Genomic DNA, 42,284 nt, shown 5'->3' with positions numbered 1-42,284 from the left:
AACTCCCCCTCCCTAACCCTCTCCCAGGGAGAGGGAATATTGGGCAAAGAAACGATACGTACTACCCACTCCCTCTCCCTAACCCTCTCCCGGAGGGAGAGGGAATATTGGGCAAGGAAGCGATACGTACTGCCAGCTCCCCCTCCCTAACCCTCTCCCAGGGAGAGGGAATATTGGGCAAGGAAGCAATACCTACTGCCAGCTCCCTCTCCCTCTGGGAGAGGGTTGGGGAGAGGGTAACACGTCGCCCATTATTGATCTTTCTTAAGCGAACTCAAGGAGTGCGTCTGATCTGAAAGCATTCGATCGAAGGCTTTCTCTGAGGAGGTTTTAACCCAGGGCAACCAGCTAAAAAAGTAAGTTAATGGATCCTGAGCTCTCGATAACACTGAAAACTCGGATGTCTTGCGTAATCTTGCCCCACATGCCTTAAGGCTTCTGTCCGTATCGCAAGCTTCGATTTGTTGTTTAAAATCAGTCAGGATGGCCTGCTTTAATGCATCACCACGAAGCGTTGCAAATTGGCCTTTTTCGATCGCAGCCGGCCAAAAATGATGACGATTGGCATACTGGTAATAATGACCGAGGGCGGGTAAGGGCTGCATAGGCTTTGGAATAAGCAGATCGTCTTCCCAGTCTGAAGGCGACTGGGCTTTAACCACATAGGTTTTTTTACTCTCCTCCTCTCTTTTTTCGCCCTTTTCGATTTTTTTCTTTATCAATGCCGGAGATATTTTTCCCTGTTCCTTCTTTTCTAAGGAAAACTCGATCAAGAAGACTTTCTCCCCCACTCGCGAAACCAGAGTAACGTCCAGGGCATCTTTATTTTTATTGAAAATAACCTGCTCGATGGCCAAATCAGGAACAGCTTTTTTAATCGAGTCCTCAAGGGAGGAGTCAATGTCCGTACGCTTGAGACGATAGGCCCTCACCAGGTGGAGCATCAAATCATAAAATGTGGAGGTTGAGCGCTTTGTTGTCAATTTCTCTAAAACTGACAACGTGTGGTAGGCATCCATTTTTTCAAAGAGAGCTTGCTGCCAATGTTGTTGTTTGTCTTTCATCAACGCGACAAGCGAGTCAATATTTTTTAAGTATTTCGCATCGTTTCGGTATCGGCGCTGCAATTCGGATAATTCCGCTAAAACAGCCAACAAAAGTTTGTCTTTGCGGGCTTGCTCAATCAGAGGACCATAAATCTCATCATGCATTTTTTGAGAGACTAAGGGTTTAATCTGGCGATTAATTTTTTGTTGTTTAACAGACCCCCGCTCCAGCTCTAACTGCTTGGGTTTAGCCTCAATGGCCTTAAGCGATGGTTGAGCACGGAAAGTGTTTTCAGGGCGATCCAGTTCTGTCTTTAAATCGGCTACATCCATAATTAAATGTTTGCGCGATTCCGAGTGAAGCTGACCGTTTGCGTTTAAAATCTGGCGGTTTAACTCGGAGCGGCGTTTTATTGCCTCAAGCGTATGCCCCTGGATGCCGCGAAGCTCTAATTCCATCGCACTGACTTGCTCGGATATTTTTTCGTAATCCGGTGTTGTTATAAAAGCCCGGGCGTGCCCGAGTTGTATGCCGTCTAATTGCCCTTCAATGCCGAGTTGGGTTACCAACTCCACCCGCATACCGGCATAATGGGGCGTATCCTTTAAAGGAGGACTGGTCACCGTATGCACAGCAACCCCGGTAAACCCTTTTTTGTATAATTTATAAGCGAGCTCCCGCGCATAGCACGGCTTTTCAGGGGAGTCATTTAAGCCGGCCTCACAGGCAACAAGATACAAATCATGCAGTTGCCGACGCTTTTCTTTGGGGATCATGGCCGCAAAACGCTCAGCCATCTCCTCTGCCGTCAAGCCACCCAAAGTCTGCTTCTTACTTTGCCACAGGGCATAATCGTAAATCACTTCCTCTGTATGGCCAAGAATAACGAACGGTGGATTGGCAGAACTTAAGCACGGCAATGAATCGTCATCAAGAACAATGGCATCCTCGGTAATGCCAAATTGTTGTTTGGCTGCATCACAACTTTTTTCTTCAATATCCTTAAATAAAAAGAGAGGCATTTTTCACCGGCTTGGAAAGGGTTTAAGCCACTATATAATTTCATGACAGAAAATCCAATAAATAACCGCTAAATTGTGGCATGGGGCCTGGGCAGTGAAACGCATGGACATCCCTTTTTAAGGTAGGGATAAAGGAAACGGCCCTTTCGGCTAATTAGTGGTTTGCAGTTTAAACGCATTAATCCACTGCTGAACCTGCGGTTTCTTTTCTTTCCAGTTTAAAATAAGCGCTTTATTTATTGCCTGACAGTGTTCAGCAAACCAGGGAGCCCAGAACAGGATGAAGGCGGGTAATTGCGCGGAGACACAGGCTTGCACTTCGTGTTGAACGTGGTTTAAACAAAGGTTCGTGTGATCCTTCAGGCAGGATTGCTGTACTTCATTCACCATCATCTGCCAATTATCAGGCGGGGCAGCCCCCAAAAAGGCTTTATTCATCACCTGGGGTAAAATGGTGTTTATCCCTTGGCGTACACGCTCAGCCGAAAGAGGCTGTGCGCACAGGGTATCTTCAACCATGACTTCCAATTCTTTGAGAATTGCTTTCCCTTTTTTTAAATCAAAACAACGGTCTTCGCCAAAAGCAGCCGCACTCAGAATAAAAAGCAATACCGCATAAAGTAGCTTTTGCATGCATCCCCCCTTTTCTCCCCATTATAACCCTTTTTCAGGTCTTACAAAATCGATATAGTGTATACTTTAAACAGTCTCACATCCCAAGTTTTATCATTCATGAAACAGGCACACAGTCTCGACTGGGCCCATCCTCTGGTTAGCAAATGGTTTATCCATCAGGTTGGCGAGCCGACCGAACCACAGCGTCAGGGTTGGCCTTCCATTCTCGCCGGCAATGCAACGTTGATTTCAGCGCCAACCGGCTCGGGGAAAACCTTTGCTGCGTTTTTAGCCTGCCTGGATCAATTAATTCGAAAAGCCCTGGACGGGACATTAAGCGATGAAACCGAGGTGCTGTATGTCTCGCCGCTAAAAGCCTTAGGTAATGACATTCAAAAAAACCTCATGACCCCCTTAAATGGTATTCTGGCCTTAGCCGAAAGCGGCAACCAGCCGATGGCTGAAATAAGCGTGTCTGTTCGCAGCGGTGATACACCAGCAAAAGAACGTGCCGCCATGGCAAAAAAACCGCCTCACATCCTGGTAACGACGCCGGAATCGCTCTATATCCTGCTCACCACGGAGAAAAGCCGCGAAATCCTGCGCACGGTAAAAACCGTAATTATTGATGAAATTCATGCTTTAGCCGACGACAAACGCGGTAGCCATTTAAGCCTGTCGCTCGAACGCCTGGAGGCAATCACCCATCAACCGCCGCAACGCATTGGCTTGTCCGCTACCCAAAAACCGCTCCGGCGGGTCGCTGATTTTTTAATGGGTAACCGCGCCAACAAGGCTAAAATTATCAACATTGGCCACGCGAAACACCTGGAATTGACCGTGGAAGTCCCCTCTTCTGAGCTGGGTGCTGTGGCGTCCAATGAGATGTGGGATGAGATTTATGACCGTCTGGCAGAGTTGTCCAGGCAAAACCGTTCAACCTTGATCTTTGCCAATACCCGGCGGGTCGCTGAGCGAGTTGCCCATCATCTGGCCGAACGATTAGGCCCTGAGCAGGTGGCGGCTCACCACGGCAGTTTATCCCGAAAACTACGCCTGCAAGCAGAAAATCAATTAAAAAATGGCGAATTAAAGGCCCTGGTCGCAACGGCCTCCCTTGAACTTGGTATTGACATTGGCAGTGTGGATTTGGTTTGCCAATTGGGTTCCCCACGTGCCATTGCTGTTATGCTCCAACGGGTAGGACGGGCAGGACACTGGCATGGCGCAGTATCCAAAGGGCGCCTTTTTGTCACGACCCGCGATGAATTGCAGGAGTGCGCCGCCCTGGTTCACGCAATCCGCGACGGGGATCTGGATGAACTCATCATTCCTGAAGCACCGCTTGATATTCTGGCGCAGCAACTGGTCGCAAGCTGTGCCACGGATGAATGGCAGGAAGACGCCCTGTTTGCCATGGTCAGGCGCGCTTACCCTTATCGGGCATTGCCGCGGCAAACATTTGATGAGGTCCTTGACATGCTGGCCGAAGGCATAGCCGGCTCACGCGGACGCTATAGTGCCTATTTATTTCGCGATCGGGTGAATGGCCGGGTCAAAGGCCGCCGCGGCAGCCGCTTAACGGCCATCACCAATGGCGGTGCAATCCCTGAAAATGGCCTGTTTACGGTCATCACCGAACCCACCGGCGCCATGGTCGGGACACTGGATGAGGATTTTGCCGTGGAAAGCAATCGCGGCGACATTATTCTGCTTGGCAGTACCTCCTGGCAGATTCGCCGTATTGAAAGCGCATCCGGGCGTGTACTGGTTGAAGATGCGCATGGCGCCCCGCCTACCGTGCCGTTCTGGCGTGGCGAAGCGCCCGGGCGAACCAGGGAGTTGTCGCTGCGCGTATCGGCATTACGCCAGCGCTTAAGCGACCTGTTGCCGGCGGAATGCATGCCGGCTGCCCCAGTCCGTGAGCAATCAGCACTGACGCAGAACGCGCTTCACTGGCTTATGGAAAATTGTCAGGTTAACCGGGCAGGCGCTGAGCAATTGATAGAATATATTCTGCAGGGACGAGCCCTTTTAGGCGCCGTACCCACACAAGAGACGGTCATCGCCGAACGCTTTTTTGATGAAGCGGGCGGCATGCAGTTAATTATTCACGCCCCCTTTGGCGCCCGTATCAATAAGGCCTGGGGTTTGGCGTTGCGCAAATGCTTTTGCCGCTCCTTCAATTTCGAATTGCAGGCCTCTGCCACCGATGACGGCATCAATATCGCTCTGGCTGAACAGCACAGTTTCCCCCTGGCCGATGTTTTTGCCTTCTTAAATCCTAAAAGCATTACCAAAGTACTTACCCAGGCCGTTTTGCAATCCCCCCTCTTCGCTACCCGCTGGCGCTGGGACGCTGGCCGCGCCTTGGCTCTGGTTCGCTTCCGCAATGGCAAAAAAGTACCGCCTAACATCCAACGCATGCTGGCTGACGACTTGCTGGCCGCGGTGTTCCCGGATGCCGCCGCCTGTCAGGATAACCTGGGCGGACGCGATATTGCCTTACCCGATCACCCCTTAATTCATGAAACCATCAAGGATGCGTTGACCGAAGCGCTGGATTTGCAGGGATTGATTGAGGTGCTTGAACGCCTTAAGAAGGGCGAGATTCAAAGCCTGGCAGTGGATACCCCAACCCCGTCGGCGTTTGCCCATGAAATTCTAAATGCCAATCCCTATGCCTTCCTGGATGACGCCCCGCTGGAGGAAAGGCGTGCTCGCGCGGTGACCTTAAGGCGTATTCTGCCTGATTCGCTGCTTGAAGAGATAGGGCAACTGGACAGCGACATCATCGCTGAAGTCAGACAACAGGTCTGGCCCGATGTTCGTGATAAAGATGAACTGCAGGATGCGTTACAAACCTTGATTGTTCTGCCGGTTACTTATTTGCAATCGCTTCAACCTGACAACCCCTGGCTCTGTTTTTTTAAGGAATTGCAACAGGAAAAACGCGCTGGCATAGCCACCATTGAAGGCGAATCATTCTGGTTCGCCGCTGAAAAAACCCAAACTGTTGTCAATCTTTACCCACAAGCCCTTATTCAGGATGTCTTGCCGGTCATCGAAGAGAAACCCTTACTGCGCGAGGACGCGCTGATTGAATTAATCCGTGGCTGGATGTTTTCAAGCGGCCCCGTCAGCGCACAGCAATTGGCCAGGGTTCTTTCCCTGGCGCTTAACGAAACGGAGCAGGCGCTTTTGCGTCTTGAAGCCAGCGGCGCCATTTTACGGGGATCATTCACAGGCCCTGAACAGGAATGGTGCGAACGCCGCATTTTAGCCCGTATCCACCGGTTAACCTTAGGCAAGCTGCGCCGCGAAATAGAGCCAGTGACCGCCATTAAATTCATGCAGTGGCTACTCGCCTGGCAGCATGTCACCCCGGGTACGCAATTGCGGGATGAACAGGGCCTCATCGAAGTAATAAGCCAGCTTCAGGGCGTTGAGATACCGGCTAAATCCTGGGAAAAGGATATCTTTGCCAAGCGCGTCAATGCTTACGATCCCGGCCTGCTGGACAGGCTTTGCCTGATGGGCATTATCGGTTGGGGCCGCCTGTCAAAAGCCAACGACACGGTGTCTGAAAATAAACGGGTTATTCCAACCAGTGTAGCGCCAATTACGTTTTTTGTACGTGATAAAGCAGACTGGATGCCAGTCATTAAGCCTGTCGAACAAGAGGAAAAATTAGGCCATTTAAGCCACGTTGCCCGCTGTGTTTACGCCTTTCTTAAAAGCCATGGCGCCTCTTTCTTTAATGACATTGCCGAAGGCGTTCAGGCGTTGAAATCAGAAATTGAAATGGCCTTATGGGAATTGGTAACTGCGGGGCTAACCACGGCCGATGGTTTTGATAATCTGCGCTCGCTGATTGACCCCAGGCGGCGCTTAAACAAAAAACGCCGTCACCCCTTGCGTCATCAGTACAGTACCGGGCGCTGGTCTTTACTTAAAACACCACCAATTAACACCGATAGGCAAACAGAAGCCCTGTGCTGGCTGTTATTAAAGCGTTACGGGGTGGTCTTTCGCGATTTGATAGCCAGGGAAAAATTAATGCCTGCCTGGCGTGAGTTATTACTTGTTTTTAGGCGTCTGGAAGCCCGGGGTGAAATTCGCGGCGGGCGCTTTGTCAGTGGGTTTTTGGGCGAGCAATTTGCGCTTCCCTATGCCGTTGATTCGCTAAGAGCCATTAAAAATAAAGCCCCGCATCGCGAAGCGATTAGCCTTGCGGCAGTTGATCCGCTCAATGTGGTGGGCTTTATCCTGCCCGGACAACGCATTGCAGCCCTGTCCGGGAAAAAAGTGATTTTCAAAGGGGATGAGTATTATGAAGAAGGCTTACCCGCGACTCTTAATGATTCTTTCTCTAATGAACCTTAAGACGCTGCCCGCGATAAGGCGGCTATTATTCGCCCGCCTGAAGGCACTCATTTTTTGCGTTTTCCTGACAACGTGAAATGCAATCCGGATCGTTTACCGCTTTACAATCCTCCTGGCAGCGATTCATGAGATCCTTAACGCAACGTTCCTGATCATATTTCTGATCGACAATGGCAGACTCCGGGGGATCGTTAGCGGCGACAGGAAATGTCAATGCCCAAAACGCCATCAGTAAAAATTTCTTCATCAAGGCATTCCAATACCGTTGCTTTACCATTAGCATAGCAGAACTTGACGCCAAGGGCGCATCTATTCCGCCATGAGATGTTAAGGCCCCCATCCTGTTTATTAATCGACGTAACGAGTTTTTTATGCCATCCAAACGCCTTTTTTTATTTTTTTTAGCCATGGCTTCCCTGACTTTAACTGCCCATGCCCGGGATGAATTGCTTTCTCTGCAGCAGAAACTGGCTGCCCTGGAAGCGTCTAACGGAGGCCGTTTGGGCATTGCCGCCATCAATCAGGCCAATGGGATGGTCATTCAATACCATGCCAGGCAGCGTTTTCCCCTGTGCAGTACCAGCAAAGCCATTAGTGTTGCTGCTCTTTTAAGAAAAAGCATGAACGACAAGACCCTGCTCCATGAAAAAATTCATTATAACAAGCAGGACTTGGTGGTTCATTCGCCGGAGACTGAAAAACACTTAGCCGATGGCATGACCCTGGCTGAACTCAGTGAAGCCACGATCACGTTAAGTGATAACACGGCCCTTAATCTTATCTTAAAAAAACTGGGGGGACCTCAGGCCATCACAGCCTTTGCGCGCTCAATCGGCGATAACGAGTTCAGATTGGACCGATTTGAACCAGAATTGAACACAGCCATCCCGGGTGATGCGAGGGATACCACCACACCCAAAGCCATGGCGCTCAGTTTGCAGAAACTCATCACCACCGACACACTCGCCTCACCCGAGCGTCAATTATTGATAACCTGGCTTCGAAACAATACCACCGGTGGTGCGCGCATTCGCGCTGGATTGCCCGAAGGATGGGTCGTGGGTGATAAAACAGGCACCGGCGATTACGGCACCAGTAATGACATTGGCGTCATTTGGCCGCCTCATTGTCAACCGGTAACGTTGGTTGTGTATTTTACGCAACCGAAAGTGGATGCCCGCCCCAATAATGAAGTCATTGCGGCAGCCACCCGCATCGTCATCAGCGCCTTTGCCGAACAGGATCCCTGTCTGCAAAAGGCACTGTCTTCCTTCCCTTAAACCCGACTAAAGCAGCAGGATTATCAGAGCCCCCTGCAGACACCGCAGTATGCTATTCATTGCGGTGTCTGTTAACCCCTGTTCACGATACTCCAAGTCATCTTCACGAAGCATTAAGCTTAAAAATGTCTTCTACACTTTCTTTTGCCACGTGCTCTTCAACCGCTTTTTCCAGAAAACCGCTACCCAGAAAGGAGGCGATGTGAAGGACTGATTTTTTTTCCAATGCCTGCCTTTCTTCAAGCGTATAGGGTTTTTTGTTACCGTTTACCTCAGGCATCAGGTAAGGCCCAAACAGTAATCCCTGATGCTGCATTAAGGCAAGATAACGTGCTCCCTGGCGGATTCTGACAAAGTCACAGGCTCCTTCGTCTTTCATGGCTGAAATACCCAGGCGAGTCAGCCTGCCACCGGAAGATTCCGCCAGTTTCAACGCATTGAGCGGATCATCGATAATCGCATCAAAAAGGGTCTGATTTAAGCGCGAACAGGAGCCATTAGGCTTTAACTCTTTCACTAAGGCATTGGCGTTATGCAAAGTAGCGCAGGCACTGGCAATGGTTCTTATATATGCAGCCTTTAAACAGAGTTTAATGACATTGGTTGAGGTTAAAATATTTGCTTCATCCAATGCCGCAATGGCTTTATAAAAGTCGCGGTTTATTACCTTGGTTTGATAAAGAAAATCCACCATTTTCTTGTCACTCAATTCCCTGGACCGTAACAGATGGAAAATATCTCTTGCAGCTTCCGCACTTTCGGGTTTACTCATAACCAGGGTACAGACTTGTTCGGTTAATTCGATAACCTTGCTTAACTCAAGCAAGGCAGAGACAACTTTGTCCGCAAAGGAGGGACACTTTAATAACTCCGTATAGGCCACCGCAATTTTCTTTTCTTTTAAATCGGGCCATTGGGTCACAGCTGCCGCCAGCGTATTAGCATGCTGACAGGAGTTTAAAATGAAACAAAGATTCTCTTCCGTGAGTGCATTCTTTTCTTTGAGGAGGGTAATTCCTTTGACAATTGTACGATAATGGGCACCCTCCACCTTCAACGCATCGAGAACTCGGGTTAAATACCCGGTCTCAAGCGGCAATTTGGCCATGTGAGTCACAGTAAATTGCAGGCCCACCTCGTTGATTGCGAACAGGTAATCCAGATAATCCGCAATTTTCCATTCCCTCATTTGGAATACCGCCAGCACTTTTTCCATGACATCTGGCTTTTGATTTTCAAGCACTTCACGATGGGCCAGGAGTTTGTTACCGGTTTCAGGGCTCGCCGTGGTCTTACTGCTTTGGCATTGCTGGGCAATAGCCTGAAGGTAAAAGTTGAAATTTTTAGCGGCTACGACATTGAAGCTGAATATTTTTGTGACATCGCAAAATTTGGCAGGAAACACCTCTTTTTTGCCAAGAGTCGTCAGGATTTGGAAAATAGGCTCCAGAGCCTCAGGATGTTCCGATAAGGACTGAAGATTTACATCGTTGAAACTGTTTTGGGCATTCATTAATCGAATCAGTTGCTCCGCCATTTCAACGTCCATGCCCTTGGCAATCAACAATAACGCATTCTTGCTTAATAGCCCGTCTTTTTTGAGACGACTCATGCAATCCACCCTATTATTCATGCTGCCTAAATCAACCCGGGTAACTTCGTCTGACAAAACACTTAATGACAAGGGCGGTACACTTTGCGATGAATAATCGACGAGGACAGCAAGCCCTGCAATCTCACGGCTACTGTAAAGAGCGGCATTTTTTTCCAGAAATGCCACATTTGAAGCAGTTAAAGCATTTTTGTCAAGGAGATACTGATACGCTTCTATGCCGCCGAACTGCTTGAAAATTTCACTAAACGTATCTGCGCTTTGGGAGGCATTCCAATTCTTTTTTTTTAGCGCTATGGCAACCAGTTCGTGGAGTTCCTCGGGCGTCAGATCACGATCCACTGCTTTGTCACCACCCAAATCCTGGTTAAAAAATGTCCTTAGATCCCCGATATGGGATTCGTCCCTCAATACGCGCAGAAACCCCTTCTTAGTATCATAATTAGCTAAACAACTTTTAATAAATGAAATTTTCATTTTGGCATCCTGTCAATTCAACGCTTGGAAATGATACATTTATTCTTACAGTTTTTACTACTCTCCGGTTCATTTTTATTTGCACTGACCATAAAAAATAAATTTGCTGTAATAAAAAACATCATTGCTTGATAAAGAACCAGATCCAGGCATGGCAGAGAAACTGACAGTTTCTAAACGCTCTTACCGTTAAACAGGCAAGGCGGTTTTTTCTTTTTTGGCTTTTCGCTTATCCTGCCAGGTTTGTAATAACACATAAAAAACAGGGACAAACACGACGGCTAAGCAGGTTGAAGCCAACATCCCACTGCAAACAGCAACCCCAATTGACCGTCTGGCATTGGCTCCAGCCCCTGTGGCAAAGACCAGCGGCATAACGCCCATGATGAAGGCAAAAGATGTCATCAGAATAGGCCTGAATCGGGTTTTCGCTCCGATAACCGCTGCCTCCATCACTGATTTTTTATGGATATGATGTTGCTCATGCGCTACTTCAACAATAAGAATGGCATTTTTTGTCGCCAGGGCAATCAGCAGCAACAAGCCGATCTGGGTGTACATATTATTATCCAGTCCCAAAAGACCCAGAGCCAATACTGTCCCGATTAAGGTGAGCGGTACGCTGAAAAGAATGGCTGACGGAATCAGCCAGTTTTCATACTGTCCCGCCAAAATCAGGTAAACAAGCACCAGCGACATGGCAAAAATATAATAACTCATATTGCCAGCCACTTTTTCCTGATAGGCGGTACTCGTCCATTCATAGGAAAAACCGGGCGGCAATTTTTTTGCCAGTTCTTCCATGGTTTCAATCCCTTCACCGGAGCTGTAACCCTTGGCAGCCATGCCGTTGACATTACCCGATGGATAAAGGTTGTAAAGTGAGATGATTGCAGGCCCGACATCCGGTTTGATGTCAGTCAAGGTCCCTAAAGAAACCATAGAGCCCTGCTGGTTTTTGACGTAGTAATTACGTAAATCCTCCACCTGTCCGCGTGACGAGGCATCAGCCTGCACATAAACCGGAAACACCTGCCCGAATTTGGTAAACAAATTGACATAGGAAGAACCCAGGTATGTTTGCAGGGTGCCGAACGCATCGCCTATGCGAACACCCAGACTCTCTGCTTTGGTGCGGTTAATGGGCGCTGCAACCTGGGGTACACTGGCCCGAAACGAGGTCATTAAGTTTTGCAGATCCGGCTCGCGGTTCCCCTCACTGATTAGCCCATCTGTGACGCGTTGCAATTTTTGATAATCAAAGGTGCCATCCTGCAATTCCACTTGCATCTGGAAACCGCCGGATAACCCTAAACCCTGGATGGGTGGGGGAACGACAGTCAACACTTTGGCATCCAGCGTGTTTTTGGCAATGTCATTGATTTTGGTATACAGGGCCAACAGATTTTCAGACTTCCCGCGAACACTCCAGTCTTTAAACATAATGTATAAAACACCCGCATTAGCCAGACTGGCATTGTTATCGAGCAGCGAGATGCCATCAATGGCAATGACGTTAGCAATGCCGTCAATTTGTGAAACCTTTTTACTTAACTCGCTCATGACCTTGTCTGTGCGCCCCAGGGTCGCTGCGTCAGGCAATTGCACGCTTAAAATGAGGTACCCCTGATCCTCAATCGGAATAAAACCGGTGGGGATACGGGTTAAACCAAAAATAGCCAGGGCCACCAAAGCCGCACCCAGAAGACAAACCATCCCGCTGTGATGCACTAATTTATCCATAAACCGGATATAGCGCGCCTCGATAGGATTATAGATTTTGTCGAAGGTTCTGAAAAAGATATTTTTGGGCTTGTCTTTATCAATGGGCTTAAGCCACAGTGCACACTGGGTGGGTTTTAAGGTCATTGCATTGATGGCGCTGATTAAGGCTGTTGCCGCAATAACCAGGGCAAATTGCGCATACATAGCCCCCGTCAAACCCGGCATAAACCCGGCAGGAACAAACACGGCCATCAACACCAGCGTAATACCCAGGATAGGCCCGAACAATTCTCTCATGGCCTCAATAGACGCTTCTTTGGGCGATAAGCCTCTTTCAATGTGCTGAGTCACACCCTCCACGATCACGATCGCGTCATCAACGACAATACCAATGGCCAGCACCAGCGCAAACAGCGTCAATAAATTAATGGTATAGCCAAGCAGCATCAGGGCGAAAAATGTGCCGATAATCGTCACCGGGACGGTGGTGGCCGGAACCAGTGAGGCACGGAAATTCTGCAGAAAAACAACAATGACCAGCAAAACCAGAATACCCGCCTCATAGAGGGTTTTATACACCTCCGAAATGGAGGCTTTAACAAACACAGTGGTATCAAACGGAATGGAATACGTCAGGCCTGGAGGAAATTTTTTCGCCATTTTAGCAACGGTTTTTCTCACTTCTTCCGCTACTTGCAGCGCATTGGCTCCCGGTAGCTGGAATATACCAATGGCTGCGGTTGGTTTACCGTTTAAATTAGCCAACTGGCTATAGCTTGAAGAACCCAACTCTACACGCCCCACGTCTTTAATGCGCACCACCTGCGCTGAACTGCTGGCATTGGCATTCTCATCCGGTTGGGTGTCGACGGTTTTGATAATAATATTGCCAAACTCATCGGGATCAGCCAATTGCCCCGGGACATTTACGGTTAATTGGTAGGAATGGGAACCCAGAACTGGTGGGGATGCAATCTGACCGGCTGATACGTCCTTATTCTGGTAACTGATGGCATTTAAAACATCGCTGGGGTTTAACGAATAAGCCAGCATTTTTTTCGGATCAAGCCATACCCGCATGGCATAGCTCCCGGAGCCAAAAACCAGAACGTTACCCACCCCGGGTAGACGCGCCAGTTCATCCTGCATGTTAATCGTGGCATAACTGTTAAGAAACACGCCATCGTATTCGCCATTTTCAGAAGTTAGGGTAATGAATTGCAGAATGGCAGTGGATTTCTGCTGGACGACAACCCCTTGCTTCTGCACATCCATCGGCAATTGCGCCATCGCCGCCTGCACCCGGTTTTGCACCAGTACCTGGGCGAAATTCAGATCGGTGCCGATGGCAAAGGTTACAATCAACGTGTAAGCCCCATTATTGGAGCTGGTGGATTGCATGTAAAGCATATTTTCCACCCCGTTGACCTGTTGCTCAATGGGTAAGGCCACGGTATTAATGAGGGTTTTGGCATCCGCTCCCGGGTAAGTCGTCGTCACCTGAATAGTGGGCGGTACAATAGCCGGGTATTGTGATACTGGCAAAACCAGGATAGCGATTAAACCAATAAATACCAGTAATAACGCAATGACGTTGGCCAGAACCGGCCTTTCAATGAAGAATTTGGAAATCATTTCGCGTTCTTCTCAACTTGCAACAATTTCATTCAGTGGCATCCCTTCAATTGACTTTTACTCATTTTCTTTTTTAGGCGTAACCTTGTGCGACGGAACGGCATTCTGAATACCATTAACCACGACTCGGTCATCAATATCAAGCCCTTTGCTGATAGCCCTCATGCCATCATCCAGCGTACCCGTAGTCACCCGTTTTAAGACGACGGTATCGTCCTTATCAACGGTTAAGACATAGGCGCCAATCTGATCGTATTGAATAGCAGTATCCGGAATTGCGAGCCGCGGCGAGGGTTTGCTGACAGGAATACGAACCTGAACAAACAATCCAGGTAACAGGGGGTAATCCTTGTTATCCAGCAAGGCTCGAAACTCCATGCTTCCTGTTGAGGCATTCAAGCCGGTATTGACGAAATCCAGTTTGCCCTGATGCGGGAAATCACGTTCATTCTGCATGCCTACGTATACCGGGATTTTATGCAATTCATTGGGTTTAAACCCGCGTGCCCGCGCTGCTTCACGCAATTTGATTAAATCCAGTTCATTTAAATTAAAATAGACATAAATGGGATTAATCTGTTCGATATTGGCCAATTCCGTAGCCTGTCCATGGCCAACCAGATTACCGACATCCACCAGATGCCGCCCGATACGGCCGTCAAACGGGGCTTGAACACGGGTATAGCTGTAATTGATTTGTGCAATTTTTACATTGGCTTCGGCTTTGGCCACTTCAGCCTTGGATTCATCGCGTTTTGCTGACCATTTCTCCACATTTTTTAAGGAGGTGGCATTCTCCTTGTACATTTGTTGCTGGCGGGCGTATTCTGCCTGGTTATAGGCATAAGCCGCTTTTTGGGCGGCCAGGGAATCCTCTGCCTCATGTAATTTTTGCAGGTAAGGTTCAGGCTCGATAATAAAGAGTTCCTGGCCTTTTCTAACAAAGGAACCATCCACAAATTGAATGGCGTCCAGATACCCTTCCACCCTGGCGACTAAATTGACAGAATTATAGGCAATAGTATTTCCGGTCTGGGTAATATAATCCGTCATCTCCAGCCGTTTGGGGTGGCTGACGATGACAACGGGGGCAGGCGGGGCAGGTGGTGTGCTTTGCGAGTATCGATGAATAAACCAGTAAAGGAATAAAATGACCACACCCGCGGCTGCTATTTTTAAAATGAATGATTTATTTTCGGCTGTCATCATAACCCATCACCAGTTTGGTAGATAAAGCTGTTTAATGCGCTGCTCGGTCGTGGTGGGACGCTCATGGTTTGGTTGTTTGAGCAGGCTCCCCCAATTGGTTCGTGCAGCCATTTCCTGTTTAATCGTTTCCGGGACGATATCATTGCCCTGTCGTATTTGCCAACCGCCGCCTAGGGAACGGTAAAGGGCGACCAGCGATTTGGCAATATCGCCCTGTGCATTGATTAATGATTTTTGTATCCGTAGTTGTTGCTGTTCTGCATTCAATACAGCCGTGTAATTTGCCTCTCCCTCGCGATAGCGGATGAGGGCAAGACGGGTAGTTTTCATGGCCGAGGTATTCGCTGTGCCCAGCAAAGCAGTTGTTTTTCGTGATTCAATGTACTGGGTAATATTATCCTGCACTTCCTGTTGCGCCTTAAGCACTAAATGAAGGTAATTCAGCAGGCTCTGCTGAAACACAGCATCCTGCTCGCGCACCGCGTTGGTAATTTGTCCATAATTTAATAATGGCCAAACCACCGAAGGGCCAGCAATCACCGAACGGTTGGCTGGATCAAACAGGTTGCTGATGGAGGCTTGGCCAATACTGTTCGCCGTATAAGAAAACGAGCCGCTTAACGTCAATGCGGGGTAAAGGTTGGCTTTAACCGCCCCAATGGATTCCGATTGCGCTACCGCCTCCATCCTGGCCTGGTAAATATCAGGACGTCGCGCCAGTGCTTCCTTGGGAATGCCGATTGCCACAGAAGCCGGTGCGCGGGGAATACCGCTTCGCTTCTTAAGCAGATCATCAACCTGAGTCGGAACCAGACCCAGCAAGACAGCGAGCGCGTCTTTCTGCCGTTGCAGCTGCGATACCAGATCCGGCAGTGACGATTGGGTTTCAGCCAGTTCGGTTTCGGCCTGTTGCACATCGAGCAAGCTGGTCTGGCCGCCGCGATAACGTGACTGGGCAATATCAAGGCTTATTTTTTGCAGATGGATGTTAGTCTGCGTCGTCTTAATTTGCTGTTGAAGCGTACGGATATTGATATACGCATTGGCTATGTCCGCGGTTAAAGAAACCAGTGCACTGTCATAAGCTGCCAGAGACGCCAAAAACGCGGCATCATTCGCACGGATAGCGCGGCGGTATTTGCCCCAGAAATCAATTTCCCAACTGGCAGAAACACCCAAAGAAGCCGTGTCAAACTTGTCCGGCAAAATACCCTGCAACTCCCCTCCTCCCGTGCGGATATGGGTGTAGCTGCCATTTAAAACCTGTTGCTGCGGGTAAAGCTCGCCCACCGACTGCGCCAGTTTGGCACGGGCCTGCAGCACGCGCACACCGGCACTCTGAAGTGAAAGATTGTTATGGTAGCCGCAGTGAATTAATTCTGTCAGAGTCGGATCGTGAAATACCTTCCACCAGGCGGCATTATTGATTGGCGCGACTTTTACCGCCGGATTTTTCTGCAGCCAGTACGGGGCGACATTTTTGGCAGGCTCCTTGTAATCGGGTCCAACCATACAGGCACTCAGAAGCAAGCAAAGAGTAAGTAAAAGAATCTTTAACATTGTGCCAGTATTTCCCTATACCTAATATGGTTCGCTGCGGAGCGAGCCATGCCGAAGCTTCCATATTAGCCATGAAAAGCCAATTGAACAAGAGTAACGTGCAGGACGGGCAGTTTATGGCAAGCCCCTGAACAATCAGCACTTTTTTTGAAAGAAGGCCGCTTCGTCGTTAAGGCTTTAGCAGATTTCGCGTGTCTCGTTCAATCACAGTATAAACATCCAGCGTGGATTGATACCTTTCACGAAAACGCTCAAAAAGCCTGGATTTAGGTTCCAGTGCCTTGGCGGCAATGTCATGAATATCCTGCGTCAATTGAGCCGGATTGCCTCCATTTTCGGCTTCAAGGCATTTTTTATAAATGGCATGGAGGTGGTTAGGAACAGGTTTCATCTTACCATTGACTTCTATTTTCGAGCGGCTGCCCCATCGCCCCACTTGCCAGTCGGATGTTTCGATTAATTGTTTGATGTCATTCAGGGCTTCTTTCGCCAAGTTATGGCTTTTTGAATAAAAATCCGACTGTTCCTGGTGCAGTGACTCTTTTTTAAATTCGTCAACCCGGATGGCATACCCACGATTGCCTTGAGCGACTCTCAAGGAGTAATCAACAACATCCTCCCCTTTGGTGTAAGGGACATTGTAGATGCTCATGAAATGGATTAACGGCTGTGTGTAGTCAGGAATGTAACCGTTATGATTATGCCTATCCATGTGGGCATAGCGCGCCAATTCATGTTTCACAAATTTGTCATGCCATTCCCGTTCCGTGCGTTCGGGAATTTTATTTTTTATCGTATCCTCCATGCGATGCAATATCGCATGCATTTGCGCTGGCGTGTCATCTGAAACCACCATGTGAAAATCTCCCCTTAGCTCCCGCTTTCCCAGATTATTGCTGGTATTATACATATTCGGCAGATAAGAGGCTTCATCCGTGATCTGGTCATCGTTCCAACCGGCGCATGCGTATAAAGAGTTAACCGGGGCGGCTCAACGCGCTTGTCGATACTGTAACTGACCGCTTTTAATGACGGTAAGTAATTTTCTTTTACAATACCTGTCACCTCTTGGGAGGAAACAAGCCCTCGCTCAATCAGCTTCCCTAAATTGTCCATCGACTGGCCATTGCTCTTGCCAAGCAAATCCTCTGGATGCTCCAATGAGCCTTTATGATGATTATCCAGAAATTTCGCGCTGTGATTGGAAAGCAGTATTTCATTTCCCACACAGGCATTGCCAAAGATTTTAAAATCTTCAAAGATTAATTTTTAAGGCATTACCCTGTAAATCGCCAACCGCCAGCGAAATATCCAGCTTAATGCCTTCTTTTTCATCCGCTTCACTGATTCCTCCAGATTCACATCTCTTGCTTTAACAATCGTATGCACCAGGGATTTACCCCTCGAAGGCACTGATATAATTAGTGACTTTTAGACACAATCCTGATCGGTTGCATTGGCAGAAGCTATTATTAAAGTAAGGGATGTGCACTGGCAGGAATTATCGTGAGTGAATTAACGAAACGCATTAATGAATGGGCAGCCGCAAACAAATCCATTTGGCTTGTAGAAAATGATGGCACTACTCATCATTTGAATGCAGCAGGCAATACCGTCGGCATTATTGATGGCAAAGGCAGCGAATACATTGAAATCACGGACGGGAAAAGCACCGTGCTTTACAATTTGAATCAGATCAAATTAATTAAAATCAGCTAATTTGATCTGATTAATTGATTAAACAAAACCTTAAGAATGCTTATAGGTGCCTCTGGGTTCCATGTGCGCAGCATTATACCACTTCAGCGACAGGGGTTCAGTCGGCTGCTTCCTGAGTAGCTCAAGGCGCGAACGAATTACTTCTTCGACGTAACGGATTGCCGATTGTACAGATTTCTGGTCAGCGGCAAGGGTGTTAACCTGATTCAGCGCGGTATCCAGATTGTTAAATAAGGCATCGGCACTGGCTCGGTCATTGTCATTAAGGCTTACCTTGCCTGGGTCAGTTAGTGCTAAAAAATCGACAAGATGAAGCAGCAATTGATCCACGGCGTCATGCTTACTACCCTCGAGATCCTGCAGTCTCACAAGCCTCTTAACGCTAAAATCCTTATCGTTTAAAGCCGCTTCAAAATGATCGGCATCCAGCATACTGTCCCAATTTTTCGCCATAAAAAACCCCTTTTCTGAGCCCTGTTTTCCTTTAGCCATTATCGTTCCTGTTTGTTACTTTCATTAAGTATAAGCCTATGATAACCGGAATAATGAAAAAATTAAAAATATATTGTTCATATAATAGTCAGTTGCGTTATACTATACGAAAGATTGAAGGAGTAATTGATCATGCCACCGCTGGAAACCTTAAATAATGACCACTCCAAAGGGGAAATTGAGTTACCGGGACAATCCGGGGAAACCATCGATCTCTCATCTAAAGGATTTCATAAAGTCAGGCAGCTTGGCGCGGGTGAATTTGGTGAGGTAGCACTTTATTATTACAATGGCTCTAATCCAGCTTATCAGCACATGTGCAACAGCCAGGGACTGGTTGCTATAAAACTCCTCAGTGAACCCGACGTGCATGAAGAGGCCACCGCAAGAATAATCGCCAAACACAGTGAATCGGGTCAACTGGACTTAAGCGTAATCAATAAAACCTACCCTCTGGAAGAAAACGGCAAACTGATAGGGATACTCTCCGAGTATGAATCCTACCTCGATATCAAGAATGAGCGCGGCGAAGTTACCGAGTTCTCCTCCGATTTATATTCCATTATTGCCAAAACCTTTTATCCCCACTATTCGCATGAGTTTCCTGGCGCAGGCATCGTCTCGGCCCTAAAGGGCAATCCTGCCGTATGTTTATCCCAGATTGCCTGCGGTATGGTCAAGGGGCAGGATACACTGCATCAGATGTCCATTTTGCATCAGGACAGCGCTGCAAGAAATTTTTTAATCAGAACCGAACGGGATAATGCGGGAAACGTGCTCAGGATTTTACCCAAAATCAGCGACTATGGCTTAACATCGATCCTCGCGGAAGGCGAAACGAACGGGGTTTATACTAACCGGGAAAAAGTCCCCCTTCGTATTATTGACGCACAGGTGGTAAAAACCGGAGGAAATACCAGCCTGCTCACGGATTATTATGCCAGAAAGACAGCCATGATGAGCATTTTAGCCCAAATGCTCACCCCGCTTAACGGCGAAAACGAATCACTGTCGATGAAACCAGGCAAATCACAACCTATCAAGGACTTTCTCGCTGACAGGATGGGCATGTTTTTAGATGACAGCGCGGCATTGAAACAACATTTAAATAATGTAAAGGCTTATCTCGAGAAATGCCCGGATAAACAGCTTAAACAAGAAGTCGAGCTTTTTATCGCCTGTTATGAACCCTGGCTCACTTTTTATCCCGACGGAAGCGACTTAAAAAAAGCACGCGAGCAGGAGATGGCGCTTTTTGAACAATGCACTACCCGATTCGTGGAAGTTTATTACGCCCATTTACGTTCAAACAGAACAAGCAGCCCGCCAGAAAATTTCCTGCTCGGATTGCAACGCCTCAATCGAATTCCAGTCAACACGCCTATTCAAAACGTGATTCAGGGAAATATTAATCAGTGCGAACGGGAAATAGCCCAAAAAGCAAAGCCCTTGCCTACTGCTGAACACCGGAGTATGAGCCATGGGGCGAGGACCATGGAGCAGGTGGTTGGAATGGATCATTATGGCAGGATTCAGACCGTGCATACAGTCTCCCCCCCTGCAATCCATAATGACGGAGAAACACATTATAATAATCTGTTGTCCAGAGAAGTCTACGCCAACCAGCTCAATCAGGGAAACCAGACGCCGCAAAATCCGACGGAGAGTCCAAATCCGACGTCTCACTATGCAAGAACTTCCCTCCCCATCAATGCCCCGGCGAATGAAGAAAATGATGGGGAAACGCCTTACAGCCGCATGTTACCTCAGGACCATTTAACCGGTTCACCTACTGGGCAAAATCACCACCCAAGTCAAACCTCAAACCCGTCAAATCAGGTTCAGAATAGCCACTACACCAGCTTAAGTCGCACCCAACCCCAATCGGCGCGCGAAACTCATCCAGTTTCACCCCACTATGCTCCTCTTTCGAGTCACGGTAACACCAACACCCAGACCCGAGGGGATTATCCGCGAGTCATCGGTGTCCACCCTGTCAATTCCCTGCCCAAAGAACCTGACATCACCCGCAAGTTCAAACAAACCCTCCCAGAAACGCATGAGGCGCACGCGTCGCATAAAAAGACAGCGATTAAAGCCATTTGGTCTGACTTCGTCCATGAAGTCGAACACCAATTGGACAAACTGTCGCCCAAAGACAATGTGGAGGAAATAAGGCAAAAATTTAAAGAACTGTTGAAAGACGCTCAAAAAGAGATTAAAACCCTCCTTCACATCAAATCAAGTCCAGCCAAAGCGCCCTCACCGGATAAGGACGAGGACGATAACGACTCGTATCATCCTTAATCATTAACATGCCTTCCCGTGCGAGTGACAAGTCACCGCATGGGGCTATCGATTCGCTCTAAAGCAAGACTCCTGAACAAATATCTTCCTTTTACCCATTATTGATTAATATTTGCTCTATTTGTTCTATAATTAAATTCCATGTACCTGGAGGATAACCGATGCAATCCATGGAATTACTTATCCTTAAGGAGCTAAACAGCAATGGAATGGGTATTTGTTTAAGACCAACCGCTCAACCCGTGATAACCGTATCCTTAACAAAAGAAATACGGCAGCTTCAAGATTCTATTGTGGAAAAATATTATCAATCCCCTTGGGAAGGTTATTTTTATTTAGTCTGGTATCTGGATAACAGCTTGAAAAGCCTCTGGTCAGGATTTGATTTTAAATTCATTGACGACGCATTCAGGAATCACCGTGAAACCGAAGCTGAAGCCTACATCGATCGTATATTTGATATTATTTTTTTAAATTACATCGGCATGGGCCTGCCGCTTATCAATTGTTCTATTTTAAACAAGGAAGTCACCAGCCTTTCCAGAGAGTTTTTTCTTCTAAACGCCATTTCCTTCATTCATTGCAAACATAAAACACAGACCCCCTTCATTCCGGTTTCCATTGACCAGGAATTTAAACACCTCACGTTTAAAGAAGCCATTTATCAGAATAACCATTGTTTTTATTTTGACTCCTTGCGCTTTGGCATCATGAGGCGAATTATACAGTCTATCGACAGAAAAGCCCTTTCTGACGATGAAATCAAAGCCATCAAAAAAGAATTTGACGCCGTGAAAACGAGCACGCTCATGAGGATTTATAGCATCGCCAGCCATCGCCGCGCCCTTTTTGCCTGGCTGGCTAACCGCCAGGCTATAGCAGGCAAGATTCTTTCCCAAGAGCTAACGTTGGAGTAAAAATGCCTGAACTCAGTCAATTGGCCCTCATCGCCGGTGAAGGGTATTTACCGGTTGAAATTTTCAACGCCTGCCTAAAAAAACATATCGAAGTGCTTATAGTTAAAATCTCGGGGGAAGAAGATTTCAAACTACCCCTGGCACACCATACGGTTACTCTGGCGAATCTTCATGAAACAATCCAGCAGGTGAAGGCGGCGGGTTTCGTAAACCTTGTTTTTGCCGGGAAAATTAACCATACCCTGCTTTTTGAAAATTATGGCGGTATGCGAATACAGAATGATTTAACCGCTCTGGGTGAAAACACCAGTTTGGGCGACAACAGCTATTTTGCCGGTCTTGTTCGTTTTATCGAATCACAGGGGTTTCATGTCATCGGCGTTCAGAACATTATTTCGGAAGCGATAACACCGGCAGGTATTCTAACCACAACCCAGCCCTCAATTAAAAACCTTAAAGACTGCCGGCTCGGCTTTACTCTCGCAAAAAAAATAGGTGATTTGGACATTGGTCAAGCCATCATCATTGAAAACGGCTATGTGCTGGGCGTTGAAGCCGTAGAAGGGACGGATAATCTGATTAAGCGTTGCCAGCCATTTAAATCACCGCACAAAGAAGGGGTTTTGGTTAAAATTAGAAAAGGCATGCAGGATACCCGCATTGATTTGCCGGTGATAGGGGAAACCACCATACGGCATGTGGCCGCTGCCAATTTGGCGGGCATTGCATTAGAAGCCGGTTGGTCCATACTGATTAATAAGGAGGAAACCCTTAAACTGGCCAATCAGGCAGGGATTTTTATTATGGGTTTATAATTCACTGGATGAGCGGGCAATGCCGAAAACAGCATACAGGACGTTTTATCTGGCTTATACCATGCTTTTTCTCATCAGCTTAAGTGCGAGTATTGTTCCTCCCCTGGTGGGTCCGCTTTTTCTTAAACAGCCGGGGCTTTTGCCCGGCGAAAGCCTTTATGCGCGTTTGAATGCCTACAGCTTCGCCGTGGGTATTTACGGGATTGGCGCGATTCTTGGCGGGATGCTGTGGGGGGGTATTTCTGATCGATCCGGCGAAAAGAAAACCCTGGGTTATTGTCTTTTCGGTTCCCTGGTAGCCTGCCTATTATCCATTATCAGCTTGATTTACGTTAATTACTGGCTTTTTTTTATAGGCCGCGCCCTCGATGGATTAATGTCGGGCCGGCGGGCTGTGATTCTTTCCTTGCTGATGCATTCGGATTTTGCGAAACACCAGGTGTTTCGTGTAGCCGAAATGATGAATGCGCTGGGTCTTTGCCTGGGTCCCTTACTGTGTGGCATTCTGGTCAATTTTAAAGTGCAGGTTCCCCTTTATTATTATGCCTCCCCTTTTTTGTTGATTTTGATCATAACCGTGATTAATTTATCCTTCGTGCCTGCCATCGCGGTTCAAACCCTTAAAACACCCCTTGAAGAAACCAAAACCAAATGGAAAGACTACTTAAACGCCCTTTACATGGAATTCTTTTTAATGCAGGTGGTGTGGGGTCTTTATTATATTGCCGTGCTGCCTTTTGCCATCCTTGAATTTCATTTCTCAAATTATACCATCGGACTATTATTTGCCGGTATGGTTTTAATGTACCTGCTTTTTTTAGCCGGCACCCAGAAAATTCTCTACCCGCGCATCAGCCTTAATCGGGCTAAAACCATGGCGATGCTGTTTTTATTCTCAGGCTTTGCAAGCTTAGGTTTTTGTCAGGGCAATCTTACTGTGTTTATGATCGCCAATCTCTGCATCGTTTTTGCTTTTGCGATCTTAAACCCCGCCTATTTCGGTGCTATATCACATGCCCATACAACCACGCATCAGGGGGAGGCCATGGGCATTGTAACCAGTATCAATGGCATGGCTTCGGCAATTACCGCTGTTACCCTGGGCTCTCTCCTTGCCGTTTCCCTGCACCTGCCTTTCCTGCTTGGCACAGTCTTCATTGCAATCATCCATTTCAGCAGTCTTATCCGTCAGAAGAGAGGCAATACCTGATTTTATCGCGAACGGCGATGGCGTGCGCTTCATCATCATAATGGGTACGGGGCCAGAAAAAACCTTTGAGACCATCCTGTTTGTTGCGCGGCACGATGTGCACATGCAGATGAGGCAGGCTCTGACTGATGGTATTATTCATGGCAATGAAGCTGCCGGCCGCTTTCATGGCTTTTTCAACCGCAGTTCCCAGCCGTTGCGTCAATAAAAACAGGGGCCCGACAAGCACAGGCGGCACATCATACAGGGTGCGGTAGTGTTGCTTTGGGGCCAGCAGCGTGTGGCCAGGAAATAAAGGGCGGTGATCAAGGAAAGCAATAAAGTCCTTGTCTTCAAAAACGATGTGTGCCTTTTCCTTATCCGCGGCAATCAAATCAATGAGACAAGCTTCTTTCAATTCAGGCATCCCTGTTCTCCTTGCAGGTTATAAGAGCTTGCAGGCGCATGTCGTTTCTTCCGAAGACGACTTAAGGCTATTGGACCATTCGGTTTTACTCTCGGACTTCCCTTTTGTAGCGGATGCATGAAGACCCAATGCACTTAAACTGGCGATGGATTGTTTATCCTGCTCGCTTAAGACCGTCCGCGCCAGAAGCATATTTTTTGCAAGGGCTGTCTCTTGCTGCTCAAGGCGGTATTTGGCAACCCGTTGCTCGATGTATTGTGCATTAAAATGCAAGCCCTGATTCATTAATTGTTCAGATGCGGCCTCGGTAAACACAATGCCCTGATGAAAATCACCTTCCTCAGCCTCACAGAGCAATAGCTCTTTAAGCAGGAAACTGACTTCCGGGGTTAAGAGCGCCGCGTTTTCAGCCGTCTTGTACACGAGGTAATAGGGATTGGCGCCATGGTTGACCACCCGCATACGCCCCTCACTTAAGCTGAAGGTAGAGCCCGACAGGAAGCGGACTTCGGTACTGTTTGCCACCTCAGAATCCCATTCAATGACAGCACCGTCCAATGCTTTTTTGAGGTGGGTCCGCTCTTTAAGGAATTGGGTAACCGCCACACCGTTTAGACCTTCCACAAATGAGATGAGCTCACGGAGAAGCCCCGCCTGCTCGTAAGCCATGATCATTTGGTCGAATCGGGATTGCCTGACATCAAGCGGCAGGTTTTCATCGTATAAAAACGAGGGGCTTTTGAAATCTAAAACCAAACGAATAGCTTCCTCATTAAACACCCGCTCGCTTAATAAATCCCTTGTCCTCAGTTCGTCTTCATTCTCACACAGTAAAGCCCAATCATTGGCATAGCGATACACAGTCTGCAAATGCTTAAAAAGGGTTGCGTAATGCGGTAAGGGTTGCATGATTTCAAGCACCGCCTCAATGAAGGCATGTATGGGTTGTATCGGGGGTTGTGCCGCCTGGGCTTTGGCATCACCAAAAATCTGGTTTGGCGCCAAAGCACCGAACTTTTTGTCTTTCAGGCGCTCAGCCACCGAGTACTGCCTGACTACATGCACCCGTGTTTTGACGTAAACCTGGAAAAAAGCAATCAAACGCAGTGCCGCTTCCGGGTTCTCGGTGGGGATGTCATAAATGACGGTGGACCAGGTGTAGGGTTGTTCTTTCGCCTTGTTTTTTCGATCATAAGAAAGCGGGCGCGCCAGAAATTCCTGGGCGGGTACGGACCTCATGCTGATAGCCTCCCCAGTCAGGCGGGGCAAGGCCTTGAAAAAATAAAAACCACCCAGATGCTTTAACGCCATGTAATTCATTAGCCGGGAAAAATGCGGTTGCAGGGGCGAGAGATCATTGCCGTTCGGCAACAGAGAATTGCAGTCTGCATGAAGCATGGACTTTAACTCATCCTTGGCGATTGAGCCATCCACACGGTCCCCTGCCTCATTAAGCAAGCTGTAGAAAAGCGTGCCCTCAACCATTTTTAACTGGATTTGGTTCTTAACCAATGCCTGCCCGGCCATGGGGCAAAAAGTCCAGGCCGATGGGCTAGTGAGCTCTTCAATCAATTGGCTTAGACTGCTTGTTTTAGCGTTTATCGTATCCAGATTGAACGTATCAGGATTTTCTTCAAAAAAAATACCCTGGGTGCGAAGGTAGTCAATCCGTATCTCTATTTTATTCTCATTTTTTTTAACCGATAGATTAATCATCATTGTCCTTTTTTATGCACACAGTCCGAACCATAAAACCAGAGACTAAAAAATGATATGGAATCCGGGGGTTGTCAATAACGAAATAACATGGACTCGAAGAATTTGATTCACACGAAAAACCACACCTGTAAAATTCGGCATGCCAGTTTAATTGATTTATAGTCTGATTCCTAAACGCACTAAAACGTGCTATTTTGCATGCCATTTCATCCTTAAGGACAAGGTCAATGACAGCCTTAACGCTTTCCTCACAGGAAAAAAAAATCATTCTGCTCGCCTCTTTAGGCGGCGCGCTTGAATTTTACGACTTTATCATTTACGTCATTTTTGCCCCCATCATCAGCCGAACTTTTTTCCCTGAAACCGATCAACTCGCTTCACTCATGAGCGTTTACGCCATTTTTGCCATTGGCTATGTGGTTCGCCCCCTGGGCGGCATTGCGTTTAGTCATTTTGGCGATAAATACGGGCGCAAAAAGACCTTTATTTTTTCAGTGATGCTGATGGCTGTCCCCACGTTTTTCATTGGACTCCTACCGACCTATCAGCAGATAGGCCTTTTAGCCAGCCTGTTGCTGATTGCCATGCGTCTGTTGCAGGGATTATCCATCGGCGGCGAAATTCCGGGGGCATTGACCTTTACCTGTGAGCATGTCAATGCCAGGCACCAGGCTCTGGCTTGTGGCATTATTTTTTCTTTTTTAAATTTCGGCATTTTTTTAGGCGCCTGCATCAGTTTATTTTTAAATCACGTCCTGAATGATTCACAACTTCTGGCTTTTGGGTGGCGTATTCCCTTTCTCATTGGAGGGTTACTCGGTGTTTTTAGTTTTTATATTCGCCGGCAAATGACCGAAAGCCCGCTGTTTATCGCTTTTCAAAATCAGGAGAAAAAGACTCGCATCCCCCTGGTGGAAGCCATCACTCACTATTGGCCGCAAATTCTACAGGGCCTGGCTTTAACGGCCTTGGGCGCGGTGATGATTAATCTAATCTTTCTTTACATGCCCACGTATTTATCAAGCATATTGGCTTACCCTAAACAACAGGCCAATGCACTCAACACCCTTAATTTAATGTTTTATTCGCTGCTGTTGATTGTTACCTGTTGGTTAGCTGATCATGTTGGGCGAAAGCGGGTTCTTTTAATAGGCAGCGTCGGGTTTATGCTGGGCAGTTATTTTTTGTTTACCCTCCTCGCTTATCAAACCACCGCGGCACTCATTGCCGCCCTGTTTATCCTCGCCCTGTTAAGCAGTTGCATTATGGTTTATCCGAGCTTTCTGGTTGAATTATTCCCCACCTCAGTGCGTTATACCGGCATTGCCATCGCTTATAACCTGGCTTTCGCCTGTTTTGGTGGCGTAACGCCGCTTATTGCAACATATTTAGTCAAGAGCATGGGCCATGTCATTGCCCCGAGTTATTATTTAATCCTGAGTGCTGCTCTCTGTACCCTTGCGCTGTTGACTATCCGAAAGCGATATGCCATTGAATCAAAAACCAGCCCGGCATCCTTACTTAAAACCAATGACACTATTTAATAAAGCACCTGTAAAATCCATGGGCATTGGCACCAACACGGGCTAATCAATGGCTTTTACAGCGTATGCACAGACTTATCCACAGAATTTGTGGATAAGACAAGTGCACTTGACCGTAACCTATACTTACAAACACCCCCTTTCAGAAACAACGCATGAACCATTCAACGCCCTGGCTGGTTGTTAAAGACGCCGGTCTTTATTGCGAACCAGGACAATTCTATATCGATCCGGCGGTTCCCGTACCCTCTGCGGTCATCACCCATGCACATGGCGATCACGCCTGTGCCGGCCATGGCGACGTCTTTGGCCACACGGCCACGCTGGGATTGATGCAGAGTCGTTTTGGTAACCAGAGTGCCAACCATTGGCATTGTCTTGCGTATCAACAACCGGTTGCGGTGAATGACATTGACCTTTACTTATTGCCCGCAGGCCATATTCTCGGCAGCGCGCAACTGGTGATGCGTTATCAGGGACGCAAGATCATTGTTTCCGGGGATTATAAACGCTGCCTCGATCCAACCTGCGAGCCCTTTTTGGTCGAACCCTGTGATGTCTTTATTACGGAGGCCACGTTTGCTTTGCCCGTGTTTAAACACCCCCCCATTGAAGACGAACTTCATAAACTGTTGCATTCATTGCACCTGTTTCCACACCGCTGCCATCTGGTGGGTGTTTATATTCTGGGAAAGTGCCAGCGTTTAATCAGAACCTTACGGTTAATGGGGTATCTTGAGCCAATTTATATCCATGGCAGCCTGAAAAAGACCTGTGATTTTTATCAACAATGCGGCATCGATCTCGGTGAATTGCGATCCGCTTTTGAACTGACCAAGGCTGAGTCAGCCGGTAAAATCGTACTTTGCCCGCCGAGCGCGTTGCGTGACCGCTGGAGCCGACGCTTCGCCAATGTCATAACTTGCATGGCCTCAGGCTGGATGCAAATCAGAGCCCGGGCTAAACAACAAGGGGTGGAGCTGCCCTTGATCATTTCCGATCATGCTGACTGGCCGGAACTGATTCAAACATTAGCAGAGGTAAACCCCCGTGAAATCCTGGTTACGCATGGCCGCGAGGAAGCGCTGGTTTATTATGCCAGGCAACAAGGCTATGCAGCGCAAGCTCTGCATTTACTCGGCTATGAAGACCATGAGGATTAGGTCATGAAAAAATTCGCCGCATTACTGAACACCTTGTATTTTACCTACAGTCATCTCGATAAAATGGCCTTGCTTCATCACTACTTTACGACAACCCCTGATCCGGAACGAGGGTATGCGCTGGCCATTATGGCCGATACGCTCGACTTTCCAACTTTTGGCCGTACCCTGATTAAGGAATTAATACAGGAAAAAATTGACCCCGTACTCTTTGCCTACTCCTACGATTACGTCGGCGATTTGTCCGATACCATTGCCTTACTCTGGCCTGCCCATGACCCCGCCACCCCACTCCCCCTGCTTTCTGATCTGATTAACTCATTTAACCAGCTACCCAGGCAGGCAATCCGGGAGCACCTGGCAAACCTGCTCAATCAAGCAAACACCATCGAGCGCTGGGCCATTTTAAAATTAGGCACAGGCAGTCTGCGTATAGGTATTTCTGCCCGCTTTTTAAAAAAGACGCTGGCCCATTACGGGCAAGTTTCTGTTCAGGATATTGAAAAAATCTGGCATGGTTTAAAACCCCCTTATGAAGCCTTGTTCGCCTGGCTTGAAAAGAAAGCGGCTTTGCCCGCTGTAGAGGATGAATTGTTTTTCCATCCGGTGATGTTATCCCATCCGTTGAATGAGAAAGACATCGACCAGATTGACTGGCAGCAATTTGCTTTTGAACGTAAATACGATGGCATTCGTGTCCAGGCTGTCGTTAGCAAAAACGGCAAAGCCTTGTTCAGCCGGACGGGCGATAACATCAGCCACTCTTTTCCTGATTTGCTGACGTCCTTCAAAACCCGGGTGATTCTGGATGGCGAGCTGGTTATTAAAACAGAAGCCGGCATCGGCAGTTTTAATGATTTACAGCAGCGCTTAAACCGTAAATCCCTGACCAAAAAAATGCTTGCCGAATCCCCGGCCGCGATGATTCTTTATGACATTTTGTCCATGGATGGCCACGATTTGCGCGCATGCTCCTTTATTGAACGGCGTCAACACCTTGAACAATGGTACATGCTTCACTTAGCCGATAACCTGGTGCTGTCTGATTTACTCTCGTTAAACGAAGATGAAACCTTGCATCACTTGAAAGAGCAGGTTCTGAATGAAGCGCACCCTGCTGTCGAAGGGTTGATGCTCAAGCATAAACAAAGCCCCTACCTTGCAGGCCGCCCCAAAGGCCATTGGTATAAGTGGAAGCGCGAGCCATTAACGGTGGACGCTGTCTTGATGTACGCACAACGGGGTCAGGGAAAACGGTCGTCTTATTATTCTGATTATACCTTCGGGCTATGGCAGGATAGTCGCCTGTTGCCTGTTGGCAAAGCTTATTTTGGTTTTACCGATGCTGAATTGCTTAAACTTGATCAATGGGTACGCAGCCACACATTGCAACGCTTTGGCCCAGTGCGCGAGGTGGCAAAAGAATTGGTCCTGGAAGTAGCCTTTGATGCCGTTCAACGTTCCTCCCGTCACAAATCCGGTGTGGCCATGCGCTTTCCACGCATTAACCGCATCCGCTGGGATAAGCCAGCGGCAGAGGCGGATGCCTTAGCCACGCTCCTTCAATGGGTTCATTAATCAATAATGGTTAAATATTGAACTATACTATGGGTATTCAGTCTTAGCCGTTAACTTGATGTCCTACGATAAGGCCATGGCTCACCTCAGAAAAGGCCCCCGATTAAAGAGTGATGCCACGAAGGATTTGGAGAAAATCATTCAGTTGTTCCTGACTCCGCAACAGGATGCGCAATGTCGTTTTAATTCGTTCGGCGAACTTGAAATCGCCTTCAACGATCACGTGTTTAATATGACCCAGATTCTACTGCATCAGCCTGATTTTGAACATTTTTCCTTTTCATCCCCTGTTTTTTCACACTATGAACACTTCATCAGGACGGCAACCCATACCCCTTCACTGGGTGGTAATCCACGCCTTCCCAAACCAGAAGATTACCTGGCCGCGGATACTAACAATCTTTACACCCAGTTGTCTTATGGTGAAAAACTGGCAATTACGCTTTATACCTCCAATTTCTATGAAGAAATTAACGGATTTTTACGAAGTCAGGGCCGTGAATCCCGATTAAAAACCCTGCCTCAGGAAACATTAACCCAGGAGGTCAAGGAAATTGTCCTGGCTACCTGTTTAGCGGCTCATGGCCTCACCCGTTTGCAAATGCCTGAAAAACCCGACAATAATAACCTGCAGGAACTTTACCGCGCTGAAAGCAGCCGAAAAATTCCCGAAAGCATATGGCTTAAGCGTCATAAAACCATGGCAGCTCATTTACCCCTGCGGCAGGAAGGATTCATCAGTACCTCTGAAGAAATGGCCGCCATGAAACTAAGCGGGACCGATACCCTGCTTAAAATCACGCAGCCCCCTAACTCCATCGGCAAAAAAGTACAGGATTTGTCGTATAAACGCGATGAACAGGAAATTTTACTGCCCCCAGGGACGCAACTGGCGTTCAGCTCTTTTATGGAAGAAAATGGCCGAAAAGTATTTGAAGCCTTTCCAGTCAGAAGCCTGGATGGCATTGATCCCTACGCCTACTCCGCTGTGGATGCTGAAATCAGAACGAAGCTTATCGCGCTTTTAGAAGGCATGCGGCATGTGTCAACGCAGGCACCGCCGCGTTTAAAAACCTCCTTCTGGCATTCTCTGCCCCAGAGAATTAAAAAAAGCGAAGCCTCTGAACTTCTTGAACTGACTGTTCAGTTGGAGAAACTGGTCGCCTTTTTTGATGACAGCCGCCATCCATTCAGTGAAAAACAGAAAATGCTCTACGGCCTGTACAAGCAAATGAGCAAACTGGCTGAACAATTTAAAGACTCCAATCGATTATATCCCCCGCTGCAACAGGGCCTCTCCCTTATGAATCATCTGCTCATCCAGCTTGAAATGGGGAATCTATCTTCGCTGGTCGAACAGGCCGACTATGTCTATAGCTATCATTTAAGCAAAGCCTACACAGAAACACACCTGGACACCACCGATGCCGAATTAAAACAGGACGGTCAGGTTATTCAGCGCCCCAATCATGGCCTGGCGCATTCGTTAAGAGTCACTACCTATATCCCGCTGGTGGTGGAATATTTTCAGCAATTTGCGCAACCGGAGTTAAAAAAGCAGTGCCTTACTCTGCATGGCGACGAGATTAAGAAATTATCGCTCTGTATGCTTTTTAGTGTTTCTGGGCGTGAATCGGATATCGCATTCAAACATGATCCGCAAAAATACCGCGAATACCGCGAACAGTGTGCTCAGCAATTTGCCGCCTATGCCCATAAAAAAATGCCGTCGGAAGAAATAAAAAAGTACATGGAGCTGATTCGCAACATGGGCAATCCGGACTATTTAAAATCAAAAAATATGACGCCTCAAAAAGCAGCGCTTTTTCATGTGATGAATCTGGCGCATATACTCGATCTGATGCGCTGTTACCAATTACCGCAGTACCAATCAGCCGTTATGAAAGGTCACGATCCACTCATTATCCCTTCATCATCCCAGCAACATCATTTCAACCGTTTATTAAGCACCGTAAGCGAGCGCATTGAAGCCACGGGGGACAGGCAATTTTGCCGTATGGAACAAGGGCGCCTGGTGGCTTGCAGCAGGAATTATGATTTTCCTGTTTTTGCTGAGGCAAGCGCTAATCCCCGTGAATGCCTGAAACGGATTATGGAATCAGATATTCCTGCTCTCACCGAGATTTCATCGGAGGCAATTCCGGACCTCTCGCCAGCCGATGAGCAGACGAACCTGTTGACTGAACCGGTTTTATATCTCGCCGAGTTGGAAAGTTATACCGATCTGTTACTCGATTATTTGAATTCATCAACCATGACAGGCCTGCCAGACATTGATGAAATCAAAGAAGACAGCCGTTACCTGATGCAAAAATTAACCGCTGGGGAAAATGGGTTTGTGCTTTTGGCCGAATCGGCTTACATAGATGCCCTACCCGTGTCCATTCCGTTAACCCCGCCGGATCTGTATTATTTATTAGCCCAAATGCCCCTGGATCGCGTCAATGAGGCCTATAAAGCATCGGATATTTTGGCGCAACTGAGCGAAGCGGCTGGCCGCCTAAATATCCCTGAATTGGATAAAATGCATGATTCCTACCAACTGTCTTCCATTGAACAGGATCCTGAAACGGGTGCAATAAAAATTACGGCTACCTGTGCAGAAAGCCAATTGCCGCCAGTTCAGGCCATTTTATCCCTGACTGAGTTTGTCCACTGTTTACAGGACTTGCGGCAACCCTCACTCACATTGAATAATTAACCATTTGTATCACCGCCAGAATGCCCATGATGACGAAACTGCATGCAGCAATTATCCTTATCCAGGTGAAAGACAGTTGATTACCCAGGGTTTTCCCCAGAAGGACTGCCGGAATATCCGCGAGAAGCATACCTAAGGTGGTTCCTAAAATCACCCACAGAGGCTGCCTGTAATGTGCGGCTAAAGTTATTGTCGCCACCTGGGTCTTATCGCCCATTTCGGCCAGAAAAAAAGCAATCAAGGTGGTGGTGAAAACACCAAAGCGCCGCAACGAATCGTCACCCCGGATGTCCAGCCGGTCTGGAATAAGCACCCAAACCGCCATGAGAACAAAGGAGCAGGCAATAATTCCTTGCAGTAAATGCGGGCCGAGGATGGATACAAGCCAGGCCCCCAAAGCCCCGGCTAAGCCATGGTTAATCAACGTGGCCGTTAACATTCCGGCAATGATAGGCAATGGCCGTTTAAAACGCGCAGCCAGCATCAGCGCTAATAATTGGGTTTTGTCGCCAAATTCAGCCAATGCGACAATCCCGGTAGACACAAGCAAGGGTTCAATCATGGTAATCGGCTGGATAAAAACCAACAACTATACCATATTCCTTGACGTTCAGGTGGATTGCCGGCCCGCTTGATTATTTTAGGATGGTTGAGCCAGGATAGAAATGTTTATTGGTCAACTGCAGATTTTTGACGAAATGCCTGAAGGCTTCCAGGGTATTTTCGGCCTGCTAGTTAAGACAGGCAATTGTATGCTGAGCTTCTATTTCTTCCTTATCTTCGGTTTCTTTTTGTTCTTCATGCCGCTGCATGAGATTATGGCCCTGTAGCGTCGCATGGAGGCTGCCGTCAATATCGCCGCTTAGAATAAATCCTTCACAATTGTTGGTTTCATCGGTTTCGTCGGTATTGGCTCCGGCCGTTTTTGGGCCGCTGTCATCCACTGAGGCTCTAACCACCTGCTGGATTGAACCAGCACCGGCTACATCAAGAATTCGTTGTATCAAGGTGTACGCCGAGCCTTCAGGCGGAGTATCATTGTTATCCGGGCGGTATCCTTCTTTTATTTCAACAGGCATGACAGGTTCTCCATAAAAGATGGATTCCATTATACCATAATGATTAATTTTTAATCAACACGAGCGTTTATTTCTTTTTGCCTTGTTTAATGGCCACTGACTTCTTTGGCAACACGAGGTAATCCGCTCCCACGATCTGTTTAAGCCACTGGTAAGCCGGGTGCTTTGCGGAGGTAACCAGCGACAGGCTCATTAACGCACTGCGATTTTCCATGTAGGTCGGTTGATAAGCCACTTTGTCTATGACTGTAACCCCGGCTGCCTTCTTTAAATACAGAGACAACAGGCCGCTGGCACGGTTTTTTAAACTGCCCTGGTTAGAAATGAAATTGCCCAGCGAATAAGCAATGAATACTTTTTTCCCCGTGGATGTGGTTATCCAGTCAAACGGTTGCACACAATGGGGATGAGAGCCTAACACCGCCAACGCCCCCGCCTGGGCAAACTCGCGTGCAAGCATTTGTTGGGCTTTATTGGGCCTGGTTTGGTACTCAATCCCCCAATGCGGAGTAACAATCACCGCGTCATGGGTCTTTGCAAGCTCGGTAATCAGTTCAAGCACTTGCGGCTTGTCACGGTAACAGAGCAAGACCTGACGATGCCGGTCCGCAATGCCGTTCGTGTCTTGAGAACAGGCTACCCAGGCGATTGAAATGGTGTTTTTAATGGTGACGGTATACCAGGTTCCCTCGCGGTCTCGAGGCCGGGTACCTGCGTAAGCCATTTGATGCTCATCCAGGGTTGCAATGGTGCGATCAATACCGAGACTGAGGCGGTCCAGCGTATGATTATTGGCGGTTGACAAGACATCAAATCCAGATAACTTTAAGGCTTTTACCAAATCAGGCGAGTAATTGAACATGGGAAAAGACGTATAGGCGCGGCGTTCATCCTTCGTCTCCTTACCCTGCATATCAATCATTCCGGCTGTTGGTCCTTCCAGATTGCCATAGGTGATATCGGCTTTTTTTAATTGCGGAATGGCTGCGGTCCAGAGTGACTCAAACCCCTGAGACAATCCCTTTTTCTGTAAAGGGGGGTGCAAAAGCACGTCACCTACGGCAATGATGTGAACCTCATCGGCACAAGCTACGGCACACAATAACAGCCCTACTACCACAGGAAGGATGGCCGGCATGATTGTCTCAATGGGAAAGGGTATTACCCATAAACAAAAACCATGCCAACACGTATACAGCCTATTTTCAAATTTTCCTCTCTCCCGGTACAATGACCCTGTTCCTCTTGGGAGTATCCGCTATGCATGCTATTTTTCATCTCGCCTTTCCTATTCATGACGTCCATGAAGCGAAACGTTTTTACCAGCAACAGCTCGGGTTTGAATTGGGAAGGGAATCAGCGCACGCGTTGATTTTCAAATTCGGCGATCATCAAATAGTCGGCCATAAGATTGACGAGCCCCTGCCTGTGCAATCCGGCATCTATCCGCGTCATTTTGGTTTGATTTTTCTGGATAAAATGGAATTTGATCTGTTTGTCCTGCGTCTTAATCAGCAGGCTGTCCCTTATGAGATTCCGCTAAAAACCCGCTTTCCGGGCTCAAGGATTGAGCATCAATCGTTTTTCCTGAAAGATCCCAGCAACAATTTGCTGGAATTTAAATATTATACCCACCCATCCGCCATTTTTGCCGAGAAGGATCACCATGAGGTGGGAGAAAACCAATCGTGAGATATTTTCTATAATCCAGAACAATCAAATTGCTGGGCGTTTAAGGCTGGCTCCGTACGATAAAATTGGCATAAAGCCTGGCGAAAACGCGCGGCCCGCAACGGCAGGCCATCCCGGCAATACCTTAAAACCTGCTGGTACACCGCCTCTTTAAAACCGTTATCATCTGTCGGCACGCCATTCAAGTTATCAAGGCTTAAGCGGAAACGGCAACCGGCAGCCATCGATAAAATCCACTCCATAGCCTGCGGCTTGACTTCTACCTGTTGAAATAATTGTTGCTGCGCTTCGTTACGTCCATCAGGGACATACCAGTAGCCAAAATCGACCCGTAGGCGCCGTTCAGGTCCCGCAATCAGCCAGTGAGCACATTCATGCAACGCGCTGCTGAAGAAGCCATGCGCAAAAACAATGGCATGCCACGGCCGCTGCTCATCGGCAGGCAAATAAATGGGTTCATCCTCGCCTTTAACCAGGCGTGTATTGTGAGATGCAGCGAAGCATTGATTAAATAAAGTAATTAAGTCCTGATAATGATGCACAATCTTAAACCGGGGAAAAAAAAGTATTTTATCGTGAAAACGACTCGGCCTGTAGTCTTAAAGCAGGCTTCCTATAAAAAGGCATTAAATTTGAACAGCGAGAAAACAGGTGGATATTCCGCCGGTTTTACAGCGTATGCACAGACTTATCCACAGATTTTGTGGATAAGCAGATTGTGCATAACGTACAAAAAACCACAAAAAACCTTATAAATACTGAGCGATTTGACAAAGATAAACGGAAGTTAACAGATAAAACAGGGGACAGCTTGAAAATTATCCACAGGAATAAAAATAGTAAAAATCCTGTAGGGTTGACCATATTAGCAAATAATTTTAAAAAATACAGTGATTATTCTAAAAATAATTTAAAAAAATTGCCATGGTCAGAAAAATGCACAAAAGCGCAAAATTCACTACACTCATAAAAAGGATTTCCAATCGGACTATCGAGTGGATATTTATACCAGCCTTCATGAATTAAAACAGCATGAACTGGCTTCGGCATGGCATCAGGAAAGCATTTCTCGTAACAGCTGGCTGCTTATTGTAGCTCCCCATGGCGGAACCATTGAACCGTTTACGCAGGTGATTGCAAGGCAGCTGGCTTACCCCAACAACTACAGTTTATTTATTTTTGAAGGTCTTAAACGGCCGGGGCAGGCTTTGCATGTAACATCCACACGCTTTCGCGCTCCCGAACTCGCCGGCCTGCAACAAGGGGCGCGCGTTACTCTGGCTATTCATGGAGTAAAAGGACGCGATAATCGCCTGACTTTAACGGGGGGACTTAATCAACAGCTGCAGGTTTATTTAAGCGAGGCCCTGCAATCGGGCGGGTTTGAAACCGGATTATGCGGTGGTTCAGTATCGGGGACCAACCCCCGCAATTTTATTAATTTAACGCCTGAACAGGGAGCACAACTTGAAATTTCACGCGGTGAACGGGAAGCCCTGCGGGAAGACCCCGTACGCTTTCACCGCTACCTTGAGCGCTTGCACACAGGCATTGAAAACTACCGGGCCGCCTGCATAAATAACGAGAGGGCGGCCAATGGCATTAAACCCGCTTAAATACATCGTGACCAATAAACCGTGCGCCTGGGCCCTGCGTGGCAATATGGGTTGATTGATGAGCCAGAATGGCAGTGACATCAATTGTCGCTTTATCTTGTTCAATGTTGCCGATAAAAGCCAGCACCGATCCGCAGGCAGGGTAATCCACGCTGATGGTAATGGCATTCTTAACAATATAACCAATAACCGGCCGTTGATTGCCAATGGCTTGTTGACATTCTTTGGAAGCAACCGCGGTCGTGAATGTGCCGCTTAATGTGTCTTTCGAAGTAAAATGCAATGTTAAAACCGAACCCCGCTCATTTTTGTAAGTGATGGTTTCACGGTCTGCCGTTGCAGCTTGGGTGCCAGCAGACAGGGTCACCAAGGCAGCGCAGGTTATGGCTTTTAAATTCATGCTATTCTCCGTAATTAATGCGTTGTCAATCAATTATTGACGGCGCACTATAACCAAATCACCCGGGCTTGTACAGGCTCAATCAGGGCGAAAGCAACTGATGAATCCAGCCGTCCTCACGACAGGTATAACGGCTTGCATCGGAGAGTTCGTCGGTGCGGTAACTGTAGCAGTAAACCGTTGTGGGTTTGAAGCGAAAACCACAATAAAACGGGCTCGGGGCAATGGCTTTACCCTCGAATTCCGCATGCAGACATGCCCTCTTTTGCTCGAGTATGTCCTTGCTCGGGATAACCTGTCCTGAGGTAGGAGCATAACTTGAAAACCTGATCTGCGCCTCGCGCGGGTTGTTTTGCCAATACCAGGCATTTTCTTGAGCGGACAGCTTATTTGCCTGACCTTCGAGGCTTATTTGGCGTTGGTGCAATTCAAACCAGAAAGTCAGCACAGCCGCCGGGTTAGCCATCAGTTCATCGACTTTTCGACTGCCTGTCTGCGTAAAAAATAACAGGCCCTCTTCCGTGATCTCGCGAACAGCAACGACCCGTGCATGCGGCACGGGCTTAGGGGCTGAGGCAACAGTCGACAACACAGCCTGCTGTGGATTAACCGCTCCGGCATCCTGTTCTGCCGTAAGCCATTGCTTAAGGCAGGTAATCGGAGAAAGCACCTGACTCATGATGGATACCCCGCTTTATTGATAAAAAGAAATGTACGGCGCCACTATAATCCACTGGCCAGGGCTTGTATAGGTTTAAACAACAGGAACAAACACAACCGATGGCATGCGGGCACACACCCCGCCGCCTCATGATAAAAACTGAAAACACATTTTCATCCCACTGTTTTTGGCATAATCTAAGCACTCCAACTCATCCACCTGGAGGGATATAATGAAAGATGATCAAAAGGCTATTACCCATAGCAAGGATAAACCCACCCTCTCCTATACTCAAACCTATAGCCAGTTCCCCATCTATGGAAATAAACAGGCGGCTTCGCCAGCCAAAGCCGGAAAAATCAAGAAATATGACACCAAATACGACACCAAACCCGATTCCCCCGCTACTCCGGGAAAGGATGGCAAACGTGAAACAACATCGTTAAAAGAGAGTATGCCCATAAAGTCAAAGTCAACCGTACCCGGTAAAGAAAGCAATGAGAACGCCCCGCTCAATGAAATCAGGGTACTGACATTACAAGACATCGATGACCTGCCTGCCAGCCCCTCATTACTTGGCAAAATACAAGATAGCGCCCTGCTCGAAATCGATTTGCACTGGGCAGGAAATTCCGACTATTTTCGCAAGCAAATCATCGCCTGGGACCAAAGCCAATTCAAAACTCGACTTTTTGAAATGATAGGGCTTCTGGATGAGATGCTTAAAAATCCGGGTCAATACCTTTATTTAGTCGATCCATTCAGCAGGCAACATTATGTTCTGAACGATGAACCCTCGGAAAAAACGGTCAAGCGGCATTATTCGTATGTTGGTATTCTAAACCACCTGCATTCTCTTTTGCGAGATTGCCGTGAACCGTGTGCAACAAATGCCTTGTTTGAACACCCGTTTGATTCCGAGGTAAACGGTGCAACTATGGAAAAAGCATTTAAAAGCCGTCCTGTATTGAGCTTATTTGCTTATAAAGATGAGCAAAACAAGGCATTACAGGCTTTTTTGCATATGCTCTCTGGCGAAAAATCGCTGCAAGACGACATCGCAAAGGCAAAAATTGCCTTTTTCAATGCCTTGTCTGAAAAACAAAAGCAGGATTTGGCCATCACCGCCAAAGCCGATATGGAAGCGGCCAAAGTCGCCGTGTTGCTTCAAGCCTCGCGCGATCTGCTGGAAATCTGCAAGCGTTTTGACATTTGCCCCGACTCAGGGTCACTGGCCAAAATCCGACATTTAACCGTGGTCAAGCAACCCACGACAACCGCTGCGACTGAAGACAAGCATGGTTTTATGGATTTGCTGGGTTTACTCAATGCTTCAAGCATGCCGCAACTGGAAAGCCTTATTGTTGAACACTACGAGCCCCGGCACCAGCTCGAACTGAGTAATCTTATCGCTGTTCTAGTTAAGAAAAACCCTACGCTCAACGTGATGATTAGTCATCATTTCCCTGAAAAAGACCAACAGTCTATCTTTTCTCCCTATCAGGATAAATACCCTGGACTTACGGTTAAACGCATTCATATGCAAGCGGCCATGGAAAGTGACAATACCTGTGCATTTTTTTCTGCCCCGCCCGCCAATAAACGAAGCAGTGGATCGGAACAAACATCCCCCGTACAGGTAGACTATTCCCCTAAATAATTTATAGCCGGAAAGATCGCTTTCCGGTAAGATTGGCGATTCTTAAACACGATCAACAGGTTAAGACATGAGAAGGATTTTCGCTTTTTTACTTTATTTTGTGGTTGCCCAAGCAGTTGCCGCTGCTATTTTCTCAGCGGATGAAATCAAAACCCTCAAGAAAAATTTCCTCGCCAATATCACCTCTGAAGGTTCCATCATGGCTTCTCCGTCAAAAGCCAATCCGGATTACTATTACGACTGGACCCGTGATTCGGCCATTGCCATGGATTTGATCGAGAGTTTTTATGAGAAAAACCTTCATGCCAAAGACAAAACCCGTCTGTTGAACTATGTCAATTGGGTCGAGCGGGTTCAACACCAGACTGAAACCTTGCCCGGCTTTGATATTCTAGGCGAACCCAAATTTTACATGGACAGCCGCCCTTACCAAGGCCCCTGGGGCAGACCACAAAATGACGCTCCGGCATTAAGGGCATTAACCCTCATCCGTTTTGCCGAAGTATTGCTTAAGAATAATGAATCAGACTATGTGAAAACCCATCTGTACAATCAAAGCCTGGATACCGCCAACATGGGCGCCATCAAGATTGACCTGGAATACACAGCCCACCATTGGCAGGATATGAATTACGATCTCTGGGAAGAAGTCTATGGTCATCATTTTTTCACAGCCATGTGCCAGCGAAAAGCCTTGATTGAAGGCGCCAAACTGGCCAGAGCGCTGCATGATAACGACGCTGCAATCTATTATGAAGCACAGGCCCGTTTTATTGAACTACGCCTTGGCGAACACATGGATTCCAAAAACATCATCATTCAGGCCACCCAACCCCCGCATTCTGGCCCGCAAAAAACGCTGGAACTCGATTCTGCCGTCATGTTGGGCGTGCTGCTAGCCAATACCCATGATGGCGTTTATGCCCCGGACAATATATATGTAAAAAATACAGCAGCCGCCTTAAAAAGACAGTTCAGAGCCCTCTTTCCCATTAATGACAGCCATTACAACAACGCCGTGCTGTTTGGCCGCTATCCAGGTGATACCTACGACGGTTACCGCAATGACGGCGAAGGCAATCCCTGGTATATTCTGACAGCAACCATGGCGGAATATTACTACACACTGGCTGATATGTTGCCGCTGACACAAGCGAATATACCTCAGATTAAACAATACTTCGAAGAGGGCAACGCTTACCTCAATCTGGTTAAAGAATATGCTTCGGATTTAAGTTTAAGTGAACAAATCAACTTGTATACCGGTAACCCGCAGGGCGCCAATTCCCTCACCTGGAGCTACGTGGCAACACTCCGTGCAATAGCTATGCAACAGAAGCTGGAAGCTAAATTGGGTCTTTAACATCATGATCCCCGCCTGCGCGGGGGATGACAGAAAAGGCCCGTATCACCCATACCCGTATCACCCATAAAAAGCTAGCCAAACCCATGTCTTACCCGCGAAGGCGGGTAACCATGGCTATGTACCATCGAAAGGATGGGTCCCCCACCTACGCGGGGGATGACAGAAAAGGCCTGTATCACACATACCCGTATCACCCATAAAAAGCTAGCCAAACCCATGTCTTGCCCGCGAAGGCGGTAACTATGGCTACGTACCGCCGAAGGGAGGGATCCCCCGCCTGCGCGGGGGATGACAGAAAAGGCCTGTATCACACATACCCGTATCACCCATAAAAAGCTAGCCAAACCCATGTCTTGCCCGCGAAGGCGGGTAACCATGGCTATGTACCGCCGAAAGGATGGGTCCCCCGCCTGCGCGGGGAATGACAGAAAAGGCCTGTATCACACATACCCGTATCCCCCATAAAAAGCTAGCCAAACCCATGTCTTGCCCGCGAAGGCGGGTAACCATGGCTATGTACCACCGAAAGGATGGGTCCCCCGCCTACGCGGGGGATGACAGAAAAGGCCTGTATCACCCATACCCGTATCCCCCATAAAAAGCTAGCCAAACCCATGTCTTACCCGCGAAGGCGGGTAACCATGGCTACG

Annotated in this window: 34 protein-coding genes; 16 read left to right on the top strand and 18 right to left on the bottom strand. The window is 47.7% G+C overall.

Annotated features, from left to right (window positions below; translation table 11 throughout):
- Positions 1-251: 251 nt before the first annotated feature.
- The gene (locus Lery_RS09695; RefSeq protein ID WP_058527062.1) at positions 252-2,069 is read right to left on the bottom strand and encodes a hypothetical protein; all 1,818 of its coding nucleotides are present in this window, start codon (positions 2,067-2,069) and stop codon (positions 252-254) included.
- Positions 2,070-2,219: 150 nt separating this feature from the next.
- Complete coding sequence (locus Lery_RS09690; protein WP_058527061.1) at positions 2,220-2,702, bottom strand: hypothetical protein; 483 nt, start codon at positions 2,700-2,702, stop codon at positions 2,220-2,222.
- Between the two features lie 99 nt (positions 2,703-2,801).
- On the opposite strand from Lery_RS09690, the gene Lery_RS09685 reads away from it, so the two are divergent.
- A complete protein-coding gene (locus Lery_RS09685; protein ID WP_058527060.1) occupies positions 2,802-7,070 on the top strand; it encodes a DEAD/DEAH box helicase in 4,269 nt (1,422 codons plus the stop codon).
- Positions 7,071-7,095: 25 nt separating this feature from the next.
- On the opposite strand, the gene Lery_RS15305 is transcribed toward Lery_RS09685, so the two are convergent.
- On the bottom strand, positions 7,096-7,317 hold the full coding sequence (locus Lery_RS15305; RefSeq protein WP_065230286.1) for a hypothetical protein: 222 nt from the start codon (positions 7,315-7,317) through the stop codon (positions 7,096-7,098).
- 124 nt (positions 7,318-7,441) lie between these two features.
- Here Lery_RS15305 and bla point away from each other — a divergent pair, with 124 nt between their 5' ends.
- Positions 7,442-8,350 carry a class A beta-lactamase gene (gene bla / locus Lery_RS09675; RefSeq protein ID WP_065230282.1) on the top strand — a complete coding sequence of 303 codons (909 nt, stop codon included), beginning with the start codon at positions 7,442-7,444 and terminating at the stop codon, positions 8,348-8,350.
- Positions 8,351-8,453: 103 nt separating this feature from the next.
- Here the strand turns inward: bla and Lery_RS09670 are convergent, their stop codons facing one another.
- From Lery_RS09670 to Lery_RS15300, 6 genes are all read right to left on the bottom strand, one after another.
- Positions 8,454-10,439, bottom strand: coding sequence for a hypothetical protein (locus Lery_RS09670; protein ID WP_058527058.1), 1,986 nt, complete (start codon positions 10,437-10,439; stop codon positions 8,454-8,456).
- A 189-nt stretch (positions 10,440-10,628) separates the two neighbouring features.
- Positions 10,629-13,799, bottom strand: a complete 3,171-nt coding sequence (locus tag Lery_RS09665; RefSeq protein WP_058527057.1) for an efflux RND transporter permease subunit — start codon at positions 13,797-13,799, stop codon at positions 10,629-10,631.
- A gap of 57 nt (positions 13,800-13,856) precedes the next feature.
- The gene (locus Lery_RS09660; protein ID WP_058527108.1) at positions 13,857-15,005 is read right to left on the bottom strand and encodes an efflux RND transporter periplasmic adaptor subunit; all 1,149 of its coding nucleotides are present in this window, start codon (positions 15,003-15,005) and stop codon (positions 13,857-13,859) included.
- A gap of 9 nt (positions 15,006-15,014) precedes the next feature.
- Entirely contained in the window at positions 15,015-16,568 is a 1,554-nt protein-coding gene (locus tag Lery_RS09655) for an efflux transporter outer membrane subunit (RefSeq protein ID WP_058527056.1), read from the bottom strand.
- Positions 16,569-16,737: 169 nt separating this feature from the next.
- Positions 16,738-17,424 (bottom strand): hypothetical protein, encoded by a 687-nt coding sequence (locus tag Lery_RS09650; protein ID WP_058527055.1) that lies wholly within the window; start codon positions 17,422-17,424, stop codon positions 16,738-16,740.
- Positions 17,425-17,438: 14 nt separating this feature from the next.
- Complete coding sequence (locus Lery_RS15300) at positions 17,439-17,795, bottom strand: hypothetical protein (RefSeq protein ID WP_131751011.1); 357 nt, start codon at positions 17,793-17,795, stop codon at positions 17,439-17,441.
- A gap of 279 nt (positions 17,796-18,074) precedes the next feature.
- On the opposite strand from Lery_RS15300, the gene Lery_RS09645 reads away from it, so the two are divergent.
- Positions 18,075-18,287, top strand: coding sequence for a hypothetical protein (locus tag Lery_RS09645; RefSeq protein ID WP_058527054.1), 213 nt, complete (start codon positions 18,075-18,077; stop codon positions 18,285-18,287).
- A 30-nt stretch (positions 18,288-18,317) separates the two neighbouring features.
- On the opposite strand, the gene Lery_RS09640 is transcribed toward Lery_RS09645, so the two are convergent.
- On the bottom strand, positions 18,318-18,779 hold the full coding sequence (locus Lery_RS09640; RefSeq protein WP_058527053.1) for a hypothetical protein: 462 nt from the start codon (positions 18,777-18,779) through the stop codon (positions 18,318-18,320).
- Positions 18,780-18,911: 132 nt separating this feature from the next.
- On the opposite strand from Lery_RS09640, the gene Lery_RS09635 reads away from it, so the two are divergent.
- The 4 genes from Lery_RS09635 (at position 18,912) to Lery_RS09620 (ending at position 24,028) form a co-directional block, all read left to right on the top strand.
- Positions 18,912-21,086, top strand: a complete 2,175-nt coding sequence (locus Lery_RS09635; RefSeq protein WP_058527052.1) for a protein kinase — start codon at positions 18,912-18,914, stop codon at positions 21,084-21,086.
- 161 nt (positions 21,087-21,247) lie between these two features.
- A complete protein-coding gene (locus tag Lery_RS09630; RefSeq protein ID WP_058527051.1) occupies positions 21,248-22,003 on the top strand; it encodes a hypothetical protein in 756 nt (251 codons plus the stop codon).
- Between the two features lie 2 nt (positions 22,004-22,005).
- Positions 22,006-22,818 (top strand): LpxI family protein, encoded by an 813-nt coding sequence (locus tag Lery_RS09625; protein WP_058527050.1) that lies wholly within the window; start codon positions 22,006-22,008, stop codon positions 22,816-22,818.
- A gap of 19 nt (positions 22,819-22,837) precedes the next feature.
- On the top strand, positions 22,838-24,028 hold the full coding sequence (locus Lery_RS09620) for an MFS transporter (RefSeq protein WP_058527049.1): 1,191 nt from the start codon (positions 22,838-22,840) through the stop codon (positions 24,026-24,028).
- Here the strand turns inward: Lery_RS09620 and Lery_RS09615 are convergent.
- Together Lery_RS09615 and Lery_RS09610 are read right to left on the bottom strand one after the other, a co-directional pair.
- Positions 24,000-24,434, bottom strand: a complete 435-nt coding sequence (locus tag Lery_RS09615; RefSeq protein WP_058527048.1) for an HIT family protein — start codon at positions 24,432-24,434, stop codon at positions 24,000-24,002. The two genes, Lery_RS09620 and Lery_RS09615, sit on opposite strands and share 29 nt — an antisense overlap.
- An 18-nt stretch (positions 24,435-24,452) precedes the next feature.
- Positions 24,453-26,153 (bottom strand): hypothetical protein, encoded by a 1,701-nt coding sequence (locus tag Lery_RS09610; RefSeq protein WP_131751012.1) that lies wholly within the window; start codon positions 26,151-26,153, stop codon positions 24,453-24,455.
- A 227-nt stretch (positions 26,154-26,380) separates the two neighbouring features.
- Here Lery_RS09610 and Lery_RS09605 point away from each other — a divergent pair, with 227 nt between their 5' ends.
- The 4 genes from Lery_RS09605 to Lery_RS09590 all read left to right on the top strand — a co-directional run bounded on the left by Lery_RS09605 (position 26,381) and on the right by Lery_RS09590 (position 33,160).
- Entirely contained in the window at positions 26,381-27,697 is a 1,317-nt protein-coding gene (locus Lery_RS09605; protein WP_058527046.1) for an MFS transporter, read from the top strand.
- Between the two features lie 155 nt (positions 27,698-27,852).
- On the top strand, positions 27,853-28,860 hold the full coding sequence (locus tag Lery_RS09600; protein WP_058527045.1) for a ligase-associated DNA damage response exonuclease: 1,008 nt from the start codon (positions 27,853-27,855) through the stop codon (positions 28,858-28,860).
- A 3-nt stretch (positions 28,861-28,863) separates the two neighbouring features.
- Positions 28,864-30,438, top strand: coding sequence for a cisplatin damage response ATP-dependent DNA ligase (locus Lery_RS09595; protein ID WP_058527044.1), 1,575 nt, complete (start codon positions 28,864-28,866; stop codon positions 30,436-30,438).
- A gap of 76 nt (positions 30,439-30,514) precedes the next feature.
- Positions 30,515-33,160 carry a SidE phosphodiesterase domain-containing protein gene (locus Lery_RS09590; protein WP_237759201.1) on the top strand — a complete coding sequence of 882 codons (2,646 nt, stop codon included), beginning with the start codon at positions 30,515-30,517 and terminating at the stop codon, positions 33,158-33,160.
- On the opposite strand, the gene Lery_RS09585 is transcribed toward Lery_RS09590, so the two are convergent.
- The 3 genes from Lery_RS09585 to Lery_RS09575 all read right to left on the bottom strand — a co-directional run bounded on the left by Lery_RS09585 (position 33,144) and on the right by Lery_RS09575 (position 35,377).
- Positions 33,144-33,749 (bottom strand): TMEM165/GDT1 family protein, encoded by a 606-nt coding sequence (locus tag Lery_RS09585; protein WP_237759200.1) that lies wholly within the window; start codon positions 33,747-33,749, stop codon positions 33,144-33,146. The two genes, Lery_RS09590 and Lery_RS09585, sit on opposite strands and share 17 nt — an antisense overlap.
- Before the next feature lie 142 nt (positions 33,750-33,891).
- Positions 33,892-34,239, bottom strand: coding sequence for a hypothetical protein (locus tag Lery_RS09580; RefSeq protein ID WP_131751013.1), 348 nt, complete (start codon positions 34,237-34,239; stop codon positions 33,892-33,894).
- A gap of 67 nt (positions 34,240-34,306) precedes the next feature.
- Positions 34,307-35,377 carry a CapA family protein gene (locus Lery_RS09575; RefSeq protein WP_058527041.1) on the bottom strand — a complete coding sequence of 357 codons (1,071 nt, stop codon included), beginning with the start codon at positions 35,375-35,377 and terminating at the stop codon, positions 34,307-34,309.
- Positions 35,378-35,499: 122 nt separating this feature from the next.
- Between Lery_RS09575 and Lery_RS09570 the strand changes: the two genes are divergently transcribed.
- On the top strand, positions 35,500-35,931 hold the full coding sequence (locus tag Lery_RS09570; RefSeq protein WP_058527040.1) for a VOC family protein: 432 nt from the start codon (positions 35,500-35,502) through the stop codon (positions 35,929-35,931).
- Positions 35,932-35,939: 8 nt separating this feature from the next.
- Here the strand turns inward: Lery_RS09570 and Lery_RS09565 are convergent, their stop codons facing one another.
- Complete coding sequence (locus Lery_RS09565) at positions 35,940-36,473, bottom strand: elongation factor P hydroxylase (protein ID WP_058527039.1); 534 nt, start codon at positions 36,471-36,473, stop codon at positions 35,940-35,942.
- A 161-nt stretch (positions 36,474-36,634) separates the two neighbouring features.
- Between Lery_RS09565 and Lery_RS09560 the strand changes: the two genes are divergently transcribed.
- Complete coding sequence (locus Lery_RS09560) at positions 36,635-36,901, top strand: hypothetical protein (RefSeq protein WP_131751015.1); 267 nt, start codon at positions 36,635-36,637, stop codon at positions 36,899-36,901.
- A gap of 25 nt (positions 36,902-36,926) precedes the next feature.
- Positions 36,927-37,547, top strand: a complete 621-nt coding sequence (locus tag Lery_RS09555; protein ID WP_058527037.1) for a poly-gamma-glutamate hydrolase family protein — start codon at positions 36,927-36,929, stop codon at positions 37,545-37,547.
- Here the strand turns inward: Lery_RS09555 and Lery_RS09550 are convergent.
- Positions 37,534-37,947: an avidin/streptavidin family protein gene (locus Lery_RS09550; protein WP_058527036.1), complete on the bottom strand. Its 414-nt coding sequence runs from the start codon at positions 37,945-37,947 to the stop codon at positions 37,534-37,536. The two genes, Lery_RS09555 and Lery_RS09550, sit on opposite strands and share 14 nt — an antisense overlap.
- Before the next feature lie 82 nt (positions 37,948-38,029).
- Positions 38,030-38,626, bottom strand: coding sequence for a pyridoxine/pyridoxamine 5'-phosphate oxidase (locus Lery_RS09545; protein ID WP_058527035.1), 597 nt, complete (start codon positions 38,624-38,626; stop codon positions 38,030-38,032).
- Positions 38,627-38,840: 214 nt separating this feature from the next.
- On the opposite strand from Lery_RS09545, the gene Lery_RS09540 reads away from it, so the two are divergent.
- Positions 38,841-40,268 (top strand): hypothetical protein, encoded by a 1,428-nt coding sequence (locus tag Lery_RS09540; RefSeq protein WP_058527034.1) that lies wholly within the window; start codon positions 38,841-38,843, stop codon positions 40,266-40,268.
- Positions 40,269-40,335: 67 nt separating this feature from the next.
- Positions 40,336-41,631, top strand: a complete 1,296-nt coding sequence (locus Lery_RS09535; protein WP_058527033.1) for a glycoside hydrolase family 15 protein — start codon at positions 40,336-40,338, stop codon at positions 41,629-41,631.
- Positions 41,632-42,284: the final 653 nt, after the last annotated feature.

Source organism: Legionella erythra (assembly GCF_001467615.1).
Lineage (GTDB): Bacteria > Pseudomonadota > Gammaproteobacteria > Legionellales > Legionellaceae > Legionella_C > Legionella_C erythra.
This window is presented reverse-complemented; position numbering and strand designations above follow the sequence as displayed.

What these genes read in the sequence shown, in the direction of transcription:
- Lery_RS09630 (WP_058527051.1), top strand. Translation starts at nt 21,248, where the DNA reads ATGCAATCCATGGAATTACTTATCCTTAAGGAGCTAAACAGCAATGGA.
- Lery_RS09600 (WP_058527045.1), top strand. Translation starts at nt 27,853, where the DNA reads ATGAACCATTCAACGCCCTGGCTGGTTGTTAAAGACGCCGGTCTTTAT.
- Lery_RS09540 (WP_058527034.1), top strand. Translation starts at nt 38,841, where the DNA reads ATGAAAGATGATCAAAAGGCTATTACCCATAGCAAGGATAAACCCACC.
- Lery_RS09615 (WP_058527048.1), bottom strand. Translation starts at nt 24,434, where the DNA reads ATGCCTGAATTGAAAGAAGCTTGTCTCATTGATTTGATTGCCGCGGAT.
- Lery_RS09625 (WP_058527050.1), top strand. Translation starts at nt 22,006, where the DNA reads ATGCCTGAACTCAGTCAATTGGCCCTCATCGCCGGTGAAGGGTATTTA.
- Lery_RS09690 (WP_058527061.1), bottom strand. Translation starts at nt 2,702, where the DNA reads ATGCAAAAGCTACTTTATGCGGTATTGCTTTTTATTCTGAGTGCGGCT.
- Lery_RS09620 (WP_058527049.1), top strand. Translation starts at nt 22,838, where the DNA reads ATGCCGAAAACAGCATACAGGACGTTTTATCTGGCTTATACCATGCTT.
- Lery_RS09570 (WP_058527040.1), top strand. Translation starts at nt 35,500, where the DNA reads ATGCATGCTATTTTTCATCTCGCCTTTCCTATTCATGACGTCCATGAA.
- Lery_RS09580 (WP_131751013.1), bottom strand. Translation starts at nt 34,239, where the DNA reads ATGCCTGTTGAAATAAAAGAAGGATACCGCCCGGATAACAATGATACT.
- bla (WP_065230282.1), top strand. Translation starts at nt 7,442, where the DNA reads ATGCCATCCAAACGCCTTTTTTTATTTTTTTTAGCCATGGCTTCCCTG.
- Lery_RS09575 (WP_058527041.1), bottom strand. Translation starts at nt 35,377, where the DNA reads ATGCCGGCCATCCTTCCTGTGGTAGTAGGGCTGTTATTGTGTGCCGTA.
- Lery_RS09695 (WP_058527062.1), bottom strand. Translation starts at nt 2,069, where the DNA reads ATGCCTCTCTTTTTATTTAAGGATATTGAAGAAAAAAGTTGTGATGCA.
- Lery_RS09640 (WP_058527053.1), bottom strand. Translation starts at nt 18,779, where the DNA reads ATGGCTAAAGGAAAACAGGGCTCAGAAAAGGGGTTTTTTATGGCGAAA.
- Lery_RS09670 (WP_058527058.1), bottom strand. Translation starts at nt 10,439, where the DNA reads ATGAAAATTTCATTTATTAAAAGTTGTTTAGCTAATTATGATACTAAG.
- Lery_RS09535 (WP_058527033.1), top strand. Translation starts at nt 40,336, where the DNA reads ATGAGAAGGATTTTCGCTTTTTTACTTTATTTTGTGGTTGCCCAAGCA.
- Lery_RS15305 (WP_065230286.1), bottom strand. Translation starts at nt 7,317, where the DNA reads ATGAAGAAATTTTTACTGATGGCGTTTTGGGCATTGACATTTCCTGTC.
- Lery_RS09545 (WP_058527035.1), bottom strand. Translation starts at nt 38,626, where the DNA reads ATGAGTCAGGTGCTTTCTCCGATTACCTGCCTTAAGCAATGGCTTACG.
- Lery_RS09660 (WP_058527108.1), bottom strand. Translation starts at nt 15,005, where the DNA reads ATGACAGCCGAAAATAAATCATTCATTTTAAAAATAGCAGCCGCGGGT.
- Lery_RS09605 (WP_058527046.1), top strand. Translation starts at nt 26,381, where the DNA reads ATGACAGCCTTAACGCTTTCCTCACAGGAAAAAAAAATCATTCTGCTC.
- Lery_RS09665 (WP_058527057.1), bottom strand. Translation starts at nt 13,799, where the DNA reads ATGATTTCCAAATTCTTCATTGAAAGGCCGGTTCTGGCCAACGTCATT.
- Lery_RS09655 (WP_058527056.1), bottom strand. Translation starts at nt 16,568, where the DNA reads ATGTTAAAGATTCTTTTACTTACTCTTTGCTTGCTTCTGAGTGCCTGT.
- Lery_RS09635 (WP_058527052.1), top strand. Translation starts at nt 18,912, where the DNA reads ATGCCACCGCTGGAAACCTTAAATAATGACCACTCCAAAGGGGAAATT.
- Lery_RS09590 (WP_237759201.1), top strand. Translation starts at nt 30,515, where the DNA reads ATGGCTCACCTCAGAAAAGGCCCCCGATTAAAGAGTGATGCCACGAAG.
- Lery_RS09595 (WP_058527044.1), top strand. Translation starts at nt 28,864, where the DNA reads ATGAAAAAATTCGCCGCATTACTGAACACCTTGTATTTTACCTACAGT.
- Lery_RS09550 (WP_058527036.1), bottom strand. Translation starts at nt 37,947, where the DNA reads ATGAATTTAAAAGCCATAACCTGCGCTGCCTTGGTGACCCTGTCTGCT.
- Lery_RS09685 (WP_058527060.1), top strand. Translation starts at nt 2,802, where the DNA reads ATGAAACAGGCACACAGTCTCGACTGGGCCCATCCTCTGGTTAGCAAA.
- Lery_RS09610 (WP_131751012.1), bottom strand. Translation starts at nt 26,153, where the DNA reads ATGATGATTAATCTATCGGTTAAAAAAAATGAGAATAAAATAGAGATA.
- Lery_RS09650 (WP_058527055.1), bottom strand. Translation starts at nt 17,424, where the DNA reads ATGGTGGTTTCAGATGACACGCCAGCGCAAATGCATGCGATATTGCAT.